35 protein-coding genes are annotated in these 41,291 nt (G+C 65.9%); 14 read left to right on the top strand and 21 right to left on the bottom strand.

Annotated features, from left to right (window positions below; translation table 11 throughout):
• Positions 1-371 precede the first annotated feature (371 nt).
• Positions 372-3,071, top strand: coding sequence for a phosphoenolpyruvate carboxylase (gene ppc / locus HHL08_RS13410; protein ID WP_169573653.1), 2,700 nt, complete (start codon positions 372-374; stop codon positions 3,069-3,071).
• A gap of 135 nt (positions 3,072-3,206) precedes the next feature.
• On the opposite strand, the gene HHL08_RS13405 is transcribed toward ppc, so the two are convergent.
• Positions 3,207-3,605, bottom strand: a complete 399-nt coding sequence (locus HHL08_RS13405) for a DUF1489 family protein (RefSeq protein ID WP_169573652.1) — start codon at positions 3,603-3,605, stop codon at positions 3,207-3,209.
• 164 nt (positions 3,606-3,769) lie between these two features.
• Entirely contained in the window at positions 3,770-5,206 is a 1,437-nt protein-coding gene (gene mgtE / locus HHL08_RS13400) for a magnesium transporter (RefSeq protein ID WP_169573651.1), read from the bottom strand.
• A 168-nt stretch (positions 5,207-5,374) separates the two neighbouring features.
• On the opposite strand from mgtE, the gene HHL08_RS13395 reads away from it, so the two are divergent.
• Entirely contained in the window at positions 5,375-5,827 is a 453-nt protein-coding gene (locus tag HHL08_RS13395; RefSeq protein ID WP_169573650.1) for a peptidylprolyl isomerase, read from the top strand.
• 215 nt (positions 5,828-6,042) lie between these two features.
• Here the strand turns inward: HHL08_RS13395 and HHL08_RS13390 are convergent, their stop codons facing one another.
• Positions 6,043-6,741 (bottom strand): hypothetical protein, encoded by a 699-nt coding sequence (locus HHL08_RS13390; RefSeq protein WP_169573649.1) that lies wholly within the window; start codon positions 6,739-6,741, stop codon positions 6,043-6,045.
• On the bottom strand, positions 6,741-7,421 hold the full coding sequence (locus tag HHL08_RS13385; RefSeq protein WP_169573648.1) for a peptidase: 681 nt from the start codon (positions 7,419-7,421) through the stop codon (positions 6,741-6,743). Before HHL08_RS13385 ends, HHL08_RS13390 begins: the two co-directional genes overlap by 1 nt.
• Before the next feature lie 314 nt (positions 7,422-7,735).
• Between HHL08_RS13385 and HHL08_RS13380 the strand changes: the two genes are divergently transcribed.
• Positions 7,736-8,293 carry an outer membrane protein gene (locus HHL08_RS13380; protein WP_169573647.1) on the top strand — a complete coding sequence of 186 codons (558 nt, stop codon included), beginning with the start codon at positions 7,736-7,738 and terminating at the stop codon, positions 8,291-8,293.
• 154 nt (positions 8,294-8,447) lie between these two features.
• Here HHL08_RS13380 and HHL08_RS13375 read toward each other — a convergent pair whose 3' ends face one another.
• The 4 genes from HHL08_RS13375 to HHL08_RS13360 form a co-directional block, all read right to left on the bottom strand.
• Positions 8,448-9,857 carry a UdgX family uracil-DNA binding protein gene (locus HHL08_RS13375; protein ID WP_169573670.1) on the bottom strand — a complete coding sequence of 470 codons (1,410 nt, stop codon included), beginning with the start codon at positions 9,855-9,857 and terminating at the stop codon, positions 8,448-8,450.
• Between the two features lie 158 nt (positions 9,858-10,015).
• Positions 10,016-10,480 carry a hemerythrin domain-containing protein gene (locus tag HHL08_RS13370; protein WP_169573646.1) on the bottom strand — a complete coding sequence of 155 codons (465 nt, stop codon included), beginning with the start codon at positions 10,478-10,480 and terminating at the stop codon, positions 10,016-10,018.
• Positions 10,481-10,554: 74 nt separating this feature from the next.
• Entirely contained in the window at positions 10,555-10,905 is a 351-nt protein-coding gene (locus HHL08_RS13365; RefSeq protein ID WP_169573645.1) for a hypothetical protein, read from the bottom strand.
• Between the two features lie 74 nt (positions 10,906-10,979).
• A complete protein-coding gene (locus tag HHL08_RS13360; RefSeq protein WP_169573644.1) occupies positions 10,980-12,224 on the bottom strand; it encodes a putative DNA modification/repair radical SAM protein in 1,245 nt (414 codons plus the stop codon).
• A 129-nt stretch (positions 12,225-12,353) separates the two neighbouring features.
• Here HHL08_RS13360 and HHL08_RS13355 point away from each other — a divergent pair, with 129 nt between their 5' ends.
• The 5 genes from HHL08_RS13355 to HHL08_RS13335 all read left to right on the top strand — a co-directional run bounded on the left by HHL08_RS13355 (position 12,354) and on the right by HHL08_RS13335 (position 19,299).
• Positions 12,354-12,662 carry a hypothetical protein gene (locus HHL08_RS13355; RefSeq protein WP_408021779.1) on the top strand — a complete coding sequence of 103 codons (309 nt, stop codon included), beginning with the start codon at positions 12,354-12,356 and terminating at the stop codon, positions 12,660-12,662.
• 88 nt (positions 12,663-12,750) lie between these two features.
• Positions 12,751-13,908, top strand: a complete 1,158-nt coding sequence (locus HHL08_RS13350; protein ID WP_169573642.1) for an FAD-dependent oxidoreductase — start codon at positions 12,751-12,753, stop codon at positions 13,906-13,908.
• 162 nt (positions 13,909-14,070) lie between these two features.
• Entirely contained in the window at positions 14,071-17,652 is a 3,582-nt protein-coding gene (locus HHL08_RS13345; RefSeq protein WP_169573641.1) for a hydantoinase B/oxoprolinase family protein, read from the top strand.
• A 55-nt stretch (positions 17,653-17,707) separates the two neighbouring features.
• Complete coding sequence (locus HHL08_RS13340) at positions 17,708-18,697, top strand: MlaD family protein (RefSeq protein WP_169573640.1); 990 nt, start codon at positions 17,708-17,710, stop codon at positions 18,695-18,697.
• Positions 18,694-19,299 (top strand): ABC-type transport auxiliary lipoprotein family protein, encoded by a 606-nt coding sequence (locus HHL08_RS13335; RefSeq protein ID WP_169573639.1) that lies wholly within the window; start codon positions 18,694-18,696, stop codon positions 19,297-19,299. Before HHL08_RS13340 ends, HHL08_RS13335 begins: the two co-directional genes overlap by 4 nt.
• Here HHL08_RS13335 and HHL08_RS13330 read toward each other — a convergent pair.
• The 7 genes from HHL08_RS13330 to HHL08_RS25340 all read right to left on the bottom strand — a co-directional run bounded on the left by HHL08_RS13330 (position 19,257) and on the right by HHL08_RS25340 (position 27,670).
• Entirely contained in the window at positions 19,257-19,943 is a 687-nt protein-coding gene (locus HHL08_RS13330) for an ATP-binding cassette domain-containing protein (RefSeq protein WP_169573638.1), read from the bottom strand. The two genes, HHL08_RS13335 and HHL08_RS13330, sit on opposite strands and share 43 nt — an antisense overlap.
• On the bottom strand, positions 19,940-20,707 hold the full coding sequence (locus HHL08_RS13325) for an ABC transporter permease (protein WP_169573637.1): 768 nt from the start codon (positions 20,705-20,707) through the stop codon (positions 19,940-19,942). The genes HHL08_RS13330 and HHL08_RS13325 overlap by 4 nt, the downstream gene beginning before the upstream one ends.
• A complete protein-coding gene (locus HHL08_RS13320) occupies positions 20,695-22,833 on the bottom strand; it encodes a RyR domain-containing protein (protein ID WP_169573636.1) in 2,139 nt (712 codons plus the stop codon). The genes HHL08_RS13325 and HHL08_RS13320 overlap by 13 nt, the downstream gene beginning before the upstream one ends.
• Positions 22,834-22,841: 8 nt before the next feature.
• Positions 22,842-24,386, bottom strand: coding sequence for a C1 family peptidase (locus HHL08_RS13315; protein ID WP_169573635.1), 1,545 nt, complete (start codon positions 24,384-24,386; stop codon positions 22,842-22,844).
• 25 nt (positions 24,387-24,411) lie between these two features.
• The gene (locus HHL08_RS13310) at positions 24,412-25,323 is read right to left on the bottom strand and encodes a hypothetical protein (protein ID WP_169573634.1); all 912 of its coding nucleotides are present in this window, start codon (positions 25,321-25,323) and stop codon (positions 24,412-24,414) included.
• A 62-nt stretch (positions 25,324-25,385) separates the two neighbouring features.
• A complete protein-coding gene (locus HHL08_RS13305; RefSeq protein WP_169573633.1) occupies positions 25,386-27,026 on the bottom strand; it encodes an SUMF1/EgtB/PvdO family nonheme iron enzyme in 1,641 nt (546 codons plus the stop codon).
• Positions 27,023-27,670: a hypothetical protein gene (locus HHL08_RS25340; protein WP_206377870.1), complete on the bottom strand. Its 648-nt coding sequence runs from the start codon at positions 27,668-27,670 to the stop codon at positions 27,023-27,025. Before HHL08_RS25340 ends, HHL08_RS13305 begins: the two co-directional genes overlap by 4 nt.
• Positions 27,671-27,911: 241 nt before the next feature.
• On the opposite strand from HHL08_RS25340, the gene HHL08_RS13295 reads away from it, so the two are divergent.
• Positions 27,912-29,480, top strand: a complete 1,569-nt coding sequence (locus HHL08_RS13295) for a caspase family protein (RefSeq protein ID WP_328804658.1) — start codon at positions 27,912-27,914, stop codon at positions 29,478-29,480.
• Between the two features lie 161 nt (positions 29,481-29,641).
• Here HHL08_RS13295 and HHL08_RS13290 read toward each other — a convergent pair whose 3' ends face one another.
• A complete protein-coding gene (locus HHL08_RS13290) occupies positions 29,642-30,328 on the bottom strand; it encodes a hypothetical protein (protein WP_169573631.1) in 687 nt (228 codons plus the stop codon).
• Here HHL08_RS13290 and HHL08_RS13285 point away from each other — a divergent pair.
• On the top strand, positions 30,327-31,262 hold the full coding sequence (locus tag HHL08_RS13285; RefSeq protein WP_169573630.1) for a toll/interleukin-1 receptor domain-containing protein: 936 nt from the start codon (positions 30,327-30,329) through the stop codon (positions 31,260-31,262). The two genes, HHL08_RS13290 and HHL08_RS13285, sit on opposite strands and share 2 nt — an antisense overlap.
• 126 nt (positions 31,263-31,388) lie before the next feature.
• Here HHL08_RS13285 and HHL08_RS13280 read toward each other — a convergent pair whose 3' ends face one another.
• On the bottom strand, positions 31,389-32,147 hold the full coding sequence (locus tag HHL08_RS13280; RefSeq protein WP_169573629.1) for a class II aldolase/adducin family protein: 759 nt from the start codon (positions 32,145-32,147) through the stop codon (positions 31,389-31,391).
• 225 nt (positions 32,148-32,372) lie between these two features.
• On the opposite strand from HHL08_RS13280, the gene rpsU reads away from it, so the two are divergent.
• Both rpsU and HHL08_RS13270 read left to right on the top strand, forming a co-directional pair.
• The gene (gene rpsU / locus HHL08_RS13275) at positions 32,373-32,579 is read left to right on the top strand and encodes a 30S ribosomal protein S21 (protein ID WP_006957190.1); all 207 of its coding nucleotides are present in this window, start codon (positions 32,373-32,375) and stop codon (positions 32,577-32,579) included.
• 88 nt (positions 32,580-32,667) lie between these two features.
• On the top strand, positions 32,668-33,258 hold the full coding sequence (locus tag HHL08_RS13270; protein WP_169573628.1) for an FKBP-type peptidyl-prolyl cis-trans isomerase: 591 nt from the start codon (positions 32,668-32,670) through the stop codon (positions 33,256-33,258).
• 154 nt (positions 33,259-33,412) lie between these two features.
• Here the strand turns inward: HHL08_RS13270 and HHL08_RS13265 are convergent, their stop codons facing one another.
• Positions 33,413-33,844 carry a PilZ domain-containing protein gene (locus tag HHL08_RS13265; RefSeq protein WP_169573627.1) on the bottom strand — a complete coding sequence of 144 codons (432 nt, stop codon included), beginning with the start codon at positions 33,842-33,844 and terminating at the stop codon, positions 33,413-33,415.
• Positions 33,845-33,965: 121 nt separating this feature from the next.
• Positions 33,966-34,580: a TetR/AcrR family transcriptional regulator gene (locus HHL08_RS13260; RefSeq protein WP_169573626.1), complete on the bottom strand. Its 615-nt coding sequence runs from the start codon at positions 34,578-34,580 to the stop codon at positions 33,966-33,968.
• Between the two features lie 158 nt (positions 34,581-34,738).
• Here HHL08_RS13260 and HHL08_RS13255 point away from each other — a divergent pair, with 158 nt between their 5' ends.
• The gene (locus tag HHL08_RS13255) at positions 34,739-37,087 is read left to right on the top strand and encodes a TonB-dependent receptor (protein ID WP_169573625.1); all 2,349 of its coding nucleotides are present in this window, start codon (positions 34,739-34,741) and stop codon (positions 37,085-37,087) included.
• A 106-nt stretch (positions 37,088-37,193) separates the two neighbouring features.
• Positions 37,194-38,462: a spinster family MFS transporter gene (locus HHL08_RS13250; protein WP_169573624.1), complete on the top strand. Its 1,269-nt coding sequence runs from the start codon at positions 37,194-37,196 to the stop codon at positions 38,460-38,462.
• Between the two features lie 167 nt (positions 38,463-38,629).
• On the opposite strand, the gene HHL08_RS13245 is transcribed toward HHL08_RS13250, so the two are convergent.
• The gene (locus HHL08_RS13245; RefSeq protein ID WP_169573623.1) at positions 38,630-40,207 is read right to left on the bottom strand and encodes a peptide chain release factor 3; all 1,578 of its coding nucleotides are present in this window, start codon (positions 40,205-40,207) and stop codon (positions 38,630-38,632) included.
• A 122-nt stretch (positions 40,208-40,329) separates the two neighbouring features.
• Positions 40,330-41,220, bottom strand: a complete 891-nt coding sequence (locus HHL08_RS13240; RefSeq protein ID WP_235955049.1) for an aldose 1-epimerase family protein — start codon at positions 41,218-41,220, stop codon at positions 40,330-40,332.
• Positions 41,221-41,291 lie beyond the last annotated feature (71 nt).

The following is a 41,291-nucleotide window of genomic DNA, read 5'->3' as shown; positions in this document are numbered from 1 at the left end:
ACGAAAATATCGTCGACCATTGCTGCTTCGCCTGGAACCTCCTCATTGATCAGCCCTGGCGCATCATGACAATCGGACTTCGCCAATGGGCGCACAGGTTCTGATCAGAGAGTCTTGGTATAAGTCCCGCGCAAGTCTGATAGGCAGGTGGGACTTGCAATGGTAGGAAACTCAAGTCGGATAGCTAAATTCGATATTAATTGTCGTGGCTGCCGCGTGCACGTATGGGATTAACTGTATCAAATTGCTAATTTCAGCGAGTTACAACAAAGGTGGTCCCGCGAAGGCGGGAGAGGGCTATTATGGGCATGGGCCGGCGCAGGCCCATCCTGTGCTTGACCCTTCCCCTGTTGCAATGCAGCATCCCACCCATGGCGACTCTCTCTCCCGCAGACGCACCTGCGATCACGCAAAATCCCGATATCCGCTATCTGGGGCGGCTGCTGGGCGACGTCATTCGCGCTTATGGGGGGGAGAAGCTCTATAAGCAGACCGAATATATCCGCTCCGCGTCGGTCGATCGGGCGCGGGGGTTGCAGGGGGCGGACCTGACGGACACGGGGCTGGACGCGCTCGATCTGGACGATACGCTCAATTTCACCCGCGGTTTCATGCTGTTTTCGATGCTCGCCAATCTGGCCGAGGACCGGCAGGGGGTGGCGGCCGAGCCGGGGGCGGATGTCGCGTCCGCCGTCGCGCGGCTGGACTCGCATGGCATCGGCAAGGATGCGGTGCTGGGTCTGCTGGCGCACAGCCTGATGGTGCCGGTGCTGACCGCCCATCCGACCGAGGTTCGGCGCAAGAGCATGATCGACCACAAGAATCGCATCGCCGACCTGATGCTGCTCAAGGACGCCGGGCGGATCGAGACGGCCGAGGGCGAGAATCTGGACGAGGCGATTTTCCGCCAGATCGCTTTGCTGTGGCAGACGCGGCCGTTGCGGCGCGAGAAATTGTTCGTGGCCGACGAGATCGACAATGTGCTGGCCTATTTCCGCGACACTTTCCTGCCGGTGCTGCCTGCGCTTTATGCGCGGTGGGAGCGGGTGCTGGGCGCGCGGCCGCCAAGTTTCCTGCGGGTGGGGTCGTGGATCGGCGGCGATCGCGACGGCAATCCCTTCGTCCAGGCGCCGCAGCTGGAGTTCGCGCTGAAACGCGGCTGCCAGGCGGCGATCGCTTATTATCTCGACGCGCTGCACGCGCTCGGCGCCGAATTGTCGCTCTCGACCGAACTCGCCCATGTGCCCCAAGCTGTGCTGGACCTGGCGGAGGCGAGCGGCGACGCATCGCCCAGCCGCAAGGATGAACCCTATCGCCGTGCGCTGAGCGGCATTTATGCGCGGCTGGCCGCCACCTGCACCGCGCTGACCGGCGGGCAACCGGCGCGGCCGTCCAGCCTGAAGGGCGAGGCCTATGCCACGCCCCAGGATTTCCGCCGCGATCTGGTGACAGTGGCGCAAGGGTTGGCAAGCGAGGGCGACGGCGCGTTGTCGACCGGCGGGGCGCTGGGGCGGCTGATCCGCGCGGTGGAGACGTTCGGCTTTCACCTCGCCACGCTCGACATGCGGCAGAACAGCGCCGTGCATGAACGGGTGGTGGCGGAGCTACTCAAGACCGCCGGGGTGGAGGCGGACTATCTGGCGCTCGACGAATATGCGCGGATTGCGCTGCTGCGGCGGGAACTGGCCAGCAATCGCCCGCTGGGATCGCGCTTTTCGGCCTATGGCGAGGAGACGACGTCGGAACTGGCGATCGTCCAGGCCGCCGCGACTGCGCACCGGCTCTATGGGCCGGCCTGCATCACCCATTATATCATTTCCAAGGCCGAAAGCGTGTCCGACATGCTGGAGGTCAACATCCTGCTGAAGGAAGCGGGGCTGTGGCAGGCGGGCGTTGATGGCGCGCCGCCGCAGACCGCGATCATGGCGATCCCGCTGTTCGAGACGATCGCCGATCTGGAGGCCGCGCCCGCCATCATGACCGCCTATTTCGGCCTGCCGGAAATCGCCGGCGTCGTGAAGGCGCGGGGCCATCAGGAAGTGATGATCGGCTATTCCGACAGCAACAAGGATGGCGGTTACATCACATCGACCTGGAGCCTGTACAAGGCGAGCCAGGCGCTGGAGCCGGTGTTCGCCGATGCGGGCGCGGCGATGCAACTGTTCCACGGTCGCGGCGGCGCGGTGGGGCGCGGGGGCGGGTCGGCCTTTGCCGCGATCCAGGCGCAGCCGCGCGGCAGCGTGCAGGGGCGCATCCGCATCACCGAACAGGGGGAGATGATCGCCGCCAAATTCGGATCGCGCGACGTCGCCATGACCAATTTGGAGGCGATGACCAGCGCGACCCTGCTCGCCAGCCTGGAGCCGGAAGGGGTGTCGGACCGCGACGCCGCGCGCTTTTCCGCGGCGATGGACGAGCTATCGAAAAACGCTTTCGCCGCCTATCGCGACCTGGTTTACGGTACGGAGGGGTTCAAGGAATTTTTCCGCCAGCTGACCCCGATTCAGGAGATTTCGGGCTTGAAGATCGGGTCGCGCCCGGCCAGCCGGACCAAGAGCAACGCGATCGAGGATCTGCGCGCCATCCCCTGGGTGTTCAGCTGGGCGCAGGCGCGGGTGATGCTGCCGGGCTGGTATGGCGTGGGGCAGGCGCTGGAACAGTTTGAGGACAAGGCGTTGCTGGCCGACATGGGGCAGCATTGGTCGTTCCTGAAATCCGCGCTCGCCAATCTGGAGATGGTGCTGGCGAAGTCCGACCTGGGCATCGCTGCGCGCTACCTGCCGCTGGTGGAGGATCAGGCCGCGGGCGAGGCGATGTTCGGGCGCATCCGCGAGGGGTGGCAACAGGCGCATGACGGGCTGCTCGCCGCCACCGGCCAGTCGCGGCTGCTGGAAAAGAACCCGGCGCTGGATGAATCCATCCGGTTGCGTTTGCCCTATATCGAGCCGCTGAACCTGCTCCAGGTCGAATTGTTGAAGCGTCATCGCGCCGGCGAGGATGATCCGCGGATCAAGGAAGGGATCGAACTGTCGATCAACGCGATCGCGACCGCGCTAAGGAATAGCGGGTAAGCAAAGAAAGCTCACCCTCCCTCCGTTCACCCTGAGCCTGTCGAAGGGCTTTACTTTTCTTCGAAAGAAGGACGGGGCTTCGACAGGCTCAGCCCGAACGGAATTTGGGGCGGACGGTGTGCGATCTGAGGCTCGCTACACCAGCCCCAGCTTGCTCAATTCCCCCAGCAGCGCGGCGGGCATGGTGTCCAGGTCGTCGGCCTCGTCCCCGTTCAGGTCGGGCGGGGCGTCCGCATCCTCCAGATAGCGCCAGCCCTGATGCGCGCGCTTGGGTTTGCCGCGCACCGGGATCAGGCGCGGTTCAAGCCTGATCCATTGGCGGCCCTGCCCGGTTTCCTCGAAGCCCAGGATCGGGCTGCGGCCGACCAGCATATGGCCGTGAATCCAATAGAGCGACCCGCCCGCCATCTCCTCCACCCGCTTGGGCAGGTAGCGGGTCGTGATCCGCGCTTCGCCATCATGGCTTTCCAGCCAGGCGCGTAAGGATGCGGGGCTTTCGCTGCGAAAGGCGATCTTGGTCATGTGGAGCGGCATAGGCGGCCTAGATGGGCGGCGACGGGCACGGGATCAATATGGCGTCATTTGAGAATCACGTCGCACAATCTGCCGCATTGGCCCGCTCCCCCCACACGGCCATCCAACGCTAGTAATATATGGGTGGCCGGGTAGGGGAGCGAGCCGGTGCCGTCCCGACACCATTAAGTCAGGAAAATCGTCGCCAGCCCCAAAAAGGTGAAGAAACCGAGCGAATCGGTCATCATCGTCACGAACACGGCGGAGGAGACTGCCGGATCGATATTGCGCCGGTCGAGCGTCACCGGGATCAGTACGCCCGCCAGACCCGCGACCATATTGTTGATGAGGATCGCGGTCGCGAACACCAGCGATAGGCCCAATTGCCCGTAGATCAGATAGGAACCGATGCCGATCAGCACGCCCAGCACCGATCCATTGGTCGCGGCGATGCGAAATTCCCGCACGATCATGCGCAGCGTGTTGGAACTGGTGACCTGATTGGTCGCGATGGCGCGGACCATGACCGCCAGCGTCTGCGTCCCGGCATTGCCGCCCATGCCCGACACGATGCCCATCAGCGCGGCCAGCATCGCCAGACGTTCGATCGTATGTTCGAACAGGCCGACCACCGATGCGGCGATCATGGCGGTGCCCAGATTGACGACCAGCCATACGAGGCGCGTGCGCACCGTCATCAGGATCGGCTGGTTGATGTCGCCTTCGCCCGCGCCCGACAGGCGGAGTATGTCCTCGCCCGCTTCCTCGGCGATGATGTGGACGACGTCATCGACCGTGATCATGCCGACCAGACGGCCTGCCGAATCGACCACGGCGGCGGAAATCAGCGCATATTTCTGGAAGCGCAGCGCGACTTCCTCCTGGTCCATGTCGACCGGGATCAGCGTCTGTTCGCGCTTCATCAGGTCCGCCATGGCGATGCCGCGCGGACAGGTGAGAATCCAGCTGAGCTGGCAATAGCCGACCGGCCGATGCATCGCATCGACGACATAGATTTCCCAGAAATCGCGGGTCAGGTCGCCATTGTCGCGCAGATAGTCGATCACCTGGCCCACGGTCATATGCTGGGGCACCGCCACCAGATCGCGCTGCATCAGGCGACCGGCGGATTCTTCCGGATAGGATAGCGCACTTTGGATCGCCGCGCGGTCTTCGGGGTCCAGCGCGTCGAGAACGGCCTGCTGGTCGGCCTCCTCCATATCCTCGATCATGGCGACGGCGTCGTCGGTGTCGAGTTCGGCGGCAAATTCCGCCACCTGTTCGGGCGCCAGCGCGCCGATCAGGTCGTCGCGGACATAGTCGTTGAGTTCCGACAGCACTTCCGCGCCGACCAGGTCGCCCAGCGCCGCGGCGACGTCTGCGCGCCGTTCCGACGGCGTCAGTTCCAGAAGGTCGGCGATGTCGGCCGGGTGGAGCGGCGACACCAGGTCGCGCGCCTTTTCGCTGTCGCCATCCTCCACCGCGTCAAGCACGGAGGACAGGAATGCAGGCTTCAGCCGATCATCCTCGTCCAGGCCCGTTTCGGCCTGTTCGAGGATCGTTTCATCGTCCGTGTCGTCCCCACGCAACAGGGGTTCGGCTGGATCGCCGCGCTCGCTCATGGCGCCCCCTACTGTCCGGTTCCTGTAACATGGGGATGCTTTCGCCCATGCAACATGGAATTGCAATGGGGGGACGGGCGGTCGACGCCTTCGCCACAAGAAACTTCCATCCCCTTTTGAAGCCTCTATATGGGGGCATCACCCCTTCCCATATTGAGAGGATGCTTCATGGCCGACGAAACCCTTACCCTTACCCTCGACAGCGGCGGCGACGTCGTTATCAAGTTGCGCCCTGACCTCGCCCCCGGCCATGTCGAGCGCATCGCCACGCTGGCCAAGGACGGCTTTTATGATGGCGTAGTCTTCCACCGCGTCATCCCCGGCTTCATGGCGCAGGGCGGCGATCCGACCGGCACCGGCATGGGCGGATCGAAGCTGCCCGACATCAAGGCCGAATTCAGCCGTGAAAAGCATGTCCGCGGCATATGTTCGATGGCCCGTTCATCCAACCCGAACAGCGCCAACAGCCAGTTCTTCATCTGCTTCGACGACGCCACCTTCCTGGATGGCCAATATACCGTCTGGGGCGAAGTGACGTCGGGCATGGAACATGTCGATGCCCTGCCCAAGGGCGAGCCGCCGCGCACGCCGGGCAAGATCGTCACGGCGACCGTCGCGTAAGAGCGACAAGATATCGGACGGAAAAGCGGCGCCCGGTCGGGGAGATCGGGCGCCTATTTTTCTGTCTAGAGCATGGGGCCATCCGGCCATCGACTTGTGATTCGTCGGCTGTTCCCCGGCGAAGGCCGGGGTCCAGTCCCATGGTCGGATCTGGACCCCGGCCTTCGCCGGGGAACGCTAGTCTGGTCTACTCAGGACGAACGGATGCAACCAATTTAATTGCCCTGCCGTCGTTTCGCCATCCCATCCGTCATCGAAATGGCCTGGGCCGTTTCCGCGCCGTTAGCCGCATCGGGCGTAGCTGCCGGCGGCTGCCAGGGGCCGATCGCTTCGATATGCCAGCGGCGCTGTTCCGGCGTCGATCCGGGGACGTCATCGACCCGGCGCAACACGACCTGCCGCAGCACATGCCAGGGATGGCCGTTGGCGGCGATGCGGCCATAGACCTGCACCGGCACCGTCACATAGGTCGATCCCGCCGTCCCTTCCGGTTCGGACGGCGCACCGACATTGGCATGGATTTCGCCAAAGCCGCGGAAGCGCGCGGCAAAATGCGCGTCATCCTGCGATCCGATCGCGCCGGCCGGATTCCACAGATCCTGCGCATCCTCGAACCGCTTTTCTTCCAGCAGACCATAATAGCCCTGCACCACCTGCGCCGCGCCCTGCGCGCTGTCGGGATCGATCGATCCTTCTGCGATCGGGGCGGGATCGACGGGCAGACCACCCGGCGTGCCGGGGGCGGGGGGATTAAGCGGCTCCATCACCGCCATCGCTTCGCTGCGGACGTTATTTTCCACCTGCGCCGCATTGGCACCATTGGCGATATTGTCGATCGCGCTTTCCTCCCGCCCGTCGCAGGCCGCGACGAGCAGGAGGCAGAGCAGGGCGGCGGTCTTCGTCGCTGTCCGCATCAGTTCGGGCGGACCCGTGCTGCCGGTTCACGTCCACGTCCGCCACCACCCCAATCGCGCTGCGGGCGCGGCTGGCTCACCTGCGGCCGGGTCTGGGGCTGGCGCAGGCCCGGTTGGGGCGTGGGCCGTGCGCCGTCGGGCCGGTTGCCGCCATTGCCGCGCCACTGGTTACGGTCGCGACCCTGGCCGTCATTCTGACCCCGGCCCCAATTGCCGCCATTTTCGTTCCCTTGGGGCGGACGCGGCGGCCGGGTGGCGTTGCCATTGCCCGGACGAGGATCGCGATCGCGCCAATTGCCGTGGCGGTTGCCGTCCCGATCCCGATCCCGGCCATCGCGATCCCGGCCGCGCCAGCGACCATCGTCGCCGCGCTCGGCCCGGCGGCCTTCCCAATAGCGGCGCTGGCCGTCATTCCAGCGATGGCGTCGGCCGCCACGGTCATAGATATAATAGCCGCTGCCCGGATAGTAGAAATTGTCGTACCAGCCGCCATAGCCGCCAGGCTGGTAATAGCCCGACTGCCCATAATAGCCGTCGTCATAATAGCCGCCATTGCCATAATAGCCGCTACCCACGCTTACGCCGCCATAGCCATAGCCGTCATCATAGGCGCAACCACCCAGGGCCAGTGCGCTTGCAAGTCCGATTACTGCCAGGAACCGATGTCGGATGCCCGTCATCGCCTTTCTCCTCATCTCCATCTGATACCTTGCGTAACGCGGCCCGGTTGAATTGGTTGTGAATGGATTATCCTTTCTGAGCCAGCGTTTATCGCAGGTTCAGAAAAGTCGGCTTTCGTTCATCGGGGCGACAGAAAGCGTGTTCTTTCCGCCACATAATCGCCTTTCGACCGGCTTTTGTAGATTATGCAGGAAACCTTCCGGCCGGTCCGGTCATTCTTCCCGTGTCGATCGCAGCCGCTTTGAGCGCCGCGTCGGCCCGGCGGGTCCACACCGCCGCTCAACAAATCCACAATAGACAAAGGGTCACTCCCATGAAGACACTGCTTTTTTCGGCAGCCGCCGCCGCGTTCCTGTTGCCCGCCGCCGCCATCGCGCAGGATGACGCCGGTTCGTCCACCCGCCGCATCGAACCTTATGTCGGCGTGATGGGCGGCGTGCATAATTATGACAGCGAAACCAGCAAGGAAGGCATCCCGCCGGTCGGCTATAAGGGCCGCATGGTCGAAGGCGTGGCGGGCGTGAACGTCAATGTCGCAGGGCCGCTGGTCCTGGGTGTCGAGGGCACCGCGTCCAAGGGCGTGTCGGGCGATATCGACTGGGAATATGGCGCGGCAGGCCGCGTCGGCGTGAAAGCGGGCAAGGACAGCATGATCTTCACCAAGGTCGGATATCAGTGGACCAATTTCGACGCCCTGGGCAAGGATAGCCGCGACTATCACGGCATGACCTATGGCGCGGGCGTTGAACTGTCGCCCGCTGACATGGGCGGTTCGGCCCAGAGCAGCAATATCCGCCTGCGCGTGCAGGCCGACACGACCGGCGATTTCCATTCGATCCGCCCGATGGCGGGCGTCGTCGCGAAATTCTAATCGCCACTATTCAAGCATAGGCGGGGCGGGCCGATACGGCTCGCCCCGTCTTAAACTCAGCTTCCGAACGGAAGTTGGGGTGCGGAACGGCTTCCTTGGACTGTAGCCGTTCCGCATTCCTGCCTGTCAGGCCAGCGCATTCAGGTCAGCGCGTTCAGGCCAGTGCCTTCAGCCGCGTCCCGATAGCGCGCAGGTCTTCGACAAAGCGAGCCTGTTCCTCCGCCCGGCGATCCTTGTCCGGCAGGCGCAGCAAATAGCTCGGATGCACCGTCACCCAACCTTCCGCACCGCCCGCCAGCGCAATCGCCTGACCCCTCGTCCGGCTGATCGTCACCGCATTGCCCAGCATCGCGCGAGCCGCCGACGCGCCCAGCGCAACGATGACGCGCGGTCGGACCAGGTCGATCTCCTGGCTCAGCCACCATCGACACGCCTCGATCTCGCCCGCATCAGGCGATTGATGCAGGCGGCGCTTCCCGCGCCGCTCGAACTTGAAATGCTTCACCGCATTGGTGACGTAAGCGCGCGATCGGTCGACGCCCGCATCCGCCAGCGCCTGGTCGAACAACTGCCCCGCCGGTCCGACGAACGGCCGCCCGGCCAGATCCTCCTGATCGCCCGGCTGTTCGCCGATGAAGAGCAGGGGCGCGTCGAGCGGGCCTTCGCCAAAGACCGTCTGGGTGGCGTCCCGGTGCAGCGGGCAGCGGGTGCAGGTCATCGCCTCGTTGCGGATGGCTGCCCAGACGGTCGCGCTATTGCCCTGTCTTTTGGGCGGCGCCTTTTCCGGCAGCGGCGCGGTCGCGATCATGGCTGCTTCGCGCGCCTGCGCGCCGGCGACAAGCGCGGGGATGAGCGCGGCTTCGGGCAGGTTGCGCCAATATTTCTTGGGCATTTCGGACAGCATGGCCCCGGTCTTGAGCCGGGCCGGGTTGAAGATCGCGGCATAATAGCCCTTCCACATCTCCTCGACCGGGTCGTCGGCGGGCGCGTCACCGCGACTGGCGCCCGGCCCTTCGGCCAGGACGTCGCCATCCCAGTGGATGCTGACCTCCGGCGTCAGGATCGACCAGCGCATCGACGCGAAGCGGCGCAGGAAAAAGCCCGCGTTGGCGCGGACGATATGATGATCGGGTTCGAACCAGGCGATAAAGCGCGGGCCTGCGTCGTCTTCCAGCGCGCGAAACCGCACGAAGGCGCGCATCTTGTGGATGTCGCGGCGTACAGCCTTGGCCAGCATATCGACCCGGCGCAGTAGTGGATCGGCCTTGTCCTCCATCAGCCCCGGTCGATCGCGCAACCGGCGCAGCAGCGCATAGAGCAGGGCGAAGCGTTCGGGATCGCTGTGCAGGATCGCGCTTTGGGCCAGATCGACAAAGGCGCGGGCCACGGAAAAGCCTGAGCTGGGTCGGTCAGGGGGCAGGGGCGCGTCGCCGAACAGATCGCCCCCTGCATCCCCCACCTGCCAGACGATATTGGCGGTATCGACGCCCTGCATCGCCAGCCGCCGCGCCGCCGCCCGCCAGCCGTCGAAATCGTCCGGGGTGGTCAGCGCGACCCGGTATATGGTCGGCGACCTCATCGGCTGTTTCCATCCGACAAGGTGATGGCACCGCTCATACCAAGGTGCATTGATTTAAGATGCGTTGATAGCAACCGATAGCGTGTTGGACCCCGGCCCTCGCCGGGGAACCCGTTATGAACCAGCATCATCGCGTTCTGATATCAATCTTCGGCTTGCGCGCGCTCCAGCTCGGCGGGCTTGCGCTTGGCGAACAGCTTGCCCAGCTTGTCCTCTTCGTCCGCCGTCAGTTCCTTGGCGGCGTCGGGGAACATCTCCTCCTCTTCCTCCTCGATATGGTGGAGGTAGCGTTTCTTCATTTCGGCGAATTTCTTGCGCCACGCCTCGCCATTGAATTTCAGCTCGTCCAGCTCTTCGAGATAATCGTCGATTTCCTTGTGCTCGGATACGCTGTGCTGCGCATCCTCGCGCAGGTCCGGGCGGGCCAGCATGGTGGCGTAGAGGGTTTCCTCCTCCGCGGCGGCATGGGCAGACACTTCCACCTTGAACTGGTCGAACAGCTTTTCCAGCTGCTTTTCGTCCTTCGCGGCGTCCGCTATCTTGGCGAACAGCGCGCGATGGGTGTCGTGATCCTGCTTCAGGCGGTCGAAAATATTGGCGTCGGCCATGGTTGGTCCTCCTCTTCCGAGGACAGACAACGACAGGCGGAGCAATTGGCTCCCGCCAAAAAGCCGACCGATATTTAGCCGAACAGAAAGCGGAAGATGATTGCGACCGGAACCCAGAGCAAGGCACCCAGCAGGCTGGCGGCCCAGAGTTGCACCACATCGCGGCGGAAGCGCACGGCAAGGCCGCTGTCCGGCAGGCCGCCCCGTTCCAGCATCTGCCAGCGCCGTTCCAGCCCGCGCGCGGCCACGGCATAGCCGCCGATCGCAACGATGACGCCCAGATGCAGGACGAGCGAGCCGCCCGTTTTGGCGACGATGCCGATCTGGAGCAGGCAGAAGACCACCAGCGCCGCGGCCAGATGCGTGCTGATCCGCTTCGCAAAACCCTTGCGCTGATGTGTATGATTGCCGAGCGTCGTCGCCAAAGCCCAGAACTCCTTGCTTGACCCTGACGACAGAATTTCACGAGTCGCAGCCTCAATCAACCCGAAATCCGCGTTCAGGCGAACAAATCGAGCTGCCGTGCGGGCGGGGCGACCCGCGCGCGAAGGTCGGCGCTGTCGATCAGCGCCAAGGGCCGCCAGTCGGACGCGATCAGGAACGGGCGCAATTTCTTGATCGATGTCGTCAGGCGCGCGACATCGTCCAGCCGCAGGCGGCGATGGCGGCGGCTCATCAGGATGCGGTCCACCGCCTTCACCCCCAGTCCCGGCACCCGCAGCAATGCCTCGCGCGGGGCGCGGTTGACGTCGACGGGAAAGGTGGCGCGATGGTTGAGCGCCCAGGCCAGCTTGGGATCGATATCGAGCGGCAGGCAACCCGTCGCCGCATCGGTCGCCGCGGCGATTTCGCTGGCATCATAGCCATAGAAACGGATCATCCAGTCGGACTGATAGAGCCGATGTTCGCGCAGCAATGGCGGGCGCTTGAGCGGCAGCACCGCGCTGGGCGAAGGAATGGGGGAGAAGGCGCTGTAATAGACGCGGCGCAGCTTGTGCCGGTCATAGAGGCTGCTGGCCCGCGCGATGATCGCCCGGTCGTCGGCCGCGTCCGCGCCGACGATCATCTGGGTCGATTGACCCGCGGGCGCAAAGCGCGGCGCGCTCTTATATTTGCGGCGGGCGTCCTGCCCATCCTCCATGTCGCTGCGCAGCCGGCTCATCGCCCCTTCGATCCGCACCCCGTCCTTTTCCGGGGCGAGGCGCTTGAGCCCGCTTTCGGTCGGCAGCTCGACATTGATCGACAGCCGGTCGGCATGAAGCCCCGCCTGGTGGATCAGCGCCGGGTCGGCGTCGGGTATCGTCTTCAAATGGATATAGCCGCGGAAATGATGATCTTCACGCAGGGACCGCGCCACTTCGACCATCTGTTCCATCGTATAGTCGGACGAGCGGATGATGCCCGACGAGAGGAACAGCCCCTCGATATAATTGCGGCGATAGAAGCTCAATGTCAGGTCCACCACCTCCTGCGCGGTGAAGCGCGCGCGGCGGACATCGCTCGACCGGCGGTTGATGCAATAATGGCAGTCGAAGATGCAACTGTTAGTCAGCAAAATCTTGAGCAGCGAAATACAGCGGCCGTCGGGCGCATAGGCGTGGCAGATGCCCATGCCCTCGGTCGATCCAATCCCCTTGCCCCCGCGGCTGTCGCGCTTGGTGGTGCCGGACGAGGCGCAGGACGCATCATATTTGGCCGCATCGGCGAGGATTTCGAGTTTCGAACGGGTGGAAAGCTGGGCCATATCGTTCCTGATATGTTCGCGTGATGCGCTTGTCCATGATTTCGATCAACTCTGGTCCAAGGGACAGGGGCGGCAGGGGATGGGGCAACAGGGGTGGCGCGGGGAGCCAACCATGCTATGCGCGTCGCCATGCAAAGCACCGGTTCCGTCGACGTCGACGGCTTCACATATGAATGGGAATTGCGGCGCGAGCCGCAGTGGAGTGATATCGACGGCTGGAAGGGCATGGCCATCGCGCTGTTGCAGAAGGATATGCAGCGCGGGGCGTTGCTGGAATTTCCCCCGCCCAAGCGCCTGCTCAAGGGGTTGCAGCGCGGCCGGCTACAAATCAACGATGCGATGATCGCGCGGGGCATCCGCGCCGCGTTGGAGGCGGGCTGGGAACCCGGATCGCGTGGCAAGCCGATGGTGTTCACGGTCGACGCCGAAGGCAACTGATCGCCAACCGGCGCTATCTGCCATTGCTTGCGGCTCGGCCTGCATCGTTCGTTATACGAAATGGCGAAGCGAACAGGGAGACAGGCGAATGGACAGGCGCGCATTTCTGGGCCGAGGCATGGGCGGCATGGCGGCGCTGTCGCTGGCGAGCGCGGGCCGCACGGCCAGTCTCGATACCCTGCCGCCGCCGATCCGGGCGACCCCCGATCGCCTGTTTCGCGTCACCGCCTGCCTGCGCCCCTTTCGCGCCGCCGGGCCGCGGATCGAGGTGGAGCGGGTCGGGTCCAAGCGGGTCGTCCATAATTACGGCCATGGCGGCAGCGGCTGGTCGCTGTCCTGGGGATCGGCGCAGGTCGCGGTCGGCATGGCGCTGGCGGACGGGGTGCGCGACGTCGCGGTGATAGGTGCGGGCGCGCTGGGCCTGACCGCCGCGCTGACCGCCCAGCGCGCCGGGGCGGATGTCACCATCTACGCCAAGGAGCAATTCCCCTATGTCCGCTCCGCCCGCGCGACCGGCAGCTGGACGCCTGACAGCCGCATCGCCATGCAAAACGCGGTCGATCCGGGCTTCGGCGACAGGTGGGAAGCGATGGCCCGCGCGGCCTTCACCATGCACCAGAGCTATCTCGGCCTGCCCGGCGACCCGGTCGAATGGACCGACCGCTACATGCTGTCGGACACGCCTTTCGGGGCAGCGGAGCCGAAAGCGCCGACGACCGATCATCCCGACGATTTCCTCCGCCTCGAACAGCGGCTGGCCGACATCACCCCGCGCTCGGTCGAGCTGGCCCCCGGCACCCATCCCTTCCGCCCGACTTATGCCCGGCGCGGTAGCGGCCTGACCTTCAACGTCGCCGACCTTGCGCATCAGCTGATGGCCGATTTCCGGCTGGCGGGGGGCAAGGTCGTGCCGATGGAACTGCACGAACCCCAGGACGTCATGAAGCTGCGCCAGAAATCGATCATCAACTGCACCGGCTATGGTGCCCGCGCGTTGTGGCGGGACGAGAGCATCGTGCCAGTGCGCGGCCAGATCGCCTGGCTGATCCCGCAGGCGGGCGCGACCTACGGCGTCTATTACGGCACGCTGTCGATGCTCGCCCGGCGCGATGGCATCGTCGTGCAGGAGGTCGGGGTGGACGAATGGTTCGGCTATAATGACGCCAACGAGGAGCCGGATTACCCCGCAGCGCACGCGTCGGTGCGGCAACTCGCGCAATTCTGGGCGGACGGCAAAGGCGCGTAGGGCCACAAGAAATCCCTTCCCGCTTGCGTTCACCTGAGGCACGCGACTCTGGTCAAGGGCAGCGAGACTTGCGCGCGTAGCGCGGTAGTCGCAGCCGGGTGGGTTGTCGCAGCCCCAAGCCCCTCTCTTGCCATTCCACCCTCGCGCCGCCATCACCGCCTCATGACATGGCAATTCTGGATCGACCGCGGCGGCACCTTTACCGATGTGGTGGCGCGCGCGCCGGATGGGCGGCTGCACACCGCCAAATTGCTGTCGAGCGATCCGGAACGCTATGCAGACGCGGCGGTCGAAGCCGTGCGCCGGCTGACTGGCGCGCATGATGGGCCGATCCCGCCCTGTGCCCTGCGCATCGGCACCACCATCGCCACCAATGCGCTGCTGGAGCGCAAGGGCGAGCCGGTGCTGCTGGCGATCACGCGCGGTTTTCGCGACGCGATCCGCATCGGTACGCAGGAACGGCCGGACCTGTTCGCGCGCCGCATCCGCCTGCCCGATCCGCTCCATGCCGATGTGATCGAGATTGACGAGCGGCTGATGGCCGACGGCACGGTGCGCGTGGCGCTGGACGAAGGCGCGGCGCGGGCCGCGTTGCAGGGGGGCTATGACCGGGGGCTGCGCGCTGTCGCGATCGTGCTGATGCATGGCTATCGCTATCCTGCGCACGAAGCGGCGCTGGCGCGGATCGCGGCCGATATCGGTTTCACCCAGATCAGCGCCGGCCATGACGTCGCCCCGCTCATCAAGCTGATCGGGCGCGGCGACACGACGCTGGCCGACGCCTATCTCTCGCCGGTGCTGCGCACCTATGTCGATGGCTTGCGCGATGCGCTGGGGGCAAGCGCCGACATGCTCTTCATGCAGTCGAGCGGTGGCCTAACCGACGGGGCGCTGTTCCGGGGCAAGGATGCGGTGTTGTCCGGCCCGGCCGGCGGCATCGTCGGCCTGGCGCGGACGGCGGAGCAGGCGGGCTTCGCGCAAGTCATCGGCTTCGACATGGGCGGCACATCGACCGATGTGTCGCATTATGCGGGGACATATGAGCGCGACAATGAGGCGCGGGTGGCTGGCGTTCGCCTGCGCGCGCCGATGATGCGCATCCACACCATAGCGGCGGGCGGCGGCTCCATCTGTTCCTTCGTGGACGGCCGTTTCCGCGTCGGCCCGGAAAGCGCGGGCGCGGTGCCCGGCCCGGCCTGCTACCGGCGCGGCGGGCCGCTGACGATCACCGACTGCAACGTCATGCTGGGCAAGATCCAGCCCGATCATTTCCCCGCCCTGTTCGGCCCGAATGGCGACCAGCCGCTCGACGTGGAGGCGGTGGAGGCGCGCTTCGCCACCCTCTGCGCGCAGGTAGAGGCCGAAAGCGGCCGCGCCATGACCCCCCGCGACGCCGCGCAGGGCTTCATCGCCGTTGCCGTCGCCAGCATGGCCAATGCGATCAAGCGCATATCGGTCGCGCGCGGTCATGATGTCGCGCGCTATACGCTGGCGAGCTTCGGCGGGGCGGGCGGGCAACATGCCTGCCTGGTCGCCGACGCGCTGGGGATGGACCGGGTGATGATCCATCCGCTGGGCGGCGTGCTGTCCGCCTATGGCATGGGACTGGCCGATCGGCGCGCGGTGCGGGAGCGGACGATCGCGCTGCCCTTAAGGGAAAATGGACCAGGCGACGATGGGCTGGAGGTGGCGATCGCCGATCTGGCCGCCGACGCCCGCGCCGATCTGCCGCAGGCCGACCGGATCGAAACGCTGCTGCGGCTGCGCTATGACGGCACCGACAGCCTGTTCGACGTGCCGCTGGGGGAGGTGAACGCCATGCGCGCCGATTTCCTGGCCCAGCATAAGGCGCGTTTCGGCTTTGCGGGCAAGGGCCGCATCCTGGTCGACATGGCGCGGGTGGAGGCGATCGCGTCGGCTAACGAAGCGATGGACGGCATCGCGGCCATCGCGGCGCAGGCCGCGCCGCCGCTGGCCCATGTCGACTATGCCGGCGACACAGCGCCCGTCCACGACCGCGCCGGCCTGTCCGCCGATAGCGTCATCGACGGCCCGGCGCTCATCATCGATCCCGTCTCCACCACCGCGGTCGAACCTGGCTGGCGCGCGCAGGTCGACCGCCATGGCAACCTCATCCTCACCCGCCACATCCCGCGCGTCCGGCCGGACAGCGATGACGCTGGCGTGGTCGATCCGGTCCGGCTGGAGGTGATGGGCGGGCTGTTCATGGCGATAGCGGAGGAAATGGGCGCCGCGCTCCAGCATAGCGCCTCCTCGGTCAATATCCGCGAGCGGCTCGATTTTTCCTGCGCGCTGTTCGACGCGGCGGGCAATCTGGTCGCCAACGCCCCGCATATGCCGGTGCATCTGGGCAGCATGGGCGACAGCATCCGCACGATCATGCGCCGCCGCGGTTTGGGCGCGGACGGCGCGGCCATCGACGGGCGCGGGATGCAGCCGGGCGACGTCTATGCCCTCAACGCGCCCTATGATGGCGGCACGCATCTGCCCGATGTTACCGTCGTCATGCCGGTGTTCGTGCATGGCGACGCGCCCAGCTTCTGCGTCGCGGCGCGCGGTCATCATGCCGATATTGGCGGCATCACCCCCGGATCGATGCCGCCCGGCAGCACATCCGTCGAGGAGGAGGGCGTCGTCCTCGACAATATCCTGCTGGTCGATCGCGGCGTGTTTCGGGAAGCGGTGATCCGTGATTTGCTGGCATCGGGTCGATGGCCGGCCCGCAACATCGACCAGAATATCGCCGACCTCTCCGCCCAGATCGCCGCCTGCGCCAAGGGGGCGAACGAGCTGCGCCACATCAGTGATAGTTACGGTATCGAAACGATATCGGCCTATATGGGCCATGTACAGGACCAGGCTGAAGCCGCCGTCCGCCGCCTGATCGATCGCCTGTCCGACGGCTATTTCACCTATGCCATGGATAGCGGTGCAACTGTCCATGTCGCTGTCCATGTCGATCGCGCCGCCCGCGCCGCGACCATCGATTTCGCTGGTTCCTCCGCGCAATTGCCGGGCAATTTCAACGCCCCCGTCTCGGTCGTGCGCGCCGCCGTGCTCTATGTCGTGCGCACCCTGATCGATGAGGCGGTGCCGATGAATGACGGCTGCCTGAAGCCCATCACCATCCTCGTCCCCGAAGGATCGATGCTGCGCCCCCGCTATCCCGCCGCCGTGGTCGCGGGCAATGTCGAAACCAGCCAGGTAGTGACCGACGCGCTGTTCGGGGCGCTGGGCGTCATGGCAGGCGCGCAGGGGACGATGAACAATTTCACCTTCGGCAATGATCGCCACCAATATTATGAGACGATCGCTGGTGGCTCCGGCGCCGGTCCGAATTTCGACGGTGCCGACGTGGTGCAGACGCATATGACCAACAGCCGCCTGACCGATCCCGAAATATTGGAAACCCGCTTCCCGGTGCTGCTGGAGGCATTTTCGATCCGCGCCGGATCGGGCGGGGCGGGGCGTCACCATGGCGGCAATGGCGCGCTGCGCCGGGTGCGCTTTCTGGAGGACATGACGGCCGGTATATTGTCGAACCGCCGCATCGTGCCGCCTTTCGGCCTGGATGGCGGCGCGCCGGGGGACGTCGGGCGTAACCGGGTGGAGCGGGCCGATGGCAGCATCGAGCCGCTCGGCCCCACCGCTACGGCATCGCTGCGCGCGGGGGACGCCTTCGTCATCGAAACGCCGGGCGGCGGCGGTTTCGGAGGGGCCTGATCGCTGCTTGACAAGCGCCCCGCGCAGGTCTGTTCTGTCACAGGGGGAGTGGGGCATGACGCCGGACTCGACGACGCAGATCAGATGGGGGTTGGGGGCCGCGCTGCTCGCCTTGGGCGTGGTCGCGATCCTGGCGCTCGTGCCCGATCCCCTCTTCCGCCAGCGGGTGATCGCCACGACCTTGGACGATGTCGAAGGGGTGTCGCCGGGCGTCCAGGTCTATTTCCGCGGCGCGCCGATCGGGGCGGTGCGGTCGATCGACCTCAACCGCCAAAGCCGCACCTTCGCCGTCGCCATGGGCATCGACCGCAAATGGCAGCCGTCACCCTGTTCCTTCGCCACCGTCGCCTCGGCCAATCCGCTCACCGCGCCGCGCATCGAACTGGTGGCGCTGGAAACCGGCAGCGCCCAATGTGCCGCCGCGCGCCGCGCCTATGGCTGCGATCCGGTGCCGGGCCGGGACGCCGCCGGTGCGTTGCCCGGCTGTCGTCGCCCCGTCGACCTTTTCGAAACCGCCGCGCTCGCGATTGGGGAGGCGGCCAATGTCGCCCGCACCGCCAACGCCATGGCGCAGAAATTGTCGGGCATGTTGCAGGGTGACGGATCGGCGGTCGACATGGCGCAGGTCGCCCGCAACGCCACGCAAACGCTCGCCGCGCTCAATAGCCTGAGCACCCAGCTCGACCGCAGCTTTACGCCGGGCCGGGGCGACATCGCCCTGACCCTGTCGCATGTGCGGCAGGCGACCGGACGTGCGTCCGAAATCGACGTCGCGGCGCTGAACGGCATCTTGCGCGAAACCCGGTCGCTGGTGGCGCAGAATCAGGCCAGCATCGCCGGGTTGCTGGCGGAGGGCAAAAGCAGCGCCGGGGAAGTGCGCGGGATATTGGAGGGCGCGTCGGCCTCCCTAGTGGCGACCAGCGCCAATCTGGAACGCACCAGCAGCAGCCTGGGGGCGCTCAGCGAACGATTGGCGGGCGATCCCACCTATGCGATCCGCGGCCAGCGCTACGCCGATCCGCCGCCGCCGGGAGGAGAGAAATGAAGCCGATCGTCCTGTTGCTGCTCTGTGCGCTGCCCGCCTGCGCTGCGCTCAAGGCGGGCGATGCGCCGGTCACCATGCGGCTATCCCCGACCTTTGCGCCCAATCAGCCGATCGCCGCCCCCAGCTTCACGGTCGCGGCGGTGCAGGCGCGGGGCCTGTCGGGGGGCATGCGCTACGCCTATGTCGATGCCACAGCGCCCGGCGAAATCCATCAGGCGGCCACCTATTTCTGGGAAGAGCCGCCCGCCGACAGCCTGGCCCGTGCGCTGGTCGCCGGGCTGCGCAGCCGGTTTGCGACCGTCACCGGCCCGTCGCTGGCGCTCGCCGCCGACCGGCGCGTGGTGGCGACGCTCGACCGGTTCGAGGAAGTGAGCGCGGCGCATGGCGCGCAGGCGGTCGTTTCGTTCGACGTGACGCAGGTCGCGCAAAATCAGGCGGGAGGGGGTAAGGCGATCTGGGCCGGCCGCTATTGCGCGACCCGGCCAATTGGGTCGGCCGCCGGCACCGTCCGCGCCGCCGCCTTCCAGGGCGCGATCGAACAGGCGGTCGCCGCTTTCGTTCAGGATGTGGCGTCGGGTACCGTGACCGCCGCATCCTGCTGAATCAGGCGACCACGCTCCAGCCGATAGACTCGCTCGCACAGCTGCCCGGCGAGCGCGCGATCCTGCGTCAGCAGTAGCAGCGCCCGGCCCTGCGGCACGATCCGCCGCCGCACCTGCGCCTCCAGCATGTCGGCGCGCGCAAAGGCCCCCTCGAACGGCTCGTCCAGCACCAGTAATTCGGGATCGCGGACGAAGGCGCGGGCCAGTTCCGCGCGCCGCCGTTCGCCGATCGACAGCGCATCGGCGCGGGTCGCCGCCGACTGCTCCAGCCCATAGTCCAGCAGCAGCCGGTCGATCCGGCGCCCCGCGCGCCGATCGCTGCTGCCGATCGCCAGCCGCATATTCTCCTCGACGCTGAGGTCGCCCAGCAGCGAGCCGCCCTGCATCGCCACGCCGCAACGGGCGCGCAGCAGGCGGCGGGTGTCCGGCGCGGCGTCCTCCATCGCCGTTCCCATCAAGCGTACCGTGCCGCTGCCGGGACGGGCCAGCCCGATCGCCAGCCGCAGCAGCCAACTCTTGCCCGCGCCGCTGTCCGCCAGGATCGCGACCCGATCGCTGGCTTCGATGGCAAGGTCGACCTGATCCAAAAGCCGCGTGCCGCCCAACACCAGGCTCACCCCCTCGAACGCCAGCAGCGCGCTCATAGCAAAGCCGTCCACAGCGCCGCCGCGCTGAAGATGCCGAGCAATCCGGCGGTGAAGGCGGTGGTGGCGCGGCGGCCGATATCGGCGGGGGACCGCACCGGCTTTGCCCCCACCGCGCTGCCCACGCCAAAGGCGATCAGCGCATAGACCAGCAGCTTGGCCATGCCGGTCAGCATCGCGCCCGCCGCATCATGGGAGAAAGCGAAGCCGGACCAGAGCGGCCAGCCGACATTGGCGATCAGCGCCAGCGGGACGCCGCAGCCGATCACCGCGGCGATGCCGCCCAGCAGCATATGGATCGGCGCGGACAGCAGTACCGCGGCCAGTGCCGGCCCCAGCGCATGGGCGACCGGATCGCGCCCCAGCGCCTCCAGCGCATCGATCTCCCGGTTGAGCGCCATCGCGCCGAGCCGCGACGACAGCGCCACCGACACGCTGCCGCAGGCGAACAGGCCGACCAGCAGCGGCACGATGTCGCGCAGCAAAATCTCCGCCAGCGCGCCCAGCACCGGAATCTGGGCATTATAAAGCGCCAGCAGCCGCGCCGCGCCGATGCCCGCGATGATCCCGGCCAGCGCGGCCAGCGGCAGCAGGGTGCGCAGCGGCCGCCAGACATGCAGCGGCAGGCCGTCCGCCAATTGCCGCTGGGCCAGCGCGTCGCCCGCAATGATACGGCGGCCCATGCCGGTCGCTGCGCGCACGGTCAGCCACGCCCCCGCGCCGATCGCGGCGATCAGCTTGGGTCCGCCTTTCAGCGCGTCCATGGCGCGCGGCCGATCGCACCGTCCGGGCCGATGCGAATGGCGCGCGGATCGGGGCTGGGATCGGTCGCCAGCAGCAGATCGGTGCGCACCACGAGCGCCGTCGTGCCGCCCGCATAGATCGCGTCTGCGCCTTGGACCAGCGCCGCCGCCGCGGTCGCTTCGCCGGTCGGCAGCGGATCGAGGATCGCCTGCACATGGCCGGCCAACGCCAGTTGCACCAATTCTCCCTGCGCCTGTAGCGCGGTGAGCACATGACGCGACCAGCGATCGGCCAGATCGCCGACAAAGATAGGCGCGCGGTCGGGATATTGGGCACGCAATGCCGCCACCAAGGCGGCCGGATCGGGCGCGGCATCCTCGCCGCCCGGCAACAGCGCCACCGTCAGCGTGCGCAGCGCCCGCCGGCCCGATGCGCTGAGCAGCCGCGCCATGATCCGCACCTGCTCCCGGTCCAGATCCTTGATCGCTTCGCTGAGGTCATCATAAGGCACGATGTCGGGATGCAGCCGCCGCGCATCGTCGCGCACCGCGCCATGGGTCCACCCCTGCACCAGCTTGGCCGCCATCCAGCGATCATGTTCGGCGCGCGACAATTCCTCCAGTTCGTCGGGGGAAAGGCTGAGCGATGGGCCGCCGCCCTCCACCAGCCGCGCACCGATGTCGCGCAGTTTCAATTGATAGCAGTCGGCGACCAGCCGGTTATCGTCGCGGAAGCTTTCGGGCAGATCCTCCCATTCCTGCATCGACGCGCGCACGCCGATCCGCTCGCCTTCGGCAAAGCGACCTTCCAGATAAAAATCATGGATCGACCGGGCGAGCGCATCATGCCGGTCCTGCAACAGCATGTCGGGATCGGCGAGGTCGGCCAAGCCGCCGAACGGGAAAATCCCTGCGCCGACGCGATGGTCGTGCGCGCCCGCCATCCGCACATGGATCGGCGGGGCGGGCAGGGCGGCGGCGCGATAGCGGGCATCTACCGCCAATGCGACGGCCAGCGCGCGGTCGTCGTCGTCCAGGTCGATCAGGATCGCTACCGGCTCGCCAAGCGTCGCGACATGGGCGTCGATCAGCGGGGCGATCCGCGCCGGGTCGGGCCGCGCCTCGACAAAGCGCAGCGGCGACAGCGCGTCTGCGCCGGGACTGCGCGCGCGAAACGCCGCCTCGCCCTGCGCGGCGTCGGCCATATGGATCGCGAAGACGGGCTTGCCGCCATCACGATAATGGCCGCCCGCCAGCGTGCGCAGCACATAGCGTTCGATCAGCGGGGTAAAGCCGATCACCAGCACCCCGCGCCCCGCCTGCCCTTCGCGGCTGAATCCGTCGATCGGCCGGGCCAGCGCCAGCTGCCGCGCGGCAATGTCGGGTAGCGCCGCCAGCCGCACGCGCGCCGTCCGCCGGTCGCCATGCTCGAACCGCTGCTCGACGCTGCGCCGCAGGTCGAGGTCATCGACACGCAGGATGATGTCGATCGGGTCGCCCGCCGGGCGCACCGCCGCCGCCTGCGCCAATAGGGCGGAGGCGAGCGCGATATTGCCGCGTGCCTCGCGCGACAGCAGCAGCACCGCGCGCGCCTTGTCCAGCGCCAGCGCGGCGGCGCTCTCCTGCGCCACGCCCTGTTCCACCTCCGCCGCGCCTGCCTCCAGCGCGTCGGCGATCCAGGTCGTGCGCCGGTCCTGCGGCCACAGCAGCACGCGCCGTCCGTCGGCCAGCGCGCCGCGCGCCGCCTGTGCGGCCAGCCCGCCGCTTTCGTCGCCCGCAATCACCAGATGTTCGCCCCGCGCCCGGATCAGCGCCAGCCGCAGCGGGTTGCGCAATTGCTCCCAGGCCAAAGCCGCCGTCGACCAGAAGGTCAGCAGCGGCAGCGCCCAGCGCGCGATGTTGAGCGCCAGCGGCAGGTCGCGCCCCTCCAGCACCTGCGGAAAGCTGCCGACGATCAGCCGCATCGCGCGCATAGCGTCCTGCATGACGGTCGAGGCGATGCGGGCCTCTGCATAGGCCTGCGCGAAACCCCATGTGCCCAGCAGGAAGGCCAGGAACATCGCGCCGAAGCGCACGACCGGTGCCACCGGCGGCAAGCGCAGGCCCCCGCGGGCCTTGGGCTTACCCTTGTTCGGTTGGCCCGCCATGGCCGGGGTCAGTTGCTGGTCTGGAGCCGGACGAAGGCGGCGGCCACGCCTGCACCCTGACTGCTGTTCAGCTTGGCGCGCAACCTGGTCAGGAACTGCCGCTCGGTGCCGTTCACCACTTCGTCATCGCCGAACAGCGGCTTGGCAGAGGCGAGCGCGACGATCAGTTCGGGGCCGAAGGGCGGCGCGACCTGATAGCGTTGCGCCGCCTGGGACAGGCCGATGGTGACGCGGCGCACGCCCTTGCGGTCGGGTTCGGGATGGCCGCGATGCAACTCGACCGCGCTGCCGTCGGCCTGAAGGTAGATGATGCTGAGATAGGGCCGCGCCGCGCTCGTCGTCGCGCTGACGCCGAAAATCTCATTCTCCTTCATCACCACGGGGTCGCCGTCCCGATCCTGGCCGTCCGCAGTCAGCGCAACGATGCTGGTGCCATCGCGCGCCATCGCCGCGGCCAGGGTCAGCGCGGCCTCGCATTGCGGCCAGGGCAGGTGGCGGACGGCGACCTTCATCGCCGGATCGGCATTGGCCGCCGCCTCGCGCAATGCGGCGATGGCGTTCAGATCGCCGGAAAAGCCGGAGACGCTTTTGCCCTGCACCGACACCGCGCCGCAGGGGATTGCCGCTGCCTGATCGGCGAAGATCTGGGCATTGCTGCGCTGGGGCGGCGGTGGCGCGCCGGGCGCGGCCGGGGCGACCGGCGCTTCGAGCGAATAGGCTTCCCCGGTCAGCAGCCGGAAGGTGGCATAGTCGATCCAGGCATAGCCCTTGTCGCCCCAGATCGGCCCCCAGCTATTCATGATGCGCAGCGCCTGACGATCCTCGTCATAGCCCACGATCGCCATGGCGTGATAATTGGCCTTGTCCGGCTTTGCCACGCGGCTATAGACGCCGTCGCCGCGAAACGCCTTGAAATCGGCGGGCGCGGGCATGGCAAAGATCACCGGCGCGCCGCGGGCGAGCGCGCCCTTGACGTCGTCCAATATGATCGGCGTGCGCCAGTCGTCCTTGACCTCGCGATCGACCGCGCGCCAGTCGAGCAGGCGGAAATTGCCCGCCTTGGTTTTCAGCCCATCGGGCGCGGGGATCGCGCATTTGGTCATGTCATCGGGAAATTCGGCCAGGCTGACCGTGCCTTCATTTTTCAGCAGGGTCAGCGCCTGAACGATGCTGATCGTGCCGGTGCAGGGCGATCCTGCGGGGCGCAGCCGGTTATAGACATAGGCCGGGCTCATCTGGTCGGCCGGATTGTCCGGCTGCACAGTCTTGTCGCGAAAGTTCAGGAAGGTGCGCGCGGCATAGGTGGTCGCCCAGGCGACGCAATTGGGCTGCGGCCCCTGCGATCCGGGCGGGGGATAGGCGTTGGACAGGTCGACCTGCTTGGGCAGATAGGCGCGGAAACGTCCCTGTTTGGGCAGCTTGGCATAGTCTTCGGGAGAAACGGGCTCCGCCCCGGTCATGAACAGCGCGTCGTCGCTCTGCTGGGCCGAAATGCCTGCGCCCGAAAGCGCCAGCAGCGCAACGCTGCCCCATGTAACGAGACGACGTGTCATCACCCGTTCCTCCCGAATAGCTGTTTTAGAAACGATAGCCGATGGTCAGCGTCGCCGCGTCAAAATCGAAATCATGCGAAAAGCTGCTGGTGCCATGGGTGTAGATCAGGCCGATGCGCAGCTGTTCGGCGCGACTCTTCTGTTCCGCCTCGCGGGTGCGGATGCCCACGCTCAGCGCGGCTTCATGCACATTTTCATAGGATTGCGGATCGCCGGTCAGCTTGGTCCAGGTGTAGCTGGCGCGCATCGAACCCTGCCGCCCGCCGAACATCCGCCCCTTGAACGGCAATTGATAGGCGATGCCGTTGCGGAACGACCAGACATCCTCCTTGAAATAGAAGGGCAGCTTCTTGCCGATGCCGATGTCCGTGGTGGTGGTCCACCCGACCATATTACCGATGGTCAGGTCGCCGCGGCCGACCTGCGCGATCTTGTAGCGGCTGGTGGCCGACAGGGTCAGCACTTCGCTGCTGGCGCCGAAATAGCCATCATTGTCAGTCGCGCCGAACGCCACGCGCGGAGTGATGAGCCAGTTAGGCTGGACCGGAATTTCGACGCCGGTGGACAGCGTGCCCAGGATTGCGGTCTGGCCGTCATTGACGTGCAGGACGTTGAGGATCGGGTCGATCAGTATGCGGGCGCGGCTGCCTTCTGAAGGACGAAACGCCTTTTGATAGCGTAGTTCGTAGCGCTGGCCCTCCGTCCCCGCCGAACCCCAATAGCTGAACGCGCCGCCGATCGTGTCCGCGTCGCCCTCCATGTCGAAACCCGGCGTATCGGGATCATCGTCATAGTCGAGATCGTTGAGATTGAGCGCGGTCGTGACCGCTGTATGCTGTAGGCTGTTCGGACTGCCGATGGTCGAATAGTAAGGCGACGCCAAAGCCGCGCCCGGCACCAGCGCCGCCACCGTGGCCGCGATCAGAAACTTGTTCATCGATATTCCCCTCTTCATGCGCCGAAGTCCCACCCCCGGCGCAAACCCTCATGAAATTGTCGTCAGGACGATCCCCCGATTTCGTCCGGTTCCAGGTCGCGCACGACGCGCAAACCGGCGTCCTGCCGGCGTTTGCCGGGCGGTACGGTAAAACGATTGGCCGATCGCAGCGCATCGGGCGCGCTTTCGAACGATCCGCCACGTATGATCCGCGCGCGGCAGGATGTGTCGGTGCAACCCGACGTCCATTCCCACACATTGCCCTGCATCTGGTTCAGGCCGAAACTGTTGGCGGGATAGCTGTTCACCGCTTCGGGATAGCCGCGATAGGGCGCGGTATCCGACCCGTGATAGCGGGCGGTATGATCATAATTGGCCATCGATGGCCCGATGTCGTCGCCCCAGGGGAAGGCCGACGGCGCGCCGCCGCGGCTGGCATATTCCCATTCCTGTTCGGTCGGCAGGCGATAGGGGCGGCCCGATTGGACGGTCAGCCAGGCGACGAAGGCCTGCGCGTCCTCATAACTGATGTCGGTCGCCGGGATCAGCGGATTGGGATTGTCCTTCGACCAATTGCCCAGCTTCGTGCAGGCATTATCGCGCACGCAGGCATTCCATTCGGCGATCGTCACCTCATAGACGCCGATGGCGAAGGGCCGGTCGATCTTCATGTCGGCCTGCACCGCCTCGTCCCCGCCGCGTCCCGGTTCCGACGCAGGCGATCCGAATGGTGTCAGCCCGGCCGGGATCGCCCGCATCCAGGGGCAGTTGGCGCAATCGTAGAAACGATCGCTCGCCGCCCGGTCGCAGGAAATGAAGCAGGGCGGCGCGCCTTGCAGGCCATAGTCGAAGGTCGGCTTCTGGAAATTCTTGCCCGACGACAGCGCCACACGGTCCGACACGCGCTTGAGCGCATCGGCGATATTTTGCTGCGGGCGGCGGATTTCCTCGGCCAGCACCTTGGAAAAGATGCCGTCGTCGAAGGCGACCTGGTCGGCGCTGGTGGAAAAGGCCACCAGATAGCCCTGATCCGGCCGGATCGCGGCGGCGGGCGCGCGGACCATGCGGCGCAGTCCTTTGCTGCCTGCCAATTCGCCCACCGCGCTGGCTTCGGTGCCGGTTTCCGCGGCGATCATCTGGGTCAGCGACGGCGGCGGCGCAGGCAGGACGTTGCGACACATGTCGAGCACGATCAGTACCGTCTTCGCGCCCGATCCCAGCAGATTATGGGTCAGCGCCGCACGGGTCAGCGTCGCACTTTCGGGCGTGAGGTCGCGGCCGGCATCGACCGGCAGCAGCATGACGTCGCCATAGCTGCCCAGCGCCGCGCCATGGCCGGAAAAATAGAGGGTGCCGAACGCCTTGGGACCGGCGGCGGCCAGCTTCGCCCGGAAATCGGCGACCGCCTGCAACATCGCGTCGCGCGAAAGGTCGCGCCGCACCTGCACCGGGCCGTCCCCGCTGGCGTCGGTGAAGCCGGTGGCGTTGAGCGCGGTCGCGACCTTGTCGCCGTCCGCATAGGTGGAACCGAGCTTGTCGAAGGCCTGATAGGCGCCGTTGACGATCACCAGCGCCAGTCGGGGTTCTTCCGCCGCGCGCGCGGGACCGGCCAACGCCAACAACGTCAGCGCCCAGACGGCGGCCAGCGCGCGGATCAGGCCGCGCCCGCCCTCTCGCCCGCGCCCCGGATGTGGACGGCTCATTTTGTCGCCTTGCGCGGCGCGAACTCGACCTGGGTCACAACCTGGTCGACCGCGTCGACATGCAGCACCGCGTCGTAGCGGCGCGCGGCCTTATAGGGTTCGGCCGGGCCGCCGCCGAACAGCTTGGCGAAGAAGCCGCCAAAGCCGCGCCCCTTCTGGCAATAGGGCGCGACGCTGACCGTGCCGCCGCTTTGCTTGACCTCATTGAGCCAAGCGCCCAGCGGCAACGGCGCTTCATTGTCGGCGGGATAGGGCGTGTCGAGATCGACCACCACCGGGCGGCCACGGCGCAGCTTGCCCTTCAACGCACCATCGAAGCGCGCGGGATCGGTAAAGCGCAGCGTCGGCTTGGCCACGGGACGGTCGCAGGCCTTGAGTACGGGCGCGGAGACCGGTGCAGCGGCGACGGGCGCAGCGGCGACCGGCACCTTCCGGCCGGGGGCGGCGACGGGGGCGGGAGGGATGGCATGGACTGCCTGTTGTTGTGGTGCTTGTGGCTCTTGTGCAACAGGCTTGGGCGCGGGCGGTTCCGGCGGCAATATGCGTACGCCACGGCCCGCTGCGCCTTCCGTAGGGGCCTCTTCGGGCGGCGGACCGTTATCCGCCTGCGCCAGAGCGTTTGCTGCTCCGCCTGCAAAAAGCATAAAGGAAGCAACCACTATAGTGCAACGCAACACGGCCATTTGTCCGCTCCGAGTCAAGATATAGTTATTGCCCCAATTACCTTTCTAAGACTATGGGTATATATCTGTCGAGGCAACAAAAAAGCGCGGGGGAATCCCAATGTCGAAGGGGCGGCGTGGACTCTGGGCAACAGTACTGGTAGGCTTTGTCACAATATTGACTAGTCCCGGTCATGCTCATGCAGAAACGCGGGCCTTGTTGGTGGGGGCGTGGCAGTTCCAGTCCAAGTTGATCATGGACCTTGTCGGGCCGGAAAATGATCTGGCGGCGATGGAGGCGCTGATTCGGGGACAGGGCGCGAGCGACGTCACCGTGCTGCGCAACGACGGCGTCAGCCGCACCACGGTCGAAACCGCGCTACACGCGCTGGGCCTGCGCTCCAGGCTGGGCGACTGGATATTCCTTTATTATACCGGCCATGGCGCGCTGGCCGAGGCCGCGGTCAAGGGCACGCGCGACGGCGACACCGACCAGTTCCTGCCGCTGCCCGGCTTCGATCCCGATGTGAAGGACGCAGAGCGCTTCATCGTCGACAAGGATTTCTACACCTGGCTGTCCCTGTATGTGCCAAAGGGCGTGCAGGTGCTGATGATGGCCGACACCTGCCATTCCGGCACGCTGCACCGTTCGGTCGATCCGCGCGTCATGGGCATGACCCCGCGGCTGACGCTGGGCGCGCGTAATGTCGAACTGGGATCGCGCCCGGCGCCGCGCTTCGCCAGCGTGCTGGCGTCCGCCGATGCGGCCCCGGTCAGCGCCACGCGCGACGACCTGCCCAACCTCTATTATATCAGCGCGGCGCTTGACGATCAGATCGCCTGGGAAAATGCGCTGCCGGTGGAGGGCGCGCCGACTCGCGGCTTCCTGACCTGGTCTTTCGAGCAGGGCATGTCCACGCCGCGCGCCGACGGCAAGGGCATGGCCGCCGACCAGGATGGCGACGGCACGCTGTCGATCGGCGAACTGGGCGCCTATCTCAACGTCCAGGTGCGGATGCTGAGCGGCCAGCGGCAGGAAAGCAGCACGATCATCCCGCCGGGGCGGGAGGGGCAGCCTTTGTTCGCCACCGTGCCGCCGCCGCCCGCGCCGCCGGTGCCGCCGCCGCTGCCTGGTCTCTATGTCGCGGATGTGAAGGCGCGTGCCAGCGTCAGCGGCGATCATCCCTGGCGCATCCTGACCGACGGGCAGGGGGCCGATTTCGTGTGGGACGCGCGGGCGCAGGCAATGCTGCGCCGCACCGGCGACATCGTCGCCCAGAATGTGAAGACCCCGGCGCAGGTGCGGGGCGTGATCGATAAATGGGCGGCGCTGGAGGCGCTGCGCCCGCTCCTGTCGGAACGCGGCGCGCGGTTGATGGTCGGCCCGCTCGACAATGGCGCGCGCTATCCGTCCGGCGCGCCGGTCACGCTGGCGCTGGCGCAAACGGGTGATGGCTCGGTCGCGCCTGGCCCGCGTTATGCGACCGTGTTCAACATCGCGTCGGACGGCACGGTGCAGCGGCTGTTCCCGGTCGCCGCATCGGACGGCAAGGGCGAACTGGCCGCCGGCCAATCGCTGCCCGTCCTTGAAAGCCAGGTCATTCCGCCGTTCGGCGCGGACCATGTCGTCGCGCTGGTGACGGCGCAGCCGCCCGACGATTTCCGCCTGCTGCTGCGCATGGTCGAGAACCAGCGCGCCGCGGCCCGACTGGTCGCCCCGATCCGCGACCTGATGGTCAAGGCCGGGGCGCAGGCCAGCCTGTCGGTCGGCGAACTCTATACCGGCAACTGACCATGCCGCCGCGCGTCTTAGGACCGATCGACATTCAGAAGATGACGAGCCGAAAATGGTGGTTTTTCGTGACCCGGAGCGCAGCGTACTTAAAGTACGTGAGCACCGGAAGCGCGGAAAATCGCCATTTGCAGGCCGTCAGGGCTGAATGTCGATTGGTCCTAGTTGCTCAGGATCACGGTCCGGCTTTTGGCGGCGCTTTTATTGCCGATATCGACCCGATATTGGCCCGACGCGCGCGGCGTGACGGCGCAGACCGGGGCATAATCGGCATTGTCGTCCAGGCAGATCTGCCGGCCCGACGCATCGAGCAGGCGGATATACATGTTGGTGCCGATATCGCCGATCGCGCCGATGCGCAGCGGCTCGCCGCCCTTGGCGGTGACGTTGAAGCGATAGGCGTTGCGCGGATTGACGTCCTGCACGCGCCGCACCAGCCCCTTGCCAAAGGCGGAGGCGAGCACGCCGCGCCCCGCCGCCGACTGCGCCAGCCGAATTTGCAAGAGCAGCGCCTGGTCGTCACGCGCCAGCGCCTTTGCCTCGGTAAACAGCGCGTCGGGGGAGAAAGCGGCGTCGCCCTGCGCCGGGGTCGCGCCATCGGCCATCGGCACCTGTTGCAGCATCCGGGCGGCGGTCAGCATCGCATGGGGATCACGCTCGCGCCGGGCGAAGTCGGCGACCTGACGCGCGGCGATCGCCTGGGCGAAGGGATCGGCGGGCGGGCCGGGGGGCGTGACTGGAGAAGCGACCGGCGGAGGAGTGGCTGGCGTCGGAACCGTCTCCTGCGCAGCGACGGGACTATAAAGCGCCATCATCGCCACACCCGCGATCAGGAATTTCCCCATCATGTCCAACCCTTTCGGTAAGATATTCTCGTCCCCTGTGGATACTGCCGCAGCGGTGGGAAAGCCAGTGCTTGCGGGCGGCGCGGAACTGGCGGGTTATGCCCACAAGCAATTGTCGGCGCTGGTCGGTGCGGTCGGGGGCGAGGGACGCTATGCCGCCTTCATCAGCTACAGCCATGCCGACATGAAGGTCGCGCGCTGGCTGCACCGCGCAATCGAAAATTATCGCGTGCCCGGCGCGCTGGTGGGGACGGCGGGCGATCGCGGCCCGATCCCCGCGCGGTTGCGCCCGATCTTCCGCGATGAGGATGAACTGGCGGGGGCCGCCGAACTTGGCCCCAAATTGCAGGGAGCGCTCGCCCGGTCCGACGCGCTGATCGTCATCTGCTCGCCCAGCGCGGCCCGATCGGTCTGGGTCGACAAGGAAATCCGATCGTTCAAGCGCTGCAATCCGGGTGCCCCGGTCTTTGCGCTGATCGCCGCTGGCGTGCCCGGCGATCCGGAAACCGACTGTTTTCCCGCGCCCTTGCTCTTCGCGCTGGACGCAGCGGGTGAACTGGATCGCAGCCAGCCGCTCGAACCGTTGGCGCCCGACCTGCAAAAGAATGAGCGCCATATCGTCAAGCTCAAGCTGATCGCGGGCCTGCTCGGCGCGCCCTATGCCGCGCTCTATCGCCGCGACCAGCGCCGCAGCCGGCGAATCGCCGCCGCCCTCTCCGCAGCCGCCCTGCTGCTGATCGTCGTGCTGAGCGGCCTGTCTATCGCTGCCTTCACCTATGCCCGCATGGCGGTGCAGCAGCGCAACGCGGCGCAGGCCGCGCGCGCGCTGGCGGAGCGGAACGCCGACAAGGCGGAGCGCCGCGCCTGGCTGGCCCAGGTCGCCGCGCAGGAGGTGCGGCGCATGGTGGCGGAAGGCGAAAGCTGCCCGCGGCCGTGAAAATCGAGTTCACCCTCCTCCGTTCGGGCTGAGCCTGTCGAAGCCCCGTCCTTCTTCCAGCGTGAGAAGGAAAGAACAGCCCTTCGACAGGCTCATGGCGAACGGGCCTGTTACAGGTTTATTGCCTCAGTCCCTCCAACTCGGATCGATCCGGTCGATTCGCCGCACCATCGTCTGGAAATCGGGCACGCCCGGCCCGACCGGCAATTGCACGGCGCTCAGGTCGCGCTGATGCACTGCGATCACATCCGCGGGAATGTCGATCGGCGTGCCCGCCGCGCCCGCCGCGACCTGGATCTCGCAGGCGCGTTGCAACAGCCAGTGGGTCAGGAAGGCTTCGGGCAGGCTGCCCGCCATCACCAGCGTTCCATGATTGCGCAACAGCATGACGCGACGGTCGCCCAGATTGGCGATCAGCCGCTCGCCTTCGTCGGCGCGAATCGTGATGCCTTCAAAGTCATGATAGGCGATTCGCCCGATGAAGGCGGCGGCGTAGAAGCTGATCGGTTTCAGCCCCTCTGCGCAGGCGCTGACCGCCATGCCCGCGGTCGTGTGCGTATGAATGATGCAATGCGCGTCGGGCAAATGCCGATGAAACACGCTATGCTGGGTGAAGCCCGCACGGTTGACGGGATAGGGACTGCCGTCCAGCACCTGACCGTCTATGTCGATCTTGACGAGGTTGGAGGCGGTCACCTCATCATAGCCCAGGCCAAAGGGATTGATGAGAAAAGCGCCGTTTTCGTCCGGTACGCGCAGCGTAATATGGTTGTAGATCAGTTCCGACCAGCCCATATGATCGAAGATACGGTAGCAGGCGGCAAGCTGCTGGCGCGCCGCCCATTCGGCGGCGGGCATATCGGGGTGTTTGGCGGCTGTAGCCATGGCGATCCTCCACTATTTTTATGCCGCCACTATCCGCCCGCATGCTCGGCTTGTCGAGTATGAAGGCTTTAGGGTTGAGTTTACGCGACTCTGCTGATAGGGCGCCGCCCACATGGCGTAGGGCGACCTGCGACGACTCATTGGCTTTGCTATTCGGTCGGCCCGTCGGGAAAGACGTGAAAATCCCGGCGAACCGCTCGTTTTCGATTGGAGATTAACGGACTTATGCAGATCATCGTTCGCGACAATAATGTCGACCAGGCTCTTCGCGCACTCAAGAAGAAGTTGCAGCGTGAAGGCGTGTATCGCGAAATGAAGCTGCGTCGTCACTACGAGAAGCCCTCGGAAAAGCGCGCCCGCGAAAAGGCTGCCGCTGTGCGTCGCGCCCGCAAGATGGATCGCAAGCGCGCCGAGCGCGACGGCGCGAAGTAAGCGCTATCGGGGCGGTCCCCGGCCTATGCGCCATCGCCGCCCCGTGTCCTGCCGAACACCCTGCCCTTAATTTGCGAGAGCATGCGCCATGTCCACGACGGCCGTACCCCTTCGTTCTATCGCCAAGGGGTCGTTGACGCGCCTCTGGATCGGTGTCGCCGCGATCGCGCTGGCGGCTGGTGGCCTCGCCTGGGCGGGCCAGCAGGGCGTCGAAGCCTCGCCGTCGGCGTTCCTGACGCAGAACACGCATGCGGACGGCGTTGTGACCACCGAATCGGGCCTGCAATATAAGGTTCTGTCGGAAGGCACCGGCGCCAACCCGACCCCCGCCGACGTGGCGCTGGTCGGTTATAAGGGCACGCTGCTCGACGGCACGGTGTTCGACGAGAATCCGCAGGCGCCGATGCCGATCGACGGCGTCGTGCCGGGCTTCTCCGAAGGGCTGCAAAAGATGAAGAAGGGCGGCAAGTATCGCCTCTGGATTCCGCCGCAGTTGGGCTATGGCGACCAGGCGGCCGGCCCGATCCCGGCCGGTTCGGTGCTGGTGTTCGACGTCGAACTGTACGACTTCAAGTCGAAGGCCGAACTGATGAAGTTGCAGCAGCAAATGCAGCAACAGCAAGGTGGGATGCCCCAGGGCGCGATGCCTCCGGGCGTGCTGCCGCAGCGGGGTAACTGAGCCGGATCATCGGCTTGATCCGCCAGTTGTGAGCCGCCGTTGAGATTGTCGGAATGGCGTATCGATGCGCATCGCTTGATGGTTCGATACGCTATTCGACTTCGCTTCGCCTCTACTCAACAAACGGACTGAGACAGGCTCAAGCCGTCTCGCTCTAGCTATCGATGCTCGCGAGTCGCAACCCGAACGTCGACCGATTTGTCGGCGGCAGCGTTCGCGTTCGCGGCATGGTGCGCCTGACCTGTGCTGGTCCCGGCGTCAGGCCTGATGTTAGCGCCTTGGCATAAACCGGTCTGTCGGGGGACTTCGGGGTGGCGGCTTTCAACACCGCCTCCACATCGGCCGGTTCATCGAATGCGACGCCGAAATGCTGGCCTGTGGTCCAGACGACCCGTGCCGGGATTTCCGTCGCGCCCCGCATGATGGTGACGCGCGCCCCCACGCCGGGTGACCGGCCCTGAACTTTTGCGCCGCCTTCGGAAATATCGCGGATGCGAACCAGTTGGCGGGCGGCAAGCGACTCGCCCAGATGGACATGGGCGTCCATGAAAACGGTAGAGCGCTTTGCGCGCGGGGGCAGGTCCATGATCCTTCTCGCATGATGTTGCACCACGGATGAGGAATCCCGAAACGGTCGATGGTTGCAGGACGCAGGCGTCCCCCGCGCCGATCCGGGCAGGGAATGGGACGGCTGCCATGGCAGTCGCTCAGCGTTGTGGGCCGATCCCCTTTTCCACCAATGCGTTGGCTATCGCTGCGATCTCTTCGGCCGGGCGGCTGTCGTCCCAGACGCCGAAGCGCAGCCCCAGGAACACGTTCATGCCCATGATCGCCCAGGCATGAACCTCCTCCACATCGGCGCGCACGTCGCCCTTGTCCGCGGCCGCGCGGAGCCGTCCGGCCATGCGGGTGGCGGTATTTTCATAATGGGCGCGATAGGCGGCCGCATCGACAAATTCCGATTCGTCGATGATGCGGTAGATTTCCTTATGTTCGCGCGCGAACTCCAGAAAGCTGAGCAGGCCGATCCGTTCGGCGTCGATGCCGTCGCGCGCGGTGGCGATGCGGGGGGACACATAGTCGCGCACCTGGCCCGACATGTCGTTCACCAGCGCGCGGAAGATATCGTCCTTGGTATCGAAATAGGTGTAGAAACTGCCCAGCGCGCAGCCCGCCCGGCGGGTGATGCCGCTGATCGAGCCGTCATGGAAACCCTTTTCGCCAAATTCCTGCGCCGCCGCCGACAATAGCGCGCGGCGGGTGCGTTCGCCGCGCGCGGTGCGCGGTGTCTTGTCGTCCTTGGCGGCCTCTTCCCCGGTCATCACCACTCCTGCCATCTGTGTTCTTTTTGCCGCAGCGACGGTCGCTCGTCAGCGCCTCTCTATTTCAAGTTGAAAGTTGGTTCAACTTTCATTATCGAATCGGTCAAGACGCATCGCGACCCGCCAACCGGGCGCACCGATCAGGAGAGGAACCGCCCATGAAGGCCCATCACAGCATTCGCGCCATCGCCCTTGCCTCCGCCGCGTGGAGCGGCGTGGCCGCGCTGCCGGCGCTGGCCCAGCAGGTGCCGCAGGGCGCCACCGTCGAGCAGGATGAGGGGGCGATCATCGTGACCGCCCGGCGGCGGGAGGAGACGCTGGTGAGCGTGCCGATCGCGGTCAGCGCCTTTTCCGGCGAAGCGCTGGAGCGCGGCGGGGCGATCGATATCACCGATCTGGCGAATGTGACGCCCAACACCACGCTGGAAGCGTCGCGCGGCACCAATTCGACGCTGACCGCCTTCATCCGCGGCGTGGGGCAGCAGGACCCGGTGTCCGGCTTCGAACAGGGCGTGGGCATCTATCTGGACGATGTGTATCTGAACCGGCCGCAGGGCGCGATTCTGGACATTTACGATGTCGAGCGGATCGAGGTGCTGCGCGGGCCGCAGGGGACGCTCTATGGCCGCAATACGATCGGCGGCGCAGTGAAATATGTGACCAAGATGCTGCCGCAGGACTTCGCGCTGAAGATCAAGGGCAGCTATGGCACCTATGACCAAGCCGATGGCATCATCAGCGCCTCTGCCCCGATCGGCGACCTGATCCGCGTCGGCGGCGCGTTCGCCCGGCTGTCGCGTGGCGGCTTTGGCGACAACCTCACCACCGGGGACGAGAATTACAACAAGGATGTCTGGGCCGGGCGGGCCACGTTCGAAATGGGCGGCTATGGCCAGCCGGTGCTGATGCGCATCACCGGCGACTATACCAAGGATGATAGCAGCGCGCGCGGCGGCCATCGCCTGATCCCCGGCCAACTATCCGGCGCGCCGGTGCTGGACGACGTTTTCGACACACGCGGCGGGCTGTCCGACCCCAAGCAATATGTGAAATCCTACGGGCTTTCGATGAATATCACGGCGGAACTGTCCGACGCGGTGACGCTGCGGTCGATCAGCGCGTGGCGCAAGGATGACAGCGCGTCGCCGATCGATTTCGACGCGCTGCCCGCGGTCGATGTCGATGTGCCGGCCTTCTACTTCAACGAGCAGTTGAGCCAGGAATTTCAGCTGCTTTACGACCAGGGGCCGCTGCACGGCATGGTCGGCTTCTACTATCTGGATGCCAAGGCCGACACGGCGTTCGACGTGCGGCTGTTCACCACCGTTCCCGGCCTAACCGCCTATACCCAGGCCGATGTCGATACCGAAACCTATGCGGTGTTCGGCGACTTCACCTTCGACATTTCGCAGCAATTGAGCATTTCCGCGGGCGGTCGTTATACCTGGGACAAGCGGCGGGCCGACATATTGCGGCAAAATTATCTGGGTGGCGGGTCGCCCTTGTTTGGCGGCGCTGGGGTGGCGTTCGGCGCGCCCGGCACCAATTTCAACGGGGAGCGCGAATATAGGAAATTCACCCCGCGCGTGTCGGTCAGCTACAAGCCGACGCCCGACCATAATCTCTATGCCAGCTATGCGCAGGGCTTCAAGGGCGGCGGTTTCGACCCGCGCGGCGTGGGCGTCAACGCCCCCGACCTCAACAGCGACGGCATCCGCCAGGACAGCGAGATCGCCGCGTTCCTGAGCTTCCGTCCGGAAAGCGTCGACAGCTATGAAGTCGGCTATAAGGGCAATTTCATGGACGGCGCGCTGTATGTGGCGGTCGCGGGCTTCTATGCCAATTATAAGGATGTGCAGATCCCCGGATCGGTCGCCTGCTCGGTCGGCGGCATCCCCTCCTTCTGCGGCGTCGTGTCCAATGCGGGCAAGGCGCGGTTCAAGGGGCTGGAGTTCGAGAGCAATGCGCGGCTGGGCCGTGACATGCTGACCGGTGGTGACCGGCTGAACCTGTCCACCGCGATCGGCTATATCGACGCGGAATATCGCGAATATATCAGCAATATCGGTGGCGTGCCGACCGATGTGGCAGCCAATCGCGAGGTGCAGAATACGCCCAAATGGACCGCGAGCGGCACGCTGGGCTATACCGCGCCGGTGGGGGCGGGCAGCCTGTATCTGGGCAGCACGGTGTCGTGGCGTAGCAAAGTCTATCAGTTCGAAATTCCCAACCCCTATATCGACCAGAAGGGCTTTGCGCTGTGGGACGCGAGCATCGTCTATACCGCGCCCGACGATCGCTGGACGCTGGGGCTGCATGGCAAGAACCTGCTGGACAAGGAATATAAGACGTCGGGCTATACCTTCGTCGCGGCCAATGCGACGACAGGTGCGATCGTCAACAATGCCGCGGGTTTCCCGACGCCTACGCTGGGCAGGGAGGGGACGCTGACGGCCTTTTATGGCAATCCGCGGCAGGTGTTTGTAACGGGGACGGTGAAGTTTTAGGTTCGGTATTCCCGCGCAGGCGGGAATCCAGTTCGACGGCGGGACTGGGTTCCCGCCTTCGCGGGAACACGCTTTTGCTTTGCGGCGAGGGGCGTAAGGAGCAAGCATGACCGACCTACCTACCCCTTCCGCCTCTGCTACTTCCCCCGCCTATCGTGGCGTCGTGCTGGCGATGCTGCTGCTGGTCTATACGTTCAACTTTCTCGATCGGCAGATTCTGGGCATCCTCGCTGGACCCATAAAGGCGGAGCTGGGGTTGAGCGATACGCAGCTTGGGGCGCTGGGCGGGATCGCCTTTGCTTTGCTCTATTCGACGCTGGCGATACCGTTGGCGCTGCTGGCGGACCGGACCAGCCGGACATGGGTCATCACCGTCAGTCTCGCCATCTGGAGTGGCTTTACCGCGCTCTGTGGCGTCGCGACCAGCTTCGCCCAGATGTTCCTGTTCCGCATCGGGGTGGGCGTGGGGGAGGCGGGCGGCGTCGCGCCATCCTATGCGGTGATTTCCGACACGTTCCCGCAGCATCAGCGAGCGCGGGCGCTGTCCATTTACTCGCTTGGCATCCCGCTGGGGTCGGCGGGCGGCGTGCTGCTGGGCGGCTATATCGCGCAGGCGGTGGAGTGGCGGACGGCCTTCATCGCGGTGGGCATCATGGGCATCATGATCGCGCCGATTTTCCGGCTGGTGGTGCGCGAACCGGCGCGGCCGGTGCAGGCGGCCGATGCGGTGCCGGTGTCGGCGGTGTTCGGCATATTGGCGGCCAAGCGTAGTTTCTGGATGCTGGCGCTGGGCGCGGCGTGCAGTTCGATGTGCGGCTATGGCGTCGCCTTCTGGTTGCCCAGCCTGCTGATGCGCAGCTTTGGCCTGGACCTGATGGGAGCGGGGCAGTTTCTGGGCGGTTTGCTGCTGATCGGCGGGGTGGCGGGTGTGCTGCTGGGCGGATGGCTGGGCGACGCGATGGGGGGCAAGGACAAGGCCTATTATGCCTGGGTGCCGGCGGTCAGCTATGTGGTGGGGATGCCCTTGTTCGTGGTCGGCGTGCTGTCGGGCAGCGTCACCGCCGCCTTCGCGCTGTTCCTGATCCCGCAGGCTTTGGTCTATGTCTGGCTGGGGCCGGTGCTGACCGCCGTGCAGCATCTGGTCCCCGCCCATATGCGGGCGAGTGCGGCGGCGAGTTTCCTGCTGATTAACAATCTGGTCGGGCTGGGGCTGGGATCGTGGAGCGTCGGGGCGTTGTCCGATGCGTTGACGCCGACCTATGGGGTGGAGGCGTTGCGCTATGCGATCGTGGCGGCGCTGGGCTTTTATCTGCTCGCGGGGCTGTTCATGGCGCTGGCGGGGCGGGCGTTGCGCAAGGATTGGGTCGCGGCGTGAGACAGCGAGTGCGACAATTGTAGCGATGTCGCCATTTCATGAATGGACGGAAGCAATGGCTTCATTCGTGATTTTGGTGCATCAATAGGCGGCGTGTTCCCGCGAAGGCGGGAACCCAGCTCAGCCATTGGAACTGGGCTCCCGCCTTCGCGGGAGCACGTTGTTTTTTAACGCTCTTTCGTGGCGCTGAATTTCACCTGCGGGTGGCGTTCCTGCTGGTAGCCGATGTCCCAGGCGCTGCGGGCCATGAATACGAGGGCACCGTCGCGGTCCTTGGCCATGTTGCTGACATTATGGGTGACCAGTTCCTTGACCGCGGCATCGTCGCCGCTGATCCAGCGGGCGGTGTCGAAGGGTGACTGTTCGAGGCCCGCCGCGACCTTATATTCGGCCTCAAGGCGGGAGATCAGCACTTCCAGCTGAAGCTGGCCGACGACGCCGACGATCCAGTTGCTGCCGATTTCGGGGTAGAAGACCTGGATGACGCCCTCTTCGGAGAGGTCGTCCAGCGCCTTGCGCAGCTGCTTGGTCTTGGTCGGGTCTTTCAGCTGGACGCGGCGGAGGATTTCCGGCGCGAAATTGGGCAGGCCGGTGAAGCGCAGGCCGGGCTTTTCGGACAGCGTATCGCCCACGCGCAGCGCGCCATGATTGGGGATGCCGATGATGTCGCCTGGATAGGCCTCGTCCGCCAGTTCGCGGTCCTGCGCGAAGAAAAGGATGGGCGAGTGGACGGCGAGCGGCTTGCCCGATCCCGACGGCGTCAGCTTCATGCCGCGTTTGAACTTGCCGGAGACGAGGCGCATGAAGGCGATGCGGTCGCGGTGCATCGGGTCCATATTGGCCTGCACCTTGAAGATGAAGCCGGTGACTTCGCTATTGTCCGGTTCGATCGCGGCGGGTTCGGCGGGCTGGGCGCGGGGCGGCGGGGCGTGGGCGGCCAGCGCGTCGATCAGTTCGGTGACGCCGAACAATTTCAGCGCCGATCCGAAATAGACCGGGGTCAGGTCGCCCGCACGATAGCGGTCGAGGTCGAAGCTGGCATAGCCGCCCTGCGACAGTTCGGCCTCTTCGCGCAGCTTTCCCAGCGCGTGCGGGGTGAGGAAATCGGCCAGTTTCGGGTCGTCGAGGCCGGTGAACTGGTGGCGGGTGCCGTCGAACTCCTTGGACGGGCCGGTAGGTTGCATCAGGCGGTTGGTGGCGAAGTCGTAAATGCCCTCAAACTCGCCACCCATGCCGGCGGGCCAGCTCATCGGGCAGACGTCGAGCTGCAACTGGTCGGCGACTTCATCGAGCAGGCCGAAGGTTTCGCGGCCCTCGCGATCGACCTTGTTGACGAAGGTGATGATGGGGACGTTGCGCAGGCGGCAGACTTCGAACAGCTTGCGAGTCTGCGGCTCAATGCCCTTGGCCGCGTCGATCACCATGACGGCGGAATCGACCGCGGTCAGGGTGCGGTAGGTGTCTTCGCTGAAATCTTCATGGCCCGGCGTGTCGAGCAGGTTGAAGGTGATGGTTTCGCCGTCACGGGTGCGTTCGAACGTCATGACCGAGGAGGTGACGGAAATGCCGCGCTGCTGCTCGATCTTCATCCAGTCGGAGCGGGCGCGACGGTTCTGGCCGCGCGCCTTGACCTCACCGGCGAGGTGGATGGCGCCGCCTTCCAGCAGCAGCTTTTCGGTCAGCGTGGTCTTGCCGGCGTCCGGGTGGGAAATGATCGCGAAGGTGCGGCGGGATGGGATGGTCATCTATCAGTCATTCTGGTTCGTCATTCCCGCGCAGGCGGGAATCCATCTCCAGACCTTGCGTCAGGAGGTGGGGTTGGGAGATAGATTCCCGCCTACGCGGGAATGACAAGAAAAAATAGGGGTCAGTCCTGAACCAAAGTCACGTCCATGCGGAAGGATCGGCTGTCGCCGGGGAGCAGGCATAGGATGCCCTGCTTGTCCCAGACGTCGCCGTCGAACCCGACCAGGTCCGCCATCCCAGCCCAGGGTTCGACGCACAGATAATGGGCGCCGGGCTTTTGCCAGAGGCCGAGCCAGGGGGTGTCGGGGAAAGCGATCTTGAGATGCGGTTGGCCGGGGACGCCCCAGGTGAGCGAGCGGCTGGCGAGATCGTCCCAGATCAGGGCGTCGCCTTCGAACATTGCATGGGTGGGGACGAGCGTGTCGCCGTCGATCGGGGAGGGGAAGGGTTCGCGCGCGATCAGGCCGGGTTCGGCGCCGACCTTGCGGATCGGGGCGGGTTCGGGTTTTTCGAAGATGATGCGATGATCCTCTGCCGCGCCGCCATAGGGGAGCGGCCAGGCGAAGGCGGGGTGGTAGCCGAAGCTGAAGGGCATGGCCGTTTCACCCCGGTTGGAGACGGTGGCGGTCATGCGCAAGGTTGCGCCTTCGCACGCGAAGGCCATGTCGAGGCGGAAGTCGAAAGGGTATGCGGCGCGCGTCTCATCATCCGCCTCCAGCCGCAGGAGCAGGTTCTCGTCATTCTGTTCGACGGTCAGGAAGGCGCTGTGGCGGGCGAAGCCGTGCTGGGGCATCGGATATTCCTGTCCGTCCAGCCGATAGACGTCGCCGCGCGACCGGCCGACGAAGGGAAAGAGCAGCGGCGCATGGCCGGTCCACCAGCGCGGATCAGCATCGGTCATCAGCTCGCGCCCGGCAACGTCCTTGAGCGACCAGAGTTCGGCGCCCAGCGGATCGATGGCAACGGACAAAGCGGGCGAGGCGATGGTGAGGCGCGCGTGGGATCGGGACAAGACACTACTCCTGCATGAGCGACATGGTCGCATAGCGGGCGGGTGGCGGCTTGTCTTGCGCCGCGATCGTT

The sequence above is a fragment of the Sphingobium psychrophilum genome (assembly GCF_012927105.1).
GTDB lineage: Bacteria > Pseudomonadota > Alphaproteobacteria > Sphingomonadales > Sphingomonadaceae > Sphingobium > Sphingobium psychrophilum.
Note: the sequence above shows the minus strand (reverse complement) of the source record. Positions and strands in the feature narration are given on the sequence as shown.

Coding starts and splice junctions, on each gene's coding strand:
- HHL08_RS13320 (WP_169573636.1), bottom strand. CDS start 22,833: ATGGCGGGCCAACCGAACAAGGGTAAGCCCAAGGCCCGCGGGGGCCTG.
- ppc (WP_169573653.1), top strand. CDS start 372: ATGGCGACTCTCTCTCCCGCAGACGCACCTGCGATCACGCAAAATCCC.
- HHL08_RS13265 (WP_169573627.1), bottom strand. CDS start 33,844: ATGGACCTGCCCCCGCGCGCAAAGCGCTCTACCGTTTTCATGGACGCC.
- HHL08_RS13395 (WP_169573650.1), top strand. CDS start 5,375: ATGGCCGACGAAACCCTTACCCTTACCCTCGACAGCGGCGGCGACGTC.
- HHL08_RS13380 (WP_169573647.1), top strand. CDS start 7,736: ATGAAGACACTGCTTTTTTCGGCAGCCGCCGCCGCGTTCCTGTTGCCC.
- HHL08_RS13340 (WP_169573640.1), top strand. CDS start 17,708: ATGACGCCGGACTCGACGACGCAGATCAGATGGGGGTTGGGGGCCGCG.
- HHL08_RS13360 (WP_169573644.1), bottom strand. CDS start 12,224: ATGGCCCAGCTTTCCACCCGTTCGAAACTCGAAATCCTCGCCGATGCG.
- HHL08_RS13245 (WP_169573623.1), bottom strand. CDS start 40,207: ATGACCATCCCATCCCGCCGCACCTTCGCGATCATTTCCCACCCGGAC.
- HHL08_RS13270 (WP_169573628.1), top strand. CDS start 32,668: ATGTCCACGACGGCCGTACCCCTTCGTTCTATCGCCAAGGGGTCGTTG.
- HHL08_RS13335 (WP_169573639.1), top strand. CDS start 18,694: ATGAAGCCGATCGTCCTGTTGCTGCTCTGTGCGCTGCCCGCCTGCGCT.
- HHL08_RS13260 (WP_169573626.1), bottom strand. CDS start 34,580: ATGACCGGGGAAGAGGCCGCCAAGGACGACAAGACACCGCGCACCGCG.
- HHL08_RS13325 (WP_169573637.1), bottom strand. CDS start 20,707: ATGGACGCGCTGAAAGGCGGACCCAAGCTGATCGCCGCGATCGGCGCG.
- HHL08_RS13330 (WP_169573638.1), bottom strand. CDS start 19,943: ATGAGCGCGCTGCTGGCGTTCGAGGGGGTGAGCCTGGTGTTGGGCGGC.
- HHL08_RS25340 (WP_206377870.1), bottom strand. CDS start 27,670: ATGCTTTTTGCAGGCGGAGCAGCAAACGCTCTGGCGCAGGCGGATAAC.
- HHL08_RS13355 (WP_408021779.1), top strand. CDS start 12,354: ATGCAAAGCACCGGTTCCGTCGACGTCGACGGCTTCACATATGAATGG.
- HHL08_RS13255 (WP_169573625.1), top strand. CDS start 34,739: ATGAAGGCCCATCACAGCATTCGCGCCATCGCCCTTGCCTCCGCCGCG.
- HHL08_RS13290 (WP_169573631.1), bottom strand. CDS start 30,328: ATGATGGGGAAATTCCTGATCGCGGGTGTGGCGATGATGGCGCTTTAT.
- HHL08_RS13305 (WP_169573633.1), bottom strand. CDS start 27,026: ATGAGCCGTCCACATCCGGGGCGCGGGCGAGAGGGCGGGCGCGGCCTG.
- HHL08_RS13315 (WP_169573635.1), bottom strand. CDS start 24,386: ATGACACGTCGTCTCGTTACATGGGGCAGCGTTGCGCTGCTGGCGCTT.
- HHL08_RS13250 (WP_169573624.1), top strand. CDS start 37,194: ATGACCGACCTACCTACCCCTTCCGCCTCTGCTACTTCCCCCGCCTAT.
- HHL08_RS13385 (WP_169573648.1), bottom strand. CDS start 7,421: ATGACGGGCATCCGACATCGGTTCCTGGCAGTAATCGGACTTGCAAGC.
- HHL08_RS13390 (WP_169573649.1), bottom strand. CDS start 6,741: ATGCGGACAGCGACGAAGACCGCCGCCCTGCTCTGCCTCCTGCTCGTC.
- rpsU (WP_006957190.1), top strand. CDS start 32,373: ATGCAGATCATCGTTCGCGACAATAATGTCGACCAGGCTCTTCGCGCA.
- HHL08_RS13405 (WP_169573652.1), bottom strand. CDS start 3,605: ATGCCGCTCCACATGACCAAGATCGCCTTTCGCAGCGAAAGCCCCGCA.
- mgtE (WP_169573651.1), bottom strand. CDS start 5,206: ATGAGCGAGCGCGGCGATCCAGCCGAACCCCTGTTGCGTGGGGACGAC.
- HHL08_RS13370 (WP_169573646.1), bottom strand. CDS start 10,480: ATGGCCGACGCCAATATTTTCGACCGCCTGAAGCAGGATCACGACACC.
- HHL08_RS13350 (WP_169573642.1), top strand. CDS start 12,751: ATGGACAGGCGCGCATTTCTGGGCCGAGGCATGGGCGGCATGGCGGCG.
- HHL08_RS13345 (WP_169573641.1), top strand. CDS start 14,071: ATGACATGGCAATTCTGGATCGACCGCGGCGGCACCTTTACCGATGTG.
- HHL08_RS13280 (WP_169573629.1), bottom strand. CDS start 32,147: ATGGCTACAGCCGCCAAACACCCCGATATGCCCGCCGCCGAATGGGCG.
- HHL08_RS13285 (WP_169573630.1), top strand. CDS start 30,327: ATGTCCAACCCTTTCGGTAAGATATTCTCGTCCCCTGTGGATACTGCC.
- HHL08_RS13310 (WP_169573634.1), bottom strand. CDS start 25,323: ATGAACAAGTTTCTGATCGCGGCCACGGTGGCGGCGCTGGTGCCGGGC.